Genomic DNA, 57,671 nt, shown 5'->3' on the forward strand with positions numbered 1-57,671 from the left:
AAGTTATTTATCAAACCTAGCAGAGACAGCATTAAAAAGGCTAGAAACAAGATAAAAGATACGTTCTCTGTGATGAGGGGACGACCAGTAAAAGAACTAATACGGGTTTTAAACCCGATTATTCGTGGCTACGGCCAGTATTGGAAACATGTCGTATCTAAAAAGACTTACAGCTACATGGACAATTATATTTTCCTAAAAGTGAGAAAACATCTTAAACAATTGCATCCAAAGAAGTCGAGAAAATGGATTAGCAATCGTTATTTTAAGAAGCCCCACCACGGTGGAAATAATAAATGGATTCTCACATGTCCACTTACTAACATTCAATTGTTAAAGATGTCCTGGATTAAGATAGAACGACATGTCATGGTAGCTTACAAAAACAGCCCAGATGATCCGAGTCTAAAAGAGTATTGGGAAAAACGAGACCGTAAGGTCTTTAACAATGAAAATACATTGGATAGGATGAAACTTGCAAGAAAACAAGGATATCGTTGTGCATTGTGTAAACAGACTCTACAAAATGGAGAAAAAGTTACAGTGCGAAACCTAGAGGTTTCTACAGGTCAATTTGCTAAATTAGTACATGTACCATGTATTAAATAAGTTGTTCGGATAAAAAGAAGGCTTGAGCCGTATGACGGGAAATCTGTCACGTACGGTTCTTAGGGGGGCGGGCGCTCGTGAGAGTGCCTGCCTACCCGACTTAACTAAGATTGTTACCATATATAGTAGGAAAATAGAAAAACTCCCTATTCATATAGGGAGTTTTTCTATAGGCTAATGAGATTCTAGATTGGATATACTTTTCAGTATCCTGAGTAGTTTGCTCAAACGTTGCAACAGATATGCAATCTTCACCTAGAAAATTTACATTATTTTATCTTTCGTTAGTATATTGTACGATCATGCCGTGGCTTTATAAGCCATCTGATTTAACTTTAGAGACACCCAAGGCAAGATTTTTCCACAAAGTTTGTTCAACCACTTTGGCGTCTACAGTATGACAATCAACAATGGGTATGACTTCGGAATGTTTGCCACGTAGAAGTCGCTGCTTTTTCCTGATTACTTTAAACATAAATAGTTTAATTCCTAATCCTAAGATAAATCCGATAAAAGCACTAATAATCCCCCAATAAATAGGGCCCCAGCTTAGTTTAAAACCAATACTTGCACCTATGACTGAAAAGGCTGTAGCTAGAGCCATTCCTAAATCAATGAGAGAAGCCCCATCTGCTCGATGAAGGCTATCAAAAATCCGGCGATTTTCTGTTCGATTATTGAGAGGAACGATAAATATGTCTTCTTTCTTTATCCCTTTTTTTTCTAGCTCTGAAACAGCTAATTCGATGTAACTGGAATATTCAAATGTAGAAAAGACCTGCATATTCTCACTCCACCTTTTTTCCTTTCGCAATACAAAAGCTTGGATGTTGATACGTTTTCTCGAAGAAGTTTTTCTGCTCTCTTTCAACAAGTTTATTATTCTCAACGGTATTCATATAGGAATCGAAGATAGCAAAACCATATAGAGAAGGGAAAAATAACAACCATTCTTTATTTAAAACGGACGTAGCCTGTTTTATTTCTCCTAAAAATAGCAGTGAAATACCCTCAAGCAGGTGAGAATAATAAAAGAAAACAACGGCCCAAATGATGACAAAGAAAGCAGCAATGATCCGATGAATATAGAGTTGTCCTAGACCTGGCATCAGCAAGGACCAGACGACGGATAAGACGGGATTCCGTTTATCTAAATAGTTTATTTCCATAGCGCCCATACTGAAAGAGTTAAAGCGATGATTTTCTCGTTCAGCTAATACATATATTTTATTTAAATCAACGGTTGTTCGATAACTATCCCATATAGCAAAAATATAAACGGGAATATAAATAAGAAGCCACCTTGTATTAAGGACATCTTTGGCCATATCAATGTTCCCTTGGAAAGAATAAACCATTGCTAAATTCACGTGAGATTTAATATTGATGACGACCTCCCATATAAATAACACAAAGCCGCGAAGGTATTTAGACAGGAGTAAATGCCCAAAACCAGGAAAAGCTGCTGACCACCAAGCGATAATATAGGGGTTTCTTAAATGGATTTGAGTGGTTCCAAATATACTGACATGAGCAATATAGCGTCTTGCAGTATTGTCGTTTTTATAATTATTCATTTACAATCTCCTATGGATTAATCTCCTATAGATCCGAAAAAATATACTTGTTGTACCCATTATCCATATTTAATATGCTCTTGTTTATTTATACTGATTCACTCAACTGATATAAATCTAATCCTTTTTTATTTTTAAGGACATTCATTACATGAACTAAAAATAAATAACGTATAAAGCCTAAAAACGAAAAAACTACTGATCCTGTTTCAGTAGTTTTCCTAGTCGTTTAAATATAGATGTTAAACTGATGCTCTATTACATCTTGGATAGTTTGCTCAAATTATAAAAAGGTATTCATTTATAATATTTAGAGACTTTGGAAAGATAAAAGTAGGTATATTTTTCACATGTATGTAGAGAGGAGAGAACAATTTTTTTGGCACATCCTTCTTATAATGACGTACAACAAATCCGTTATGAACTAAAGGCAGCTGGATACGAACACTGGATTCATAATAATTTATTTACATGGCAATGGTGGATTCTACTGGTAGCTACTATTTTCCCTTGGATTATATGGGGATATCTTGTTAAGAAAAAAGACCGTCTACATGTATTTGCATTTGCGATGTTCATAGGTATTGTTTCGAGTATATTAGATGTAATAGGTGCAGATATTCTATTATGGGGATATCCTACAAAATTATTTTTTATGGTGCCTCCTTTATTTCCTGCAGATTTAACTATTATTCCCGTCGCATTTAGTTTAGCTTACCATTATGGAAAAACATGGAGAAGATATACTGTATATAGTATAATCATTTCCTTTTTATTTGCTTATGTAATTGAACCCTTTTTTGCCTGGGAAAATATGTATCAAAAATATAATTTCTCTCATTGGCTTTCTCTTATTGGTTTTATCTTAGTAGCATTAATAGTTAGATGGCTTATTGAAAGAATATTACCTCCAAGAAATTAATGTAGGCATTTTATGTTCTTCAGAATACTTTTGATACATCACATTATGTTAACCAGATATAAGAGCAAAAGGATTTTCACTTTTAAAATAGAATAGTTCCTTAGAGAATTATAAAGGGGCTGATTTCATTTCTAAACAAACGAAAGATATAAACGAAATAAAACTTTTAGATTCTCAAGTTCACTTATGTGATGAGATTAGAAAGTTGTTAAGGAACAAAGAAAGAAGACATCTACCTTTTCCACAAGAGTATACAGAGCATGATATCGTACACATTGCTTTAAACAGATTAATGAGTGAGTTAATCTCCAGACATTAAATATATCTATTTGAGAGCACATTCAAAAAAAAGAAAAACCTATCTCTTCCCAGTCAAAAGAGGCAGGTTTTTCTGTTACGTAATTGGGTTTCATGAGTGATGCCTCATTGCATCTTGAGTAGTTTGCTCAATTTACTGTTTATGATTCGTTTTATAATTATCAAAAAAAGAAACATTCTTTAAAAAAGAGTGTTTCTTAAAAATTCAATCCAGCTTAATACTATACCCTTATCATAGAAACCAATTATAAAAAATATGTTTTGGTACTTATAATGAACATGATCGTAACTAAAGATTTATGTGAAATACACCTTTAAAGTCAGAAAAGGTCAGGTGAGGAAAAAAATAATTAGTTTTTTTTTAGACTTACTATTTTAGCAACTTTGGTTAAATGTTTTTCTGATTCCTCTAACCGTTTTTGAGTGTTGACTAAAGAGTTTTGAATAGATAAAGGTGCAAGAACTTTACTACTTTTCACTTCTGTACATACTAGGTGACCTATCCCATCTTTCCATTGAATCGTACATTTAAAATTCCCAAACAACTTGTTACTTGTCTGTAGAATGAGCTGTTTTGTTATAGGATGAGAATTAGGACTTTGTGAAAACATTACTATGGCTTTATTTCGGTCTTCTTTATAAATGATCGTCCATATATTCGATATAGGTGGAAAATATGAATGGGTTATGTGTGAAACATTTAGAATTGTACCTTCCTGATTGATTTGAAAATAAGGAACAGGAAGCCATTTAGTTCTACTAGTATCCATGTTTTAACTCCTTTACATTAATTAATGGATCTTTATACTTACGATATCATATCTAAGTGATTTTTGTATGTATTTAGAATCTTGATTATGTTAACTAAAAACAGAAAAGCTTCTGATGTCTAATCAGGAGCTTTTCTAATCTACAACAAAATTTCATGGTATTGGATAGACGGATCCAGTATAGTACCCGTAATTTGTCATTAAAGTATATTCCTTCTTTGTATGCTATCAATATACCTAATTCCCCTTTATCTAATTAATAACCAACTAAAGGAAATATTTTCAAAAAAATAATCCTTCACCATATCAGCAAAGGATTTTTAGATTTATTGGAATAGGGGGAATACGTTATTAGTTTAGACAGATTTGTAGATTTATATACATATATCTTTAAAAATAAATGTTGTGATCGACTCTGTTTTCAGAAAATAACCTTACGTAAGTTTTATTGTCAGTTAAGTAAATACTAAAATATTTCTTGTATTATTAAAGTTTTATCATTTACTCTAAGAGACGACAAAATCGTTCCTTTTCTACAATGTATATACAATATACAACAAATATGGCCTAGTGACAGGTAGAAATATTTTGTGGGGAAGGCGAAGTTGTTTTACCGAATAGCAACTATGGTATCGAATTTTTGAAACTATTTAAACATGATGGCATTCACGAAATAAGGTTGGCAAATATTCCAATAGTAGAAGGTTTAAGAGGTTTATGAAATGTTGTTCGTTAACGAGATATTATATGACATATCCGAAAATCTAGTTTCACATTTCCCTATATTGTGACAAGGTGTTTTTTGTTTGAAAGGGATTTGAAACTTTTTAATAGAATAATTATGAAGATGGTCAGATAATAAATTTTTACACATAAGGAGATAAAACTATGGCAAAAAACAACTTACTAAGAATGGACAATGTCAGCATCGTTGTAGAATCCCTTGATGACGCAATTTTTTTCTTTGAGGAGATTGGCTTGAACCTCGAAGGGCGAGCCACTGTCGAAGGTGAATGGGCTGGTCGCGTAACCGGATTGGGTTCTCAGTGCGTAGAGATTGCTATGATGGTTACCCCAGATGGCCACAGCCGACTTGAACTCTCGCGATTTCTCACCCCACCTACTATATCAGATCACCGGACTGCTCCTGTAAACGCCCTCGGTTATCTACGCGTCATGTTTACCGTTGAAGACATTGACGAAATGGTATCGAGACTCACTAAGTATGGTGCTCAGCTCGTTGGCGAAGTGGTTCAGTACGAGGACTCGTATCGGCTCTGCTACATTCGTGGAATCGAAGGACTTCTAATCGGTTTGGCAGAACAACTCGGTAACAAATAAGTAAGTGACATTTTATAAAAAGCCTTTACTGAAATATACATTACTGAAGTAAAAATATTCGAAGAAAATTTCTATTCAATAAAAGGGCGCAATTCACCTGTAAAGGTTCTTTTGCTGGCTCACTTCCGGAAAGAGGTATTATGTTAACTAACTTTGTATAGAGTATACAGCTAAAAAAGAAAAACCTACCTTTGCAAGATGGAGGTAGATTTTTCTTTAATCATGTCGGATTTTTGATTCTTTAATGAATCTTGAGTAGTTTGCTCAAGATATCAAAATTTATTTATCTACATAAAAGAAAAAAACAAATTATATGAAAATTAATTTTAGTTGAAACTGCTCTTTACAAATGTAAAATTCAGGCGTATAGTACCTAGCATACATATATGATCTTGCTATTTTCATACCTTTTATCGCTTAATCCACTAAGGAATGGGGGACACATTTTTGTGTGCACTTGCACTTGGGGTGAATCCTTCTAAAAGAAGGTAGGGCTACTCTAAAGGCCCGAACCCGACAGCTAACCTCATCAGCGTTTGGAGAGAAGGTTTGCTTTTATTTTTCCTGAAAAGAACACTAAGCAGAACCTTAGTGTTCTTTTTTGTGTTTTTTTCTGAGATAGGGAATGATGAGAGTAAACTAATATAGGTAAATGGCAAAGGTTTCAGGAGGAGTTTAGATGAGTTATTCATCCCTAAAACGTTTATTAATTGGGAGGCCACTTAAATCAAAAGAGTTAGGTGAACAAAAGCTAAATAAGGTCAAGGCATTAGCTATTCTTTCATCCGATGCACTTTCATCCGTGGCGTACGGCCCAGAACAAGTCTTAATTGTGCTTGCCACAATTGGGATGATAGCATTTTGGTATTCAATACCTATCGGTATTGGTGTACTTATCCTTTTAACGGCACTTATCCTTTCTTACCGACAAATTATTTATGCCTATCCAGAAGGTGGCGGCGCTTATGTTGTATCTAAACATAACCTTGGAGAGAATGCAGGGCTTATTGCTGGTGGGTCTCTGTTAGTAGATTATATTTTAACCGTATCTGTAAGTATTTCATCTGGAACAGATGCATTAACGTCGGCTTTTCCTGTTTTACATGATTATAAGGTCATTATTGCTTGTTTATTAGTTATTCTTATTATGATTTTAAACCTAAGAGGGGTAACAGAATCAGCTTCGGCTTTAGCCTACCCTGTGTATTTATTTGTTCTTGCATTGGTTCTTTTAATAGGAGTAGGCATATGGAAAGTAGCCACTGGGCAGGTCTCTCCTGACGTTCATCCGGCTATTGGAACTGCAGTGCCAGGAATTAGCTTATTTTTACTACTACGAGCTTTTTCATCAGGATGTTCAGCCCTTACAGGCGTAGAAGCTATTTCAAATGCTGTAACCAACTTTAGACAACCAGCTGCAAGAAATGCGGTACGTACGCTTGTTGCAATGGGTATTATTTTAGCAATTTTATTCTCAGGTGTCATGTTCTTGGCTTATTGGTTTGGAATTGCACCTAAAGCAGAGGAGACGGTGGTTTCGCAGCTTGCTTCCCAAGTGTTGGGACGAAATGGTTTCTATTATTTTGTTCAAGGTACAACAGCTTTAATTTTAGTTTTGGCTGCCAATACAGGCTTTTCAGCTTTTCCTTTACTGGCTGTTAACTTAGCTGTAGATAAGTATATCCCGCGTATGTTTACGATACGTGGTGATCGTTTGGGCTATTCAAATGGAATTGTGACCCTTGGAATTGCCTCTATCTTGCTTATCATAGCGTTTCACGGTAATACAGAACGGTTAATTCCTTTATATGCTGTTGGCGTATTTATTCCATTTACATTATCCCAAACGGGGATGATTGTTAAATGGTTAAAAGAAAAGCCAGCTGGCTGGCAGGGAAAATTAGTGACCAATTTTATTGGAGCTTTTATTAGTTTCACGGTACTGATTATTTTCTTTACAACAAAATTCTCACAAGTATGGGCTGTTTTAATCTTCTTACCTCTTATCGTCTATGTATTCCACCGTATTAAGAACCATTATGAAGAGGTAGGAAAGCAACTTCGTATTATGCCAGGAGATAAAGAAGCATTAGCATTAGAAGGAAATGTAGTCATTATACCAGTCGCAGGCTTAACAAGGGCTGTTGAGAATTCCATTAACTATGCAAAAATTATTGGAGACACAGTAATTGCGGTCCATGTGGCATTTGACCGTGAAAGTGAAAAGAGAATGGAAGAGATATGGAACGAAAGATATCCTGATATACGCTTAGTTACATTCTACTCACAATATCGAAGCTTAGTTGGACCTCTTTTACGCTTTATTGATCGTGTAGAAGAGCGAGCTGATGATAGTCATATGGCTGTCACCGTGTTAATTCCGCAATTTATCACAAGAAAAAGCTGGCATAACGCATTGCATAACCAGTCAAGTTTATTACTAAGGGCACACCTTCTTTATCGAAAAAATGTCATTGTGACAACATTGCCTTATAAATTTAAGAAATAAAAAAGCAAACCCCTTTTCATATGTATGAAAAGGGGTTTAATTCGATCATTCATCTTATATTAAGAAAAACAGATGACATTTAGAATAACCGACACTACATCAGCTTAATTAAGCATTTCTTTACTGAATAATTTATCGTACATAAGATGACTTATTGGTAAACTTCTGTGAATGATTTGATCAGCACCTGCATGCCTTGCATTTACAATCTGTTTAGAAGTTAAAATTTCAACAACACTGTAAATGGAAGGATTCTGCCCTTTACTAGCTATAAGCGATATGAGAGATTGTAAATCAGCTTCCTCCTCTGTTTGGTGTGCATTAGCTGTTATAAGTATTGTTGTTGCGTACTTTATGTTTGCCTTTACTAATGTCTGTGAATCTGTTGGATCTCCCTTAATAAAATAGACATACTGAGATAAGACTGAAGGTGTTTCTAGTGTATTATCAATCAGGACGATTTCATTTAGAAACAAAGACTCTTCAAGGTAAGTAAAAAGGGTTCTAACTCGTTCATTCCAACCAATGATAATAAAATGATTATTTCCTTTATATATAAAATTATCTCCCATTAAAGCACTCTCCTTTAAAATCATAAGGCATATAAAATAATTAAAGAGTGATTCACAAACTTAGTTTCAAATACGATGAGTGGTACTAACTTAATACGTCAGAAAGAACATACCCAACATATTCTACAGTGTAATTGATTAAAAATCTCTATCATTATTATCTCCTGTTTTTTTGAAGATAAACTAGATAACATCATTGACCAATTTATACGTTTAATGCATCACTTGTTACAATAACTTATTCTATCTAAATTATTTTCTAATAATGTTTTATAGTGGTTTTTAATAGAAATTGATTTTATTTTGCTGAATAAATAGATAAAAAAGAACGCTCAATATACGAAAGCGTTCTTTTTTGAAAACCATTTTTTTATAAAAGAAGATGAGATTATCTATCCAATCATAATTTTTCCTTTTGGATAATGGAATGGATCTCCTTGGCGACGAAGTGTAACAGCAAATGCAATGGTTAAAGGGCCAACTCTTCCAGCAAACATGGTTAATACAATGATTATTCTGCCGATAGGTGATAAGTCTGGCGTGAGTCCCATGGAGAGCCCTACTGTTCCAAAAGCCGAAACCGTTTCAAAAAGAATCATTAAGAACTCTTTTCCAGGTTCTGTAATGGTCAATAGCATCGCTACTACAAAGACAATAAATAAACCAATCGAAGTAACAGTGAGCGATTTATAGATCACATCATAGGTAACTTTCCTTCTAAAAAAGTTTACATCTTCTTTCCCTCTAATCTGCGACGAGACTGCTCCTATTAGAGTCGCAAAAGTAGTTGTTTTAATCCCTCCACCCGTAGAACCTGGAGAAGCACCAATAAACATTAGAAAGATCGTAAAGAATAACGTAGTTTGAGTTAAATCAGGGATGTTTAATGTATTAGCGCCTGCTGTACGAGGTGTAACAGACTGAAATAATGAAGCTAGAACTTTTCCTGACCACGATAATGGCTGTAAAGTTTTCGGATTATTGAATTCTAAAAAGAAAACAATAATAGTACCGGCCACCAATAAAATGCTAGTGGTTGTAAGGACAACTTTTGTATGTAAAGAAAAACGTTTAGTATGACGGTATTCGTACAATTCATTTATCACAATGAAACCAATACCTCCGAATACAATTAATGTACAGACGACTAGGGTAACAAGTGGGTCATCTACATACCCCGTTAAACTTCTGAATTCTCCCATTAAGTCAAAGCCAGCATTATTAAAGTTGGAGATAGCGTGAAAAAAACCAAAATAAATGGCTCTTGAAAGTGGCATGTCAAATGAAAATCGAATCGCTAATAACAGCCCGCCTAAAAATTCAAATACAAGGGTGAAAACTAAGATTCTCTTCACTAGTTTAACAATCCCCTCGATTGATACGTTATTAAGCGATTCCTGTAACAGAATCCTTTCTTTTAAAGAAATACGTTTTCCTAAGATAAAAGCAAACAATGTGGCAAATGTCATGAAACCTAGTCCCCCAACTTGAATAAGAGCGAGGATAACTAATTGTCCAAACACAGTAAACGTTGTCCCTGTATCTACTACTACAAGACCGGTCACACAAGTAGCAGATGTAGAAGTGAATAGTGCATTGATCCATGAAAGCCCTTCTCCATTCTTAGTAGCTACAGGAAGGGTCAACAGAAATGCCCCTAATAAGATGATGAGGACAAAACCAGTCACCAATACCTTGGGAGGATCTAAAAAAAACGTTCTTTTTTTTCTCATCATAAACCCTCCTTTATTAAACGTTTTCTTCAAAATGTTTTAAACCTTGATTATCACCTATGACAATTAATTTGTCACCTTTTAAAATTGTTTCATGAGCAGAAGGGGAAATGATCATCTTGTTTTCTCTTTCAATACCAATAACATTACATCCATACTTTGCTCGTGCATCTAGATCAAACAAATTTTTGTTATGTAGTTTACGTGAAACTATAATCTCAACCAAGCTATAATCACGAGACAGTTCAATGTAATCAATAATTGTTTCAGATCCAATGTGGTGAGCGAGACGCTTCGCCATATCGCGTTCAGGTTGAATAACACGATTAGCACCTATTTTTTCTAACACTTTTTGATGATAATGATTGGCAGCCTTGACCAAAATTTCTTTGACGCCCAGTTCTTTCAATAATAATGTAGCGAGAATACTGTTTTCAATATCGTCTCCAAATGAAACAATGGCATAATCAATATTAGAGATACCAATAGCTTTTAAAGCATTTTCATCAATAGCATTTGCTTGTGCAACATATGTAGCCTTATCAGCATATTTGTTTACCACTTCCTCATCTTTATCTACGGCAATCACTTCGACATCCATTTTAGAGAATTCTTCTACTAAGGTACCTCCAAAGTTTCCTAACCCAAGTACCGCAAATTGCTTTTTCATCTTTTCTCCTCCTTTCGTAATTCTAAAAAAAGAATGAAAAACTAATATAAACTGCGAATTAAAGGATCAATCCTTCTTTTTATTAAGCTTTTAAATTTTCTAGTAAATCCCTTTATCAGAATATAAATATTTGTATAAGAAGAGTAAACAGATAAATGAAACTTATATCTTAAATTTCTCATTTAGCCTTATAAATATTCTCAGAAGAATGATTCGTTATTATTTTAAGTTCAAATGTGCAACCTAAGAGGTATAAGAAAGAAGCAAAGGAGGAGAGATGATGGAAGCTAGTGTTATGAATATTGTTCAACATGAACTATATATGATTACGATGGTGTTTCTATTTGGTTTAATAGCCATGAAAGTAGCAGAGCATATTAAGATTCCTGATGTAGCACTTTTTATGATTGTAGGAATCTTGCTTGGACCATCCGTCTTACATCTAATAACAGCACCAATTAATTCTGTAGCCTATCAATTCATTATTGTCTTAGGTTCTATTTTAATTCTATTTGAGGGTGGAAGCGCGATTCAATTGTCGATATTGAAAAGAGTATGGGTGACTATTTCTCTTTTATCCATAGTAGGAGTAGTGGTAACAGCAGCAGTTGTAGCCTTTACCGCATTTTATTTATTGGATGTGCCGATCCTATATGCCTTTTTACTCGCATCTGTTATTGCATCAACAGATCCAGCGACGTTGATGCCTGTTTTTAAACAAATTACTATTCGAGAAAAAGTCAGACAAACGGTAGAAAGTGAGTCTGCGTTTAATGATGCAACAGGCTCTATTTTAACGTTCACCTTACTAGGTGTCATTCTAGGAAAAACAGAATTATCATTTTCTTCAAGTGTATGGAGTTTTGTTCGTGAAGCAGGAGGAGGAATTTTAATTGGAGCCATCATAGGTTTCCTAGGTTCTATTTTAATCTCCGAACATAGGTGGGGACTTTTGCAGAAATATAATACCATTGTAAGTCTAGTTGTGGCCATTAGCGCTTACTTAGCAGCTGGGCTTATTGAAGCAAGTGGATTTATGGCGACCTTTACAGCAGGCCTAGTTTTAGGGAATTCTCAACCACTTTTTCGTCTTTATATTTCAGATGAAACGAATTCAACGATCTCTCACTTTTCAGAAACCTTAACTTTAATCATGAGAACTCTTATTTTTATGTTGTTGGGTACTCAAGTTAACTTTAACATCTTAGGTCAATTTTGGCTTCAGGGGATACTAATCGTTCTCGTCTTTATGTTTGTTGCAAGACCACTTACTGTCTTACTATGTACACTACCCGATCGGAAAGCAAAGTGGAGTTGGAATGAGATTGTCTTTATGTTCTGGGTTCGTGAGACAGGCGTTATTCCGGCAGCTCTTTCAGGAATGATTGTGGCAGCAAATATTAAATATGCAAATGAGATCTCATCTGTTACCTTTATTGCTATATTAGTGACGATTCTTATACAAGCCAGTACAACTGGTTACGTGGCCAAAAAGCTAGGGCTTATTTTGAAAACACCTATACATAGAACTAATTCAGAAGAAACTACCTGAACCAAAATGAGGTAGTTTTATATCTGCTACTTTGCTTAATCCTGCACACCGTTTGTATATGGACATTTTTGAAAGATAAGCCCATACCTTTATTGAGATGGGCTTTATCTATAAATAGACAAGAAACAGAGTTATATTATTCAGCTTTAGTTTAAAACTGAGAGTGTGTCAATACAATGTAATAGTATTTTATAATGTAATAGTATTTTATCGGGAGTTGTAGTAATACCATTGTACCTAAAACTTTAAGATTACTTGCTATTGTCTTGGGAATTTCACACCAGAACCACAGAAAAGATTAAATACGATTTAACCTTTCGAATTACCAAATAATTTGGCTATATTCTTATCCATAACAAATACTTCAATTCGTTCACCTGTTTTTGTACTAGTATCACTATGACTAGATAACACCTTACAACCAGTATGTTTTTCAACAATTTCTTTAAAATCTTCACTATACATTTCTCGTAGAACTTGTCTCATTTTCTTAACAAGTCCTTTCCCTACATCATGATTGATAAGGTGTTTTTCTTCGACGGTCAAAACTCCTTTGAATCGGAGCAAGATCATATCCTCTACAATGTAAGTCTTTGCCTCTTGCGGTCCGCGACCAATTAGTTCCCTTTGAAACTTAATAAATGCCTCACTTAGTTCAGTCTCTAGCTTTTTCTTAGATTGTCCCACAGTTTTCCCTCCGAAATTCCTTTTTCTTATACTAGTAAACAAAATAAAAAAGACCCGAGAAGAGGACTCTTTTTGTGGATTTTAGATACATTGAAATAAACTGTAGTCTCTAAAAACACAATCAGGAACAATCTCTCTTCAAACGCTTACGGGGTTAGCTGACGGGTTCGGGCATGAGAGTTGCCTTACTCAAATCATTGAGATTCACCCCATATGGATTAATTCCACTTTATTTTTGGTTCCCCCGTTCTTTCGAGTAAGATTCAGCGATTCAAGCTAATTCTTTTGTTAAAACATCAATTATAATAATTAATTATATTGAAATTGTAAAGGAGAATTTTTATTTTTTAAGAGAGAGGAAGTATATTATAGAGAAGCATGTCATAAGTTTAATAGTAGTAAATAAAATAAAAAATAAATAGTTATCATAAGGTACATTTTTAATTTTAAAAAGATTACGTAATTTTTTTCAACTCTCTCTTTACAAGCAAAATTTATAGTCGTATAATCAAGGCATCAAATTAAAGAAGAATATCGGCCTAGTCCTGAATATTCAGGAACGGAGGAACCAATCAATTGGGGTTAATTCTACAGATTGTAGAAGGGATGAGATTACTCTTTCGCCATCCTACCCGTCAGCTAACTTCGTCGGCTAAAGCGAAGGAGGTCAATAGACCGCCTATTTATTTCGGAGGGCTTTTTATTGTTTTTTAACAATGAAATGCTTGTTCGATAATGTATTGCAGGTCTTTTTTGTTTGCTCAAAAATTAAATACAGCTGTCTGTTAGAAAAAGAACAGGGAGACAGAATGCAAAGAGAGCTTTATGCTAGCTAGGCATTAGGTAGACCAATGAATACTTTTCTTCCACAGTTGGATTGTCTAAAGAATAATAGGACTGCTATATCTTTATCTCTAAAGATGTAGTTTTATTACCTATTGGTTTCTTTGTCATTCCACAGGGAGATAAGTAGGCATTGGTCTATTTTTTGTTCTTAGGTTTGTTTCACATTTGTATGGGAAGTAAGCAGAAGAACAAGATAATGACCAGTTAGATAAATACATGCTTGGAAGGAAGTAGGGCTGAAAAAAATACGTTTATATATAAAAACAATGGACCGTTGAATATTTACTAGATTTATAGGGTTACTTTATTTTTAAACAAATTAAGAGAAATGAAGAATGGAGAGATAGAAGTGTTTAACGACTTTGTTACGATTGGACTTTTGGTTGCAACCTTTGCTCTTTTCTGGGGATTTACTTTATTTTGTGAGAAAGCATAAGGAGGATATTGATATGCTCATACCAGCAATCATTGGAGTAGTCATGATTATTTATTTGTTATACGTACTCATTAAGCCTGAGAAGTTTTAAAGAAATTAAAGAGAATGAACAATAAGTGGGAGGAAAATAAAAATGACTATGGGACTCATACAGATAGTCGTGACTTTACTTATCATTGGTCTTCTAGTAAAGCCAGTAGGCGTCTACCTTGTGAAAGTATTTGATTATGAAAGAACAGGATTAGACCGTCTTTTCGGACCAGTAGAACGATTCATCTATCGGCTAATTGGAATAAAAGAAAAAGAGAGAATGGGGTGGAAAAAATATGTATTTGCCGTGTTACTCTCTAACTTCGTCATGCTAATGTTGATGTATATAGTTTTTAGACTGCAGAAGTACTTACCATTAAATCCCGATGGAATAGATAATATGTCTTCACCATTAGCGTTTAATACAGCAGCTTCTTTTATAACAAATACTAATTGGCAAGCTTATAGTGGTGAAAATTCACTTTCGTATTTGTCACAGATGATTGCTATTACATTCCCAATGTTTACATCAGCAGCCACAGGATTTGCTGTTGCTATTGCATTCATTCGTGGTTTAGTAGCTCGTCAAGATAATCTTGGAAATTTCTACGTTGACTTAGTGCGTTCCATTATACGTGTATTCTTGCCTTTATCTTTTATTGTAGCTTTATTCTTGGTTTTTCAAGGAGTACCTCAGACACTTCATGGTGCAGCTGATGCTACAACACTAGAAGGCGTTAAACAAACTATTACAAGAGGACCTGTTGCTGCATTAGAATCTATTAAGCATATTGGAACAAATGGTGGTGGATACTTTGGTACAAATGCCGCACATCCGTTTGAAAATCCAACCCCATTAACCAACTTTATTCATATCCTGTGTATGATGCTATTGCCTACTGCATTGGTATATGCATTTGGGATTATGATTAAAAACAAACGACAAGGATGGACTGTATTTGCAACAATGGGCATTATGTTTATAACGTTTCTTACAGTTGTTTTTATTGCTGAATATAACGGTACACCAACACTAAATGCACTGGGCGTACACGGGAATATGGAAGGTAAAGAAGTTCGTTTTGGGATTTCAGAATCAGCTTTATTTACTGCTGTGACCACCGCAGCTACGACTGGATCTGTTAACAATATGCACGATTCTTTAACTCCAATTGGTGGACTCGTCCCGTTAGCGCAAATGATGTTAAATAACGTATTTGGGGGGAAAGGGGTAGGTTTATTAAACGGATTACTTTATGTCATACTCTCTGTATTTATTTGTGGACTTATGGTTGGTCGTACACCTGAGTTTTTAGGGAAGAAAATCGAGGCTAAAGAAATAAAACTAGCTTCTATCGCCATATTAATACATCCTGTCATTATCCTTGTTCCGACAGCAATGGCCTTATTTCGCCCAGAGTCAATTGCTTCAATCCTGAACCCAGGGTTCCATGGAGTATCAGAAGTTTTATATGCTTTTACGTCAGGAGCTGCCAATAATGGTTCAGCTTTCGGAGGTCTTACATCGAATACAAACTTTTATAACATGGCAATTGGTTTAGTTATGTTATTTGGGCGATACATTGCCATTATTGCCATGTTAGCAATTGCTGGATCATTAGCGACTAAGAAGGTTGTTGCTTCAACTTCAGGAACATTTCGTACCGATACGCCTTTGTTTACTGTTATCCTAGTAGTCATCATTCTAGTTGTGGGGGCATTGACGTTCTTCCCAACACTAGCACTAGGGCCAATAGCAGAACATTTAGGAATGTTTCAGTAACATGGAACGGTAACAAATAAGGAGGATGCCTTATGGCGATTGAGAATAAACCAGTATCAAAGAATATTATCTTTCAAGCAATTATAGACGCATTTAAAAAATTGAATCCATTAGTGATGATTAAAAATCCTGTTATGTTTGTAGTAGAAGTCGGAACCTTAATTACACTTATCCTCTCCATTAAACCAGATATCTTTGGCGTGAGTACAGTTGGACGCGGATACAATACGGCTGTTTTTCTAGTCCTTTTATTTACCGTATTGTTTGCAAACTTTGCTGAAGCACTTGCCGAGGGGCGAGGTAAAGCTCAGGCAGATACACTACGAAAAACAAAATCAGAAACGATGGCGAAAGTAAGACAAAAAGACGGTTCTTACAAGGAAGTTTCATCTACATCATTACATAAAGGAGATATTGTACGTGTAGATACAGGTGAAATTATACCTTCTGATGGTGAAATTATTGAAGGTCTAGCATCTATCGATGAATCAGCTATTACAGGTGAATCTGCACCTGTGATTAAAGAAGCTGGTGGCGATTTTTCTTCTGTAACTGGAGGGACAAGAGTAGTTTCCGATTATATTATTGTTAAAATTCAAACCGATCCTGGTGAATCATTTCTCGATCGTATGATTTCGTTAGTAGAAGGAGCAGCGCGTCAAAAAACACCAAACGAGATTGCTCTAACAACACTACTAACAGTATTAACACTCATTTTTTTAGTTGTCATTATGACGCTTGTTCCAATTGCTGATTATTTAAAAGTTAAGTTAGATGTAGCAACATTAATCGCACTTCTTGTTTGTTTAATACCTACTACAATTGGAGGATTACTTTCTGCCATTGGAATTGCAGGGATGAACCGTGTCACTCAATTTAATGTGTTGGCTATGTCAGGGAAAGCAGTAGAAGCTGCTGGTGACATTGATACGATGATATTAGATAAAACAGGAACAATTACGTTCGGAAATCGAATGGCTAGTGAGTTTATTCCTGTAGCGAATGTTACTAAACAAGAAGTTACGTTAGCAGCTCTAAAGGCATCTGTGAAAGATGAAACACCAGAGGGACGCTCCGTGGTGGAACTTGCCCATAAGCTAGGAGTGAACTGGAATGAAGATTATAGGAATGCAGACGTAATCGAGTTTACAGCAGAAACAAGAATGTCTGGTTTGAACTTAAAAGATGGCACAGTGATTAGAAAAGGAGCTGTTGATTCCATTAAGAAATACGTTACTGAAAATGGTGGAGAGATCCCCTCCGATTTTGAGGAAACTGGAAATGTAGTTGCAAAAGCAGGAGGAACGCCTTTAGCAGTAGCTATTAATAATCAGATATACGGAATTATTTATTTAAAAGATACAGTTAAGCCTGGATTAAAAGAACGGTTTGAAGAACTAAGGGGCATGGGGATTAAAACAGTCATGTGTACAGGGGATAACCCATTAACAGCAGCTACTATTGCAAAAGAAGCTGGTGTAGATGAATTTATAGCAGAGGCTAAACCAGAAGATAAAATAGAGGCAATTAAGAAGGAACAGGCGCAAGGTAAACTTGTAGCTATGACCGGTGATGGAACGAATGATGCTCCAGCTTTGGCACAAGCAGATGTTGGACTCGCTATGAACTCTGGAACAATGGCTGCAAAAGAAGCCGCAAATATGATTGATTTAGATTCTGATCCAACTAAGCTTATTTCAGTCATTGCGATTGGAAAACAATTACTTATTACAAGAGGAGCCCTAACCACATTTTCTATTTCTAATGATATTGCTAAATATTTTGCTATTATTCCAGCATTGTTTATCATGGCAATTCCACAGTTGCAATCTCTTAATATTATGCATTTAGCATCACCTGAATCAGCATTGCTTTCAGCCTTGATATTTAATGCTATTATTATCCCTCTTCTTATCCCAATTGCAATGAAGGGAGCAAAGTATAAAGCAATGGACGGGAACAAGCTTCTTTCTCGTAATTTGTTAATTTATGGACTGGGTGGTGTAGTTGTTCCATTCATTGGTATTAAGATCATTGATATGGTTGTATCTATATTACACCTTGCCTAATACAAGAAAAGTGGAGGAGAACATTCGTGAAATCATTTATAGTCGCATTACGGACAGCAATTGTTTTAATGATAATTTGTGGATTAGCTTATCCTTTAGCTACAACAGGGGTAGCTCAGGTTTTGTTTCCAAAACAAGCCGAAGGAAGTCTTATCAATAAGAATGGGAAAATACATGGTTCAGAATTATTAGCTCAAGATTTTAAAGGGGCCGAATGGTTTCATCCTAGAGCTTCAGCTGCTAAATATGATCCAACTGCGTCAGCTGCCACTAATAATGCTGTTGCATCAAAAGAATATACTAAAACAGTAGAAGACAACATAAATCAGTTAAAAAACGAGAATAAGGACATGGAAGGCAAGATTCCAGCCGATTTAGTTACCACTTCCGGTTCTGGATTTGATCCAGATTTATCGCCGGAAGCAGCAAAAGCTCAAGTTCCAAGGATTTCAAAAAAAACTGGAATTTCACAGGGTCAACTATTAGCGCTAATAAAGAAACATCAAAAGGAACGACAGTTAGGTCTCTTTGGAGAACCTCGTGTCAATGTATTAGAGTTAAATATGGATATACAACAATTAAAATAGGAAAGGGAGAGAATCTACCTCTCCTTTTTTATTAGGTTATAGGCCATGGGGGGATGAGGATGAGTGAAGAGGGGTTTCGTAGAAAGACACCAGAGGAAATTTTGTTATCCATTCAAAAAATAAAAAAAGGTCATCTCAAAATAATTTTAGGTACGGTTAGTGGTTCAGGCAAAACTTATCACATGTTGCAAGAAGGAAATGTGCTAAAGAAACGAGGAATAGATGTTGTTATTGGTACAGTAAGTGCTCTAAATCACCCTAAAACTATTGAACAAATCGGTTCTTTAGAAATCGTTCCTCCTATACAATGGGATGAAAAAGAGGACTTACATCAAGACCTTGATTTAGATGCAATCATTGCACGTAATCCTGAAGTTGTGTTAGTAGACGCTTTGTCTCACCGTAACAGACCAGGTGCTTTACATCCTACTCGTTTAGAAGATGTTAAGTACTTACTAAGTAAAAAGATTAGTGTGGTTACTACCTTGAACATATATGAGTTAACAGGAGTTAGTAATGTAGCAGGAAAATTAACAGGCAAAATGATTAAAGTAAATTCATGTGTGCCAGAAAACACATTGGCTATGGCAGATGAAGTAAAGCTATTGGATGTAAGCCCTGAAGTAATACTAAACAGGTTAGAAGATGGAAGTATTGAACAAAGATACGAAAAGAGTGAAGGAAGAGATCATTTATTTCGGCGAGATAATTTAGCAGTACTTCGCGAACTAGCACTTCGATTTTTAGCAGGAGAAGTGAATGATGAGTTAGATGAATATAGAGAGCAGCATGGAATGATTGGTCCTTCAGGAGCAACTGAAAAGATTTTAGTTACAGCTCAATACCACTGGAATGGCTCCATTCTCATTAGGCGTGGACATCAAATCGCCAAGAGATTAGGTGGAGATTTGATGGTTGTGTGCTTTCAACCATCAACTAAAAATCTATCTAAGAATGAGGGAACTTTCAAGCGTTCCATTAGTAAGCTAGTGAAGAAATTGGGTGGGAAGTTTGAGGAATTATCCCTAGAAGGAGATTCAGTTGCAAATCGGATTGTTCAATATGCAACTGAACATAATGTAAGCCGGATTGTAATGGGGCAATCGAAGCGAACTCGTTGGGAAGAAATTGTATATGGATCGATTATTAATAAAATCCTACGAAAAACGAGAAATATAGATGTATTTATTGTTGCAGACCGTGCAGAAAAAAATGGAGGACGTGTCATACCGACGAAACAGAGAAATAAAGAAATACCAGATCCCTATCGTCGGCTCACAAATCAAGAGCTAGCCAACGAAATTCATAAAATTCAACGTGGTACTTTAAAGGTATATATTGGAGCAGCACCTGGAGTAGGAAAAACCTATACAATGTTACGCGAAGCTAATGAACTAAAGAAAAAGGGCATTGATATCATCATCGGTTTATTAGAAACTCATGGACGAAAAGAGACGATTGATCAGATTGATTCATTGGAGATTATACCCCGAAAAAAGATCGCTTATAAAGGCACCACATTAGAAGATATGGATACAGAAGCCATTATTTTGTATAATCCGGAGGTCGTGTTAGTAGATGAGCTGGCTCATACAAATGTACCGGGCAGCAAGTATCACAAACGCTATGAAGATGTAAATGATATTTTAGAAGCTGGAATCTCTGTGATTTCTACAATGAATATTCAACATTTAGAAAGTCTAAATGATAGTGTAGAACAAATTACAGGGGTGAGAGTACGGGAAACTGTTCCTGATTATATTTTACGAAGAGCAGATGAGATTGAATTGATTGATATGTCGGCAAAGGCATTGCGCGATCGGATGAAGGAAGGACGAATATATGCACCGATAAAAGTAGAGCAAGCACTGAATAACTTCTTTAAAACCGGCAATCTCATTGCCCTTCGTGAGTTAGCGCTAAGGGAGATTGCAGATGATGTAGATGAACGACTAGAGGCATGGGAGAGAAAACGAACACTAAGAGGACCTTGGCGACAGGAAGAAGTGATTTTTGTTTGTGTGAATTTAAGACATGACAGTGAAAGGCTAATTCGTCGCGGATTTCGTATTGCGTATCGTTTAAAAGCAACTTGGTATGTGTCCTATGTGAAAGATCATTATCATTTAACAGAGGGAGAGAAAGAAACATTGAATAAGATTCAACAACTGACGGACCGACTGGGTGGAGTGTTTGAAATGTATGAGGCAAAGGACCGGAGACATGTTTTTAAAAAGTTGGTGAGTCAGATGAATGAAAAGAAGGCCACACAAGTAATCATTGGGCAATCAGCACGTACCCGTTGGGAAGAAATCGTGAAAGGTTCAGTCATACAACGGTTATTAAGAGAAGTAAGGCATATGGATGTATTGGTGGTAGCTGATCAACAATCAGCAAAACAATAGTTCCGGTGTATGTACCATTATGAAAGAAATCTCGAATATCAACATTTATATTGTTACTGATACCCGCAAATAAAAAGGAGTTTAAAAACAATGAACATTGCTTTTTTTCTAATACCTAAAAGAGAAGTGATTTGTATTGATTATCATTCGACTCTTAGACAAGCTTTAGAAAAGATGGAGTATCATAGATATACAGCTGTACCTCTAATAGACAAAGATGGCAAATATGTAGGGACATTAACAGAAGGAGATTTACTTTGGAAAATGAAAAATACATCTGACCTCTCTTTCGAAAATTCCCATAAAAGAAGTTTAACTGAAATTCATTTAAATCGTCTTAATGAGCCTATTCACATTGATGCGGAAATAGAAGATATTATTGGGAGAGCTATGGAGCAAAATTTTGTTCCCGTTGTAGATGATAAAGACATTTTTATAGGAATTATTAGAAGAAGAGAAATTATAGAGTATTGTGCAAAGAATTTACTAAATAAATCTACAGTATAGCCTACCAAGCGTCTTGTTTGGCTCTCATTGCAAGAGGTACCAGTAAAGCACTACCCAGTTCAAACAAGAGCATTACAATAAAGAGCTGAGTAGCACTGATTTTCGCTTTCTCCATTGAATTGGTACCTCCTTTTCTTCACTTTTGATTCTCTTTTATACCTGAAAGGTACGACTTGTTTCGTAATCCAGCACGACGCACATAGGCTTCCACTGTAACATCTACATTCAATTTTGAAAAATACACATCACTCCATCTAGGCTTTAATTTTTTCCATTCGTTTGGTCTAGAACGGTGGATGACTTCGCCAAATCCAAAAATATCTGCTTTCTCTTTCTGCGCATGTTTAATAGCTTTCTCTAGCTCTTTTTTTATTTCTTTCCTCAAGGATAGTTCGATCTTTCTGATGACCTTTGGATTGGTAATATCTACAGGTACCTCCATTTCACCAATGTCCCCTTCGACGCGAGTATGAATTGAAATCCGAGGTTGACCATTCTTCATTTGACCAGACACACTTGTTTTTTGACGCACAGTTTGGTAAGCAATGGCTTCTTTTTTACCAGCCCAGTCAATATTAATATCTGTCCCTTGTATTTCATCCAGAATCCAAACCGTTCCTCTTGCTGTGCCTCCGTAAAGCCAATCTATTAATTTTCCTTTTCTTAAAACGGCAAGTCCGGAAGCACGAAGTGTTGATTCGGGCGCACTTTCTTGAAGGTTCTCTAGCTTTTGTGCTTTCTCGTGATTGCCCACGAGGCGAAATCCTGCTACCACGGTTTCCTCTCCAGGCGATTGTAATCCTTTCATCACTTGTTGAAGCGTTAACTTTACGGTCTCTCCCCATTTTCTTTGAGTGAATTCTAAAGTTTTCAGCACTTTATTTGCTGGAATCTTGTCAACGGGCGTTAAGGTTTTAACGAGATCCGCAGCAGTTGAATGATTTGCGATTACCGTGGTTGCCGTATTCCGAAACTCAGGGTCACGGTCAAGAGAATCAATTAACGGGTTAATCCCATCTTCTCTTGCCATCCTCTCACCAATAACGATTAAGTTTGCATGGGCATAATACAGCCTCCGGGAAATCCTACTTGAAGCCCGTCTACTTGCGTCAACTAAATTGTTGCCAGAAGCTGAATAGATCGTAATAGGTGGACTTTGCGAACCACCTCCACCTTGTATGCCTCCTGCTACGTTCCCAGGATTAATAATTTGGAACGTTAGATGATATTTTCCACCTTTGGTTTTGTCGACACCCATTGCTGATACAATGGCCAGGTCAGTTAACTCCTTTTTACTCCAACAACTGGAGAGCAAGACCGTAATCATCATCATCAATAAAAGAAAAGCCCCTTTACGCTTCATTGTTGACACCTGCTTCAAGGTCTCGGTTCACCATATGAGGAGGTGCAGGAGGGGGAGAGCGTTGATTGCTCCATTCCTGAACAGTATTTGCATTAATTAATCGAGGGCTTTGTCTGAGTGCATAGACAATAGATACTTTAATACCGGCATTTATTCTCCTTTTTACTTGACGAACGACGAAGCCTGAACTGGTTCCTCGTTTCAGTTTAATGATGTTAAGATTCGCTAATAATGAACTATGTATATGCTCTACTGAGTGGTCAGTAGGTTGATTTTCAGTATCATGATAACGGTTCTTTTTTTTATTTGGATCTTTAAAGAACGAAGGCATAGCTCCAAGCTCCCTTTTTATTTTTGGTTATTTTAACCAAATAACAGATTTTTATGTGAAAATTAACAAAAACTTTCTGAACCATACTAGAAGAAAGAGAAGTAGAGGATGGTTAAGATAACGTAGTATAAAATAGATAAAAAAGCCCATCGACCTAAGTGGATGGGCTTTATCTTTCCTACCTATATGAATTGTTAAACTAACTAACGCGTTTTTTAATTTTTGGTTCAGGTTTTATTAGTAGGGAGGATAAAAATTCATAAATAATTGCGAATACCAAGGGTTGTTTACGCTCCTTCAGTCTATATTTAATTTGACTTACATGTAATCATAAAAATAAAAAGTAAAAACTGAATTGTATTACATGAATCAGGTAAGAAATTTGCATCGTAACATCATACAAATAAATTATAGTAAAAAAAGATAATTTCTCATAGCCCTATTTCAAAAAAATTATTAAATAATATTTCCCTTTTTTCTCTACTCAAAATGCTTTTGAACTTAAATATAATTAGTTATAGATTAGAAATGGATCGTTCAAAATTACGTATACTTTTCCCTATTTGTAAAAGTATAGATTCACAAATAAAAAGCTCCTTATCTATAGAAGAAATAGAGCATTTTACCATGTTGTTTCCGATAATATGCTTTATGTTAACTAAAGGTTGTATAGAGTGTACATCTTCATTTATTGAATTAGATGAATTAAACTAATAAATAAATGGGAGGGTAAAATATGAATGAAAAAATCTTAGGTTCTTTCGAATTGAAAGGAAATCAACTTATTGTTTCAGATCCGTGTTATCCAGTAGAAGATGCGTTTGACGAAAGTGACATATTATCTTGGGTATTGGAGCCAGCTAAAAGTGGAGAATGGGAATCGACTGTCTTCTTCACTGAAGATTTTACTATAACTAAATTAATGGTCTGTCACCGTGAGGTTGAACTGGGTTCAGAATGGATAGAAACAGGTAAAAATATTGGCGTTGATTCTGCTATGGCGGGTATATTTGATGCATCCGTTTTCGGAAGAGATGAAGCTATTTCATATGAAGTGAAGAATATTTATGAAATAGAAATGGACGAAGAAGGCATGAAATATTATGTCGCGTGCTCAGACATCATCGCTTCTTCTGATGACGAAGCTGGCATCGTAGCCGGTGGCACAGTTTCAATGTCTGGCATAGGTGATGGATACTATCCCGTTTTTGTTCAATACAATGATCAAAATGAAATTGTAGCTGTGTTATTGGAATTTTACATAGAAGATGAAGAAGAATGAAGCAGCTAATATTGGCTGTATGTATATAGAGCCACAAGGGATTTCAGGACATCACCAAGCCCCCATTGCACAACTGTTTGTTGTTGTTCAAGGTGAAGGTTGGGTAACTGGAGAGGATCAAAAACAAATTAATATTAAAGCTGGAGAAGCAGCTTTTTGGGAAAAAGGGGAATGGCACACTTCAGGAAGCAATAGTGGCATGACAGCAATTTTGATTCAATCAGAATCTCTAAAGCCTCAATCGTTTATGAAAATAAAGTAACTGTTATTTCCGATAAATGGTTTTATGTTAAGTATGTTTAACTTTCTTACATCTTATAGTTGGACAATATATTCTTAAGGCAGGACAAAAATACCTATTTTCCTGATGTTAGAATCAATAAGGTCAAAGGGATAAATTAAAGTTTTATACAATGTATCTCCAAATAATAAAAGTGTAGGTGATAATGATGGCCACAATCGATGATTTTTTCAAATTAGATATTCGTATTGGTACTGTGGTAAAAGCCGAACCATTTCCAGAAGCAAGGAAGCCTGCAATAAAATTAGAGATAGACTTTGGGGAGCTTGGAGTAAAATGTTCTTCAGCTCAGATTACAAAACGCTATAAACCAGAACAACTGATTGGATCCCAAGTAGTTGCCGTGATGAATTTTCCTCCTATGCGTATTGCAGGTTTTAAATCCGAGGTACTAGTCATAGGTGGAGTTCCAGAAGAGGGCGATGTAGTCCTATTAAGGCCTAGTGAGTTTGTTAAAAATGGTACACCGATTGCTTAGTAAAGTCATCAAAGAAAAATGAACTAATTTATAATTAAAATAAATAGAAAGGCACTAGTCTTGAACTAGTGCCTTTCTATTTATGCTGTTAACTTACATTACGTTAAGTAAATAATAGAGCATCTTGTTAAATTGATTAGTTTTAACTTCAATCGAAGTTGCGGAAAATAGTCAATTTTACTGCTGTTAATATATCAATCTATTTTCTACTCACCTTTTAAGAAATTGTTTTATTTATAATAATCAAATAAAAAATATTTAATATTAATATATCTTAAATAATATAATATCTACCAAAAATACAATATAAAATTATTTTATAACAAGGAGTAAATGAATAAACTAACTTACAAAAATTAAAGTTGTATTATTTACTCTAACTGACGACAAATTGTGGGTTTTTCTACAAGGTGTGTAACAGTTAACATTATTTTTAATAAAGTACGTTAATTGTTACATTTGTTAATAACATAACAATAGATATTATCTATATTTGAAAATGAAACTTATTAATAATTTATTTAATAAGTTATTTTAAAATTATCTAATGTCTATTATTTTTATTTTGATGTGCGTTTTGATAGAGATGCGTACCTTAAGGTATACAAGTGGAAGTTATCCTTAACCCTCTTATTCAACAACTCCTTGAAAATTTAATTTTCTGAATTTTTAAGCCGAGTTAACTAAAAAGATTAAATTATCCATATCTATCTTATATACTAAAAATGAACCAATACACAATAAGAAGGAGGAAGAAATCCTATGATAAGCATAAAAAAAGTTGCCTGTACTCATTATGGAATAAGAATGGACGTTTTTAAACCAGAAGAGATAATTAGCTCGAATCATATGCAGTCCAGAGGATACCTCATTTGCCCTTATTGTGGCGATATCGAAATCTCTCCTGAATGCAAAGAAAGAAAATCAAGGTTCGTGGTTGCAGCTAATAGGAGTCATATGCGTGATTGTCTTTATAGAGAATAATGATACGTCTACCTATTAATATAGAAGAAACTCATCATAAAATAAGCATGGATCTTAAATAGTAAGATCCATGCTTATTTAACAAAGGTAGAGTCAGTTATTAATCTTTCCAGTTTTATAACTTGATATACATTTAGTTTTTTACAATATGATGAGAGATTTAGCAGCGTATGACTCATTATCTGTCTTGAACGAAGTTCATTTCGCCACCACGCAAATCTCAGCATCTAGTTTATTAGACAACCTTTTAAATCCTCAAATGAGTGCTTATGTTTGAACATTTTATAAAGACTATGATATGTTTTACACATACATATTATATATACAGTAAGAAATGAGGTATTCACATATGAAAAAAGCTGAATTAATCGATGCAGTTGCCACAAAATCAGAACTAACAAAACAAGATACCAAAAAAGCTGTAGATGCGTTGTTTGAAACGATTTCTAATACACTTGCTAATGAAGAAAAAATTCAATTGATTGGATTTGGCACATTTGAAGTACGTGAACGTGCAGCTCGTACAGGACGTAATCCTCAAACAGGTGAAGAAATGATGATTCCAGCTTCAAAAGTTCCTGCGTTTAAACCCGGAAAAGAATTAAAAGAAGCTCTTAAATAAGTATATGGTGAATATTTTTTAGAAATCTCAAAGGTTATTCCTTTGAGATTTCTTTCATTTTTGACATTAAAACAAGCAAAGTTAAACTTGAAGGGATCACTTGTTATATCCTGATGTTCCATAATCTTTAATCGTTAATTTCACATCATAGTTAATCGGTACCTCACTAAACGTTTGATCCCAATTATCTTTGACCCTCATCCATACTCTAGGATGCGTAATTCTCAATCGATTTCCGAATCCTGCAACATCAACTTTATATTCTTCTTGCATTTTTTCTACTACGTTTCTCACCAAGTGCTTTACTTCTTTTTCTGACGTTTTTTGTGCCTGCTGTAAAAATTGATTTTTTAAAGGATTTCCTGAGACCACCCCATTCTCAGATAGTCTTCCCTCTGATTCAATGTGTACATCAAAAGAGATGTTATTTCCTTTAACATGGGGTTTAATATGACTTTTCATAGACTCTATTTCATATACGATCAGCTGACCGGTCTTTTTATCGAAACTTTTCACTAGGCCACCTTTCCCTTTCCCTGTGATCCAGGTCACACCTTCTAGTTCTTCTTCATTCAAAAAACCGATCATTTTGCCTGTCTTCCCTTTAATCACGGCAGCGCCCGCAAATTTGATTTCGCCATTTGCTGATAATACATTTTGCAACAGAAAACTAGACCTTGATTGGATCTTGCTCTCTAATTTAATAAGAGACATAGGAGGTAAGATTCTCGTTGTTCGATAGGTATTGTCTATCATTCCATATAGATGAAAAGCTGGGATCTCTCCTGCTGTTTTTGATTCTAGTGTGTCGCTGGCTCTTCCTTTACTAATAAGCACAAGACAACTTGGTCTAAAATCATTATCACGAAGATTTTGATCCACTAATTGTTCCAAACTATACGATCGTGCAAGGGCCTCACCGATAACCATCACTTTCATATGGTAACTGGTTAAAGGAGTATCACTTCTCAAAGATAATTCCCGAACCATTTGAAAAGTAGAATCGCCTGTTTCAGATATATTCATATAAGATTTCTGTTGGGGCCCTCCTTGTTTAGTTGTTGAACTTGCCACTTGGGGAGTGATAAGTTGATAAGTTGACGTAATCAGATTTTTTTTGACATACGACTCTCCTTGTTCATCCAATTCTTTTTCAATTATGGATTCCTTAGCTTTATCATATGCCACACCTACCCCTAAACTTTGCTCTTCAATTTCATGACTACTCCAACAGCCCGTAAGAGGAAAGAGCAAAAGAACAGAAAGCAAAACCGATAAGAACTGCACGTGATTAGAGGCTTGTCTCATACTTTCTCCCCTTTACTTTTGAAATGATGAGAAGAAGCAGTGGCAAAAAGCCAAATAAAATCAGGGCAGCGTTGCCAACCATATCTCCTAATTTAAATACATCATTGATATTTCTAGGGATCATGGAAATAAGATAAATAACCGGAAGCACGCCATACATAAATGGATGGATATTTTTTTTAAAAAGCTGAGACAGTCCTAATGAAGCAGCGTAATGGTTAACATTAAAAGAAGTAAACATTTGCATAATCCATACCACCAGCAACAAGGAATCAAATCGTTCAAAAATCAAACCAGTCAGCTCAAAACTCCGTATCAAATCAAGTGTTGGCCATGTTCTCGTAACGACTCCATCGACCGATAATGCTCCGATAACCATTACGACAGTAATCACATAAATGAACAAAGGAATTGTAATTCCAACTAGCACAGCTTTCCCTGCTTTTTGTGGTTCTTTCATAAAAGCCACTATTAAAAGCATGATTTCAGGACCTGTGAACGCAAGAGCCGTTGTCTTTATCCCTTTTAACACTGGTGTGATCCCCGACCCTAGTACTGGGCGCAAATTATCTATTTCGAATATTTTAATACTCATAAAAGCTACGAGCAAAAAAAGAATAACGGTAATAGGTAATATAATCTCAAATATACGGGCAATTGGATTGATTCCCCCTCTAATTAGGTAGAGACTTGCCCACATAAAGGGCATAATAATAGCCCATTTGGGGGTTCCTTCCAACAATAGATACCCGGTTACTTCTGCCAATGAACGAGCATGAAAACCACCAAGCACCATAAAATACCCTACCATGAGAAAACCAAGTAACTTGCTTATCCATTTCCCTACAATTTCTTGACTGTATTGATAAAAGGTTTTTTCAGGAAATCGTTGACTTAATTTCACTATGATTAGGCCTGCTATCATAGTGACTATTCCTCCTAAAATAACAGTTAGCCAAACATCTGGTGTTTTCACTTGTTCCGCAGCTGCCCGGGGCAGGGTGAGAATCCCGGTTCCAAGTATAAAATTGGTAACAATAATAGTTGTTTGAGGCGTCGTAATACGATCGTTTGAATTGAACATTTCTAACGGTTCACTTCCTTCCATCATAAGCTACCCTTTTCGTAGAGGATCTTTGGTGTGCATCATCTTTGGACGTCGTTTCATCATCATCAGAGGCATACGGACCATCAAGTCCTTCCATTCACTTAAACGATAAGGAACAGCTGGACTCATATAAGGGACGCCAAAACTTTTTAGTTTCACCAAATGGCTCATCATGAAAAGGAAAAATAAGATGACACCATATAACCCAAGAATGGCAGCACAAAGCATGACTGGGAAGCGAAGAATACGCAATGTGATCCCTACACTATATTGGGGAATAGAAAACGATGAAATCGCCGTTATCGCTACTACAATTACCAAAATGGGACTCACAATCCCTGCCTGCACAGCAGCTTCTCCAATGATTAATCCACCGACAATTCCCATTGCTGGACCAATTGGCTTAGGTAACCGAAGTCCTGCTTCTCTCAAAATTTCGATGGATAGTTCCATAAATAAAGCTTCGATAAGGGCTGGATATGGAACACCAGACCTCGATCCTATAATAGAAATAGCTAACTTAGTCGGAATTAATCCTGGATGAAACGAGATAAAAGCAATATACAAAGCCGGCGTAAAAAGAGAAAGAACCACTGCGATATAACGAAGGAAACGAATGAATGTACCGGGAATCCACCTTTCATAATAATCTTCTGGGGACTGTAACATCATGCTAAATGTAACCGGAGCAATCAAAGCAAAAGGTGTCCCGTCTAATAAGATGGCTACCCGACCTTCCATTAAGGCAGCAATTACACGGTCAGGACGCTCGGTATTCTGCACCTGTGGAAATGGGCTAAGGTAATTATCTTCAATGAGTTGTTCGACATACCCTGACTCTGGCACATTATCAAGATCAATTTTCTTAATTCGCTTTTCTACCTCTTTTACTAATTCTGGATCAACAATCCCGGTTATGTAAGCAACAACTAGGTCTTTTTTGGAGCGTTTTCCTACTTGGAATTTTACTAGTGACAAATTCTCAATCTCCCCGTTCCCTCTTAAAAGAGATGTGTTATCACCTAAAGATTCAGTGAATCCTACTCGTGGACCTCTCACTAATGCTTCTGATACTGGTTCTTCAATCGTCCTTGTTTTTAATTTGGTTGTACCAAGAATGAATGCATGTGATAATCCATCAATTAAAAGCGCCGTAGAACCGGTTAAGACTTTTGGTACTAACTCTTTAATTGAGCGAACCTCTTCCACACCACTGATCGATAACACTTGTTTTTTTATAAATTCATTTGACAGGCTTTCTTCTACATACGACTGTTCCTGTTGATATTCTACTGAAAAATCAGCCATTAATGATGTCATAATATGTTTATCAATAAGATCTTTATCGGATAGTCCTTCTACAAAAATAATACATGCCTGAATACCGGTACGTCCTATAATAAAATCCCGAAAATGAACGTCCCAGTTATGACCAATTTCTTTTCTAATGAATTCTAGATTTAAAGTGAAATCATCCGTAAACTGATTAGTTGAATCCCGAGAAGCAGATTCCTGTTTGTTTTCATTTTCTTTAGTATAGTTTCCTACTTTTTTAATTTGCGATTTCCATTTTTTCATTCTCATCACTCTTCCTCTGAGTTACGAATCCCACTAAATAATTTGTAGATTATATACGGGATGACAAACACGATAAACGCTGGTATAAAAACTGGCCATGCTGGAAGATAGGAAACAATTGATTTTCACATACTAATCACCCTATTTATGTCTATATCAAAGCAATTCTAAAAATAAGTGTCCGTAATCGTTATTTACTTAAAATTCTTTTATTTACCAGGTAGTATTATTCTCCTCTATATTTCTTATACAAAGGAAATTTATTCCAAAATAAATATTTTTCAAAGTGCCATGAACCTTTTTATATCGTATAGTTATTCTGTTTTTAACCATAATAATGAGAAGATTATTTTTAGATAGGGGTTTAATCATATACTAATGAATCGAGAACAAGTGATTGAGATGTATAGTGAAGCTTTAGAAGGAAAAAGAAGACGGTTTCCTGATGGTTTTTTTATAGGGGAAGAAGGAAAGAAATATCTAGCATATATGACACGGCATTTATTAGAAGAGCGATTATCTATTAAAGTTAATGACATTCCCTTGAAAGTAAAAGCAAGTACTCTATGGTCTCACCGTTTAAGACCTCCAGCAAATCTACATAGTTGGAATTATTATGATGTAATTAACAATGCCTACCCAGATAGATTCAAACCTTTGGACTTTCATCAAGTACCAAGTAAATATTGGAATGGGAAAGCAGGAAGAAAGAGAGCAATTCAAGCAGTTCAATATGCCATAGAGGTTGAAGCAGGTATCCCCCTTGATGAAATACCTTCTATTATTAATCATCATTTCTTTAAGAAATATCGTTTAGGGGGAATCTTTGATATTTTTGCTCAGTCTCCATTCAAAGTTATCGATGCTGTTTATCCTGGCGTCTTTAAGCCCTGGCAATTTAATAATGTAGTGATGAATTGTTGGAAAGAACCTGTATACATAGAAGAGGTAATGGAATGGTTTCTCTTTCAACAACTTGGTTTTTCCTCCTACACTGAGGCGTTTATAAAGATAAAAGTAAAGCATTTCTTTGAATATCAATTAACTGGTTTATATCAAAGGGCATTTAACTCCCGATTGGAAAAAGTAAAAAAATGGATCTCTATAAAGATCGAAAAAGAAGAAAGAACTAGACAAAAATAAGAAGTAATCTGCGATGAATCTAACTAAAAATGTTACTTTAAGAAGTCAAACACACTATAAGAGACTTCTGATGTAAAAAGGGTCAAGTAATCAAATACGCAGTTTTTCTACAAGATAAATAGTTATTGAAGTATTTTTTCTGAAGTAAGTTAATTATTACTCTTCAAATAGATGTATAAAATACTTTTTTATAAACTATTGGAATGTTATTTATTTTCTACTTAGAGTGTGAATACTAATTATTTTATAAAAAGACTCTGTTAAATTTCATAGTTGATTTTTAATCAAATGGCATTGCAAACAATAGTGTTTCTCTTTTATTAAAGAAAAAAGCCAGTGTAAAAACCGGCTTTTTGACTTGCTTGTTGAATTAACGCAACTCCGGAGGTAATATAGGGTCTACTTTCTTATCAGATTATTTATATACTCTAATTTTATATTTAACTATTAATTCGGAAAAGTTATAATTTTATGTCACTTCCTGTCGGATTACATAGTTCATAATATAAATTAAAGATAAGATCTTGATAGTGAAAATGAAAGCGCTTAATAACAGTTTGTATTTTTGTTAATCACACTTCATTGGAGAGATTTCTAAACTAAATACAGAAAAAAAGTTGATCTTATTTTATCAGTAATGACTTAGGAGCATTCTCACCTTTTCAAGTTACACTGACGTATCAACTTCTATTGAAGCTATGCAGACTGGCAATATCTAATATAACCCCTTCGTTATAAGGAACCGGAATGGGAGGATATCGGTTTGATAAAGATTTAAAAAACACTTCTAACAAAGCTAACTTACGAGATATTGAGAATAAAAGGATTCTTTAAATTGTTGATCTTCCTTTTTATAACCACCAAATTTTTTCTAGTTTGCAAAAAAATATAAATTAACTTATAACCTTTATAGTCGAAAAATTTTTACAACAAGGAGACAAAACCATGACAGAAATCGTTACACTTATTAATGATTATTTATGGGCTAAATTAATTGTTATAATCTTAGTTGCAATTGGACTATTTTTATCTATTAATTTTGGTTTTTTACAAATAAGGTTCTTTCCTGAAATGATTCGTTTATTGTGGGATGGACGAAAAAACAAAGATAAAGATAAAAAAAGTGTTTCTTCATTACAAGCATTTATGATTGGAATGGCTGCTCGTATTGGTACAGGTAATATTGCCGGTGTTGCTACAGCAGTAGCACTAGGAGGACCTGGTGCAGTATTTTGGATGTGGATTATAGCATTAATTGGATCTGCTTCAGCTTTTGTAGAAAGTACATTAGCCCAGGTTTATAAGGTTAAAGATGGCGATGCTTGGCGAGGTGGACCTGCTTACTATATGGAGAAAGGTTTAGGAAATAGAAAACTTGGTATTGCATTTAGCATATTAATTACTCTATCCTTTGGCCTTATTTTTAATGCTGTGCAAGCTAATACCATTGCTGCTTCAGTTGAGAATGAATTTGGAATAAACAATACCTTAACCGGTGTTATACTTACCATTATTACTGCTCTAATTATATTCGGTGGTGTTCATTCAGTAGCGAAATTTTCTACCGTTTTGGTTCCTATTAAAGCCGGTGCTTATATCTTATTATCCGTGTGGATGATGATTGCAAATTATGAAGTATTACCAAATGTTTTTAGTGCAATCTTTTCAGAAGGTTTGTTTTCATTTAAACAACTATTTAGTGGTGTAATGGGTGCTGCTGTACTTCATGGTATCCGTCGTGGATTATTTTCTAACGAAGCCGGTATGGGTTCTGCTCCGAATGCAGCTGCAGCTGCAGACGTTACTCATCCCGCAAAACAAGGATTTATTCAAGCTTTAGGCGTTATTTTAGATACATTTATAATCTGTTCATCTACTGTAATGATTGTTTTAGTTTCAGGCGAATATCAAACATCAGATTTAACAGGTATTCCATTAACACAAGAATCTCTACGGACGGGAATTGGTGGCTTTGCAGCAACATTCGTATCTATTTCAGTATTTTTATTTGCGCTGAGTACGATAATGGGTAACTATTACTATGGTGAATCAAATATTAGTTTTATGAAGCATAGTAAGAAAGCAGTCTTATTATACCGTGTTGCTGTTATCCTGATGGTGTTATTTGGAGCATTATATAGTGCAGAATTGGTATGGTCTCTTGCAGATATCTTTATGGGATTAATGGTTCTAATTAACCTATATGCAATTACTCGATTATCCAAAGTAGCTAAGGCTGTACTGAAAGATTATGTAGCTCAAAAAAAGCAAGGACGAGACCCTGTGTTTCAGGCAGATAGTATTTCACATTTACCTGGTCGCGAAAAGTTAGAAGCATGGACTGAAGAACAAAAATCTAATAAACAAATTGTAAGTTAAATCAATAGGGATGCTATCAATAGTATATTCTTAACACAATTAATATAAATCAAAAAAAGCTACTTCACATAGTAGCTTTTTTTGATTTAACTTCTTAAAGAGTTTGACATTAATTTTTTATGATTGGGTAATCCATGATTAGTAGATGTTACAAGCAACTGTTGTATGCCTTTTACAACAACATAATTACTTCTTATAAAAGGTTTTATGGTAACTAAGGTTGTATATCATATACAGCTTAAAAACAGAAAAACTTCCCCAATGCGTTAAGGAAGTTTTCTGTGTAAAATTCGAATAAGAAAGTCCGTAGATGCCTCACGGCGTCTTGAGTAGTTTGCTCAAAAATAGAATTTATAATCCTCTCAAATAAGAGTTGTATTCTTTAATTAAGGATTAACAACATGAATTACTTGAAGGTGATTTTTCACTTGGCCCAACGTTTTCCTCAATCTTATGAACTTCACTATCTGATTTTGTATAGAAGAATTCCCATTCGTTTCCGTCAGGATCTGTTACCCAGAATTTATCTTGCACAGCATAGCAACAAGTCGTATCCATTTCTTCACGAGCAAAGAAGCCCTCTTTTTCTAATCGTGTTTTATGAGAAGATATTTCTTCCTGAGTATCTACTTGGAAGCCAAAATGATTAACTTGGTTTCCTTTTACCTCGTCACGTACATTTAATGTGAAGTTTAATCCTGGTTCATCTAATAAGAATTTTGCATAATCCTCTTTAACCTTTACAGGGCTAGCACCAAATACTTTTTGATAAAATTCAATGGATGCCTCTAGATTGGTTACATTAATTCCTACATGAACATATTTCATTTAAACTTCCTCCTTGGTCTTATAGACACTATTATTTTGAATTCATTAAATTAAGAGCATGAACAGCTTTTACTCGTATCTTTTCTAAATAAACAACAAAGCTCTTCAGAAAGAATATGATTCACTTCTTTATCATTTAGATCGTAATAGCTCCATGTTCCTTTTGTTTCTTTAACAATGAGATTTGCATCTAATAAAATTTTCAAGTGGTATGAGAGCTTAGATTGAGACATTCCAAAGAACTCAGTTAAATCACATACGCATGTCTGCCCTCGCTGACAAAGCTCATACATAATTTCTAATCTTTTTTGATCGGCAAGAGCTTTAAATTTTTTTTCATATTGCTTAAATGTTTGCTTTACCTCGTTGACTTTTTCCACCGTCATTCTCCTTAATCAATTTTTTTTGATTTAAAATTCAAGGCTTTTGTATGCTTTTTCAAAGTTGATGTACGTGGTCTTCCCTCTTAACATAGGATAGTGATGGAAAAAGCGCTGAAAAATAAGGTTTCTTGCTTTCTTATGATTCATACCTTGAGTATTCATAACTAAATGAAAATACGATTGAAAGTACTTAACAGATAAGTTTCCAGAGTTGTTGACTCTCACTGTTATAACCCTCATTTCTTATTAATCAATTTTTTTTGATGTATTCATCATATCGGGAAAACTTATATAAATCAAGAGATTAATCAATTTTTTTTGATTAATACTTTAAGTGTATATTTTTGTTGAACATATAACAAAATACTTATATAATTATTTCTGAAAACAAGGAGGTGAGTCAGGATGAATGTAAAAGCGCAGGTGGAAGTGGAGAAGGCAGCACAGATACTGAAATTACTCGGAGATAAGACAAGATTGTCTATGATGAAGTTATTACAGAACAACGAGTGCTGTGTTTGTGAACTAGTTGAAATCTATAAGGCCAGTCAACCATCTATTAGCCAACACTTACGTAAATTAAAGGATATTGAACTTATAAGGGAAAAACGAAAAGGAAAATGGATTTTCTATTCATTAAATAAAGAAAACAAATATTATCAGTTTGTCCTTGATATACTTGAATCTTTACCAAGCGAAGATGAACGTTTAAAGGAACTCGAAAAACAAGGATTACGTATTAGTTGTTGCTAATAGTAGGAGGTTTATAAAGTGGTATCAGTTATATTAGCTTCCCTCATCTTCTTAGTGACATTGATTTTTGTCATTTGGCAACCAAAGAACTTGTCTATTGGTTGGTCAGCATGTGGAGGCGCAGTTTTAGCTCTTTTAGCAGGTGTTGTTGATTTCCATGATGTTCTTGATGTAACAGGGATCGTATGGAATGCAACATTGACGTTTATTGCAGTTATTATTATTTCCTTAATTTTAGATGAAATTGGATTTTTTGAGTGGGCAGCTTTACATATGGCACGAGCTGCAGGAGGAAATGGCATTCGAATGTTTGTTTATGTTTCTCTTCTAGGTGCAGTTGTAGCAGCATTGTTTGCTAACGATGGAGCAGCCTTGATTTTAACACCTATCGTACTTGCCATGGTACGAGCATTGAAATTTGAAGACAAAATGGTCTTTCCATTTATTATCGCAAGTGGATTTATTGCTGATACAACGTCTCTTCCACTGGTGGTAAGTAACTTAGTGAATATTGTATCAGCTGATTTCTTTGGTATTCGTTTTTCAGAGTTTGCATCACGCATGATTGTGCCGGATTTATTCTCCCTTCTGGCCAGTATTACCGTCTTATATTTGTATTTTCGTAAAAGCATCCCTAAAAAATACAATTTAGATGATTTACAGAAACCAATTGAGGCTATTAAAGATGAGAAAGTGTTTCGTTTATCAGGAATTGTCTTAATTATTTTAGTTCTTGGCTACTTTATTGGTGAATTTTTTGATATTCCGGTTTCTATTATCGCAGGCATCATCGCTATTTTCTTCTTAGGAATAGCAAGACAAAGCTCGGTAGTTCAAACGAAAAAAGTATTGCAAGGAGCTCCTTGGGCGATTGTTTTCTTTTCTATTGGTATGTATGTCGTTGTCTATGGATTGCGTAATGTTGGGCTAACCGAAGTATTAGCAGGCCTAATTCAAGTAACTGCTGACCATGGATTGTTTGCAGCAACTATTGGCATGGGATTCATTGCAGCCATTCTTTCATCGATTATGAACAACATGCCAACGGTGATGATTGATGCGCTAGCCATTGATGCAACTCATGCAACAGGAACAATAAAAGAAGCTTTGATTTATGCAAATGTCATTGGTTCAGATTTAGGTCCAAAAATTACACCAATTGGTTCCCTTGCTACTCTCTTATGGCTTCATGTTCTTTCGACAAAAGGGGTCAAAATTTCCTGGGGAACTTACTTTAAAACAGGAATTATCTTAACCATTCCAACACTGTTTATTACGCTTGTTGGTTTATATATTTGGTTATTAATTATTTCATAACACTTCATGAAGGAGACTTTACATATGTCTAAAAAAACACTTTATTTCTTATGTACAGGTAACTCTTGCCGTAGCCAAATGGCAGAAGGATGGGCAAAAAAATATCTAAGTAACGATGAATGGGATGTACGTAGTGCAGGATTAGAAGCTCATGGATTAAATCCTAACGCTGTAAAAGCAATGAAAGAAGCTGGCGTTGATATTTCAAATCAAACATCTGATGTTATTAATCCTGAAATTTTAAATAACGCAGATTTAGTCGTCACTTTATGTGGTCATGCAGCAGATCACTGCCCAGTAACACCTCCTCACGTAAAGCGTGAGCACTGGGGATTTGATGATCCTGCAAAAGCAGAAGGAACAGATGAAGAGAAATGGGCATTTTTCCAACGTGTACGTGACGAAATCAGTGAACGTATTCAACGTTTCGCAGAAACAGGTAAATAATTAAAAATAAAGCAGCCTACCAATGTTTAGGCTGTTTTATTTGTTGTTAGAAAATCCATTACGTAAACTTACTTTTAATAAATTACACTTACTAAAAAAAGAACCCTTTGCCTAAGTAGGCAAAGGATTTTCAAATTTATTGGAATAGGGGGAATACGTTATTAGTGTAGCCAGATTTGTAGATTCATATACATATATCTTTAAAAATAAATGTTATAGTTGAACATTCTCTTGAAAAATAACTTTATTTAAGTTTTTCTATTAGTTAGGTAAATGATAAATTATTTTATATATTATTAAGGTTTTACTATTTACTGTTATTGACGACAAATTACGAATTTTTCTATAACTCTCTAGAGTTTATAAAGGTACACCTTTTTAGACGATGAAAAAATGATTCAAAAAACGTCTATTTAAATGAAAAATATACTTTTACGGACAAAATATTTAAATCTATTATACGATGTGAAAGTCATTATTATCGTTAACAAAATAAAAAGCAACCTCGGCATTGGCAAGCGAGGTTGCTTTTAATAGGGTTCACACGTAGGTGAATATGAAAGAAATAACTGCAAATAAACAATAGCACATTTTTGCTGGAGATACTATATTTTTCCGTATAAGCATATGTATAAAAGGTGCACTTTTTATACGTTCTTGTTTCTTTCAACTATCCAAAGAACATAGTCATATCAACGATGCATAAAAAGTTGCATGATTCGGGTAAAAAATCCTTGGTGGAAGCCTACCGCCCCAAGGGTTCTTTTGCTTTCTTATCTCCGTAAAGAGACATTATGTTAACAAGAATTGTGCTCTTTCTTTTTTGTTAAGGGCCCTTTTGTGGAATAACACTTAATGAGCGAATTAGGTGAATTTTGTTGAAGTAGATAGAGAAGATTGTTAAGAAATGTACTTAAGCTAACGGAGCAGGTTAGTTTAATATTTGGACAATTTATTTTTCTAGGTTTTTCTTAACAATGGATGATTCTTTTTTAACGTGAAATCGCTCTTTTAAAAAGCCCCTTAAATTTCTCCTTATCTTCTGATGTAAATGGTTTTGGCCCCTTTGTACGCTTTCCGCTTTTTCGAGCCATTGCACTCAAATAACGTGTTTGTAATAATTGGTCAATGTTTTCATTTGTATAGCTAGACCCATTATGGTGAAGTACCGCACACCCTTTTGCTAAACCTAGCGAAGCAAGACCATAATCTTGCGTAACGATTATATCTCCTTTTTCTACTAACCTCATAATACGATAATCCGCAGCATCTGCTCCAGAATCAACATAAATGGTTTCCACTCCTGATGGTTGTTCCGCATTAGAAAAATGAGAAAAACTAGTGACAAGGATAACAGGAATTTCAGCATTCGTACCTTCAGAGATAATGATATCTTTTACTGGACAAGCATCGGCATCAACATAAATTTTCATCTTAACCTCTCCCTGTAAATAAGTTTGAGTTGATGATAATGGCAAATTTAGCCTTTGTCAAACGATAAAGATGGTTTACCTAAAATTATTAAAAAACAGTTGTTCTAATAAAGGGCGCGTTTGTTGAACAAGAAGTAAAATGGTGACACATATTATACATGACTAATATGTATCACTATCTATTTTTTTATGACTTTTTACGATTTGGTCTTGATAAGCTTTTGCGTCTATTCCTGAACAATCAAGATTGTTCTAATTGTGATTTATAAGAGAAAATGAGAAGCTAATCTGAGCTTACGTAACCTTATAACGCATAAAAAGGTTAATTACTTTTTGTGCGTATAATAAGGTTTATTTAGTAAAGTAAGTAGACGTTTTGTCATTAGTTTTCCTATAGTCTAAAAAGGTGTACCTTTTTAGACCTGTTAATGGATCCATAGTTGGACAGGGATAGTTTTTGTGTTTAAACTAGTGGGGCAGAGCGTTTGAAGTATATGAATAAAACATGTTATCATTTGTATCCAAAGACAAATTCTCTAATGAGCTACAAATTGCAACTACTAGGTAGTTTTTCTAGATATCAAAATTTTTCAAAAACGAAAAAGCCTTTCTCAATTGAGAAAGACTTCTCCTAGTCTGAATGAATGTACTTGGTTAAGGTTAACATTCTCCCTTATTATACGTATTTTTCAGGTATCTGTCACCTAGAAAACACTATATCTATTTAAGTTCTTATACTGCGAATGATTAGCAAGACAACGAATAAAACATAGTTAAAGCCTTTATTACGAAAAGATGATTTGGAGGATTGTAATGACTATTTTAAGAGGGACAAAAGATAATTTTTTCTCATTAATTAAGGAAGGCATAACCTTAGCTTATTTTTCTAATCCACAGACAGAAGAGTGCCAAGCAACTCGAGCAAACTTAGAGTCTATAGAGAAAAATAGTAAAAAAGATATTAAATTTGTAGAAATTAATGTGAATGAGGAAAAAAAAGTAGTAGACAAATTCCCTGTAGACGTATTTCCAACCATTATCTTGTTTAAAAATGGAAAGATACTGAAAAGCAAAATTGGAGGACAGCCCAAATCCCAATTGACACAGTTTATAAGTCCTTTCAACTAAATGCTTCGTTTTCAATATGTATTTATCCCAGGTCTAAGCGTGTTAACAGAATATCTTTTGGATAAACTACTTACAATGCTGAGAGGCATTAACTTTCCTATTCTATTTATTTTTAAAAGAAGCTTCTTACAATTGAAACTTCTTTTAAAAATATGTTATATTCTAGAAAACAAAAGACAACTTTTAAAAGGCCATCTAATTTGCAACCATTAGATGGCCTTTTTCGTTGTTCTTATCCTTTAAGTTAGTTACCATAAAACGAATTACAGGAACCAAATCTTCTCTATCCTATATAGAATAAAGGGACTTTGGTAACCTAATGTTTAATATAGACAGTAGTAAAAAGAAGTCTCAATGGGAGACTTCTTTTTACTGTTGCCTAGAAAGTACAAGATGTTAACTAAATCTATATATCGCATTCATTTTTAAGGATAAAATCTAAGAATAATAGTTGACTCAGGCAAGTGTTGAGGTTAGAATTGGTAAATAATTACGTATGTAATAATTTATTAGACTTTGAAGAGGTGTGAATATGATCAATGTACAGAGTGAGTGTGGTCTTGAGTTCCGAAAATTCAACCGGTTTTATACAGATGTTTTAGGCTTTTTAAATGAACATATCTATGACAGCCCTTTTTCTTTAACAGAAACTCGTATTTTATTTGAAATTTATAACACTAGCAATTGTATGGCTAAAAACATTCAGGAAAAGTTGGATTTAGATGGTGGTTATGTAAGTAGAATTATCAAAAAATTCGAAAAAGAAAAGATGGTTTATAAACAAAAGTGTAAAGAAGATGGACGTAATCATTTTTTGTATGTAACAGAGCATGGGGAATTAATTTATAAAGAGTTGGAAAAGAAGGCGAACCAGCAGGTGGAATATATTCTTAAAAATTTAGATTATACCCAACAACAAAAGCTTGTAGCCTCAATGAATACCATACAAGAAATTCTTTCGACTTCATTTAAAGAAAAAGACGAAGAAGCTGTTTCTGTTAGAAGCTATTATACTTCTGATGATATTAACAACATGATTGAACAACAATGGTTATTTTATAATCAAGTACATAAATGGGATAACAGCTTTTTATCGTATCTTCAGGAGACCTTTAATGCTGATATAGAAAGAATCTGGATAGCAGAAATAAATCGAGAGTTTGCAGGCTGTATTGGCTTAGTGAATGATGGCAATAAGGTAGGACAGTTAAGGTGGTTCTTAGTAAATCCGTCATTTCACAAAAAAGGAATAGGGAGTCAACTTATTAACTCTCTAGTTCAATACTGTAAAGAACATGATTATGAACGCCTTTTTCTTTGGTCCGTTAGTGATATGGTGACAGCTAGACCACTATATAAAAAGTTTGGGTTTGAAATAATGGAAGTTCAAGAGAAAAAATCCTTGTGGGGAGCTACTTTAATAGAAGAACGCTGGGATTTAGAGCTAAGAAAAAAATAATCACTTTTAGTTGAGGGGAATATATGAAAAGAACATTTCATTACGCTTGGATTATTGTTTTTGTTACATTTTTGACCTTTTTAGCCGTTCAAGGTGTTCGTCTTTCATTTGGAGCTTTTGTTGAGCCTTGGGAAACAGATTTCTCAATGGATAGAGGGACCATTTCTCTTATTTCAACATTGAGTTTTATTACTTATGGGCTGTCTCAACCACTCGTTGGAAGGCTCGTAGATAAATTAGGTGCTCGGCTCATTTTATCTTTTAGCACTTTTCTAGTAGGGATAAGTATTTTTCTCACCTCTTTTGTAACTCATCCTTGGCAATTATTCTTTCTTTACGGAATTATGGTTTCTCTCGGCGTGGGAGGAGCCTCCAATGTAGCCGCAACAGTGGTTGTGACCAATTGGTTTAACGAAAAACGTGGACTTGCGCTTGGAATTATGGAAGCTGGTTTTGGTGCTGGACAAATGCTTCTTGTCCCAGGATCGCTCATGTTAATTCATTGGCTTAACTGGAAAATGACCGTTGTTATATTAGGCGCCTTTTTAGTGCTTATTGTCTTTCCTATCGTCCTTTTATTTTTACGGAACCATCCTAAAGAGAAAGGTTTAGTTCCTATTGGGGGTGAAATCGTAGAAGAAAGTACAGTCGAAAAAAAAGCTTTAAACACAAGCTCTTCAATATGGAATGTCTTTCTAAAAAGAGAGTTTTGGTTTTTAATCTTACCTTTTGCTATTTGTGGTTTCACTACTACAGGATTAATGGATACGCACCTTATTCCTTTTTCGCATGATCATGGATTCTCAACAAGTGTTACTAGTGCTGCCGTAAGTATACTTGCTGGGTTTAATATTATAGGTATCTTACTATCTGGTGTTGTCGCTGATTGCTGGAGTAGTCGCAAAATGTTATTCCTTTTATATGGAATGAGGGCAATATCTATTTGTATTCTCTTGTACAGTCATAATTCTGCATTATTGCTTATTTTTGCAGTATTATTTGGATTAGTTGACTTTGCAACTGTAGCTCCAACTCAATTACTAGCTACTCAATATTTTAAAGAATACTCCATTGGTTTTATTTTAGGGTGGTTATTCCTTAGCCATCAAATAGGATCGGCATTGGGCGCTTATTTACCAGGTTTATTTTATAACGAAACAGGTAGTTATAATATTTCTTTTTATCTTTCAATTATAATCTTAGCAGGAGCAGCCATTTTAAACTTGTTACTGCCTGAACCTCGTAAGGTTACACAAAAGGAGAAAATAGAGACTCACGAACAACTACAAGGTTAATAAAAAGGTAAGCCTTAATTAACGGCTTACCTTTTTTATTTATTATGATTACCTATAAAATCCATTATATTAAGTTATATAGGTTATATATATTTAAAATCAATACCCTAAATTTAACAAACACCCTAATTAATTTTCTGAAAAGTAATACATTTTCTAGTTAGGAGGACTGTATATGAGTACCGATGTTAAAAATGATTTTACAATTTCAAGCAACAAAAACTATTTAGATGTAGAGCTGATTTATAATTACCTTCATGAGGAAGCTTACTGGTCTAAAGGAATACCTTTACGTTTAGTAGAAAAATCAATTCAAAATTCAATCTGTTTTGGTGTGTTTGCGGGAGATCCTGAAAAGGAAAAATCGAAACAAGTTGGATTCGGAAGAATTATTACAGATTCATCAACTTTCGCTTACCTTGCTGATGTATTTATACTTAATGAATTTAGAGGATTAGGTCTTGGCAAATTACTTGTTCAAACTATGATTAATTGTCCAAGTATTAGAGAGGTACGAAGGATTTTGTTAGCAACAAAAGATGCTCATGGATTATATAAGCAATATGACTTTCAAGCTGTAAAAGATAAAAACTTGTTCATGGAGATTAATCAGAAGGGTATCTATAATAAGCTATCCTAAGGACCTTTCTTAATATTATGAGCGACAAAGCCTGTAGAATTATTATTCTACAGGCTTTTATACATATAAATAACGATAAGAGTGACTATATTAATTACCTTTGTATATGAGGTACATAATATTTTTTAGTATGGACACTTCACTGATTATTGATAAACGTTTAGTTTTAGTAGTTCTTCTAAGTAATTAGATAATGATTTTAAATGGTTTCCAACGTAAGCATCTGTTTTTGATTCAATAATTTCTGCTGCAGGTACCATTGATAATTGCGCTGCTGAAACAATTTTATCAGGGTGATTATTTATAAGTCGACTTAATCCACTTGATACAGATTCTATATATTCTTCTTTCTTACCTTCCATAACAAGATTAAATGTGTTTTCTAAAAGATAAGGTTCAACTTGAATGTTTTTTTTCTGTTTAGTTGCAAAGTTAATTAGTTGATTCATTGTTCCTTCTACGGTGTTTGGATTAGTGAAGACTAAAATTTGAGGTTCACCTTTCTCACAGATTGACTGAAATAAAGGATCATCAATTTTAATAATAGGAATTGAGTAGGCAAGCTTATCTTGCTCGATATTAGCTGTAAAAAAGGTACATGTAATCAAAATGGCGTCTACATGGCAACTTGATATCCACTCTAACGTATCTTTAATTTTCTTTTGTGCTACATCCTTTGTAAAGTTAGAATCCATTTTAATACGATCTAAGCCAGGATCTACGAAATGAATTAATTCAATGTTGTAAGGTTTTAGAGCTTTTTCGATATGTTCAATATTAGAGTGATGAGCATGGAAACAACCCAATCTTTTTTTCATTAGATAACCACCTTAAGTATTTTAAATAACATAAATTAAATTTAACACAAAATGGTATTTTTATATTGTTTAATTCAAGAATCTTACCAATAAATGCTGCAATTTTGGTTCTTATAAAATGCATTATGGCACATAATTTTATATATTCTATTCATCTTTTGAAACACATTTTCCCTTGTGGATAATTGGAGTAATATGTAATTTTATATGTTTTCAATAGAAAATTTAGGTTATACTTGGTTCAAAACTGAAGGAGTTTTGAACTTGAAAGTTGCATATTTAGGACCCCAAGGCACATTTTCAGAAGAAGCTGCATTTCGTTATTTTTCATCTAATAAAGTGGAATGGCTTATGTGTGAATCCATTTTAGATGTACTCGATGCTGTTAAAGACCATCGAGTTGATAATGGCCTAGTACCAATTGAAAATTCAATTGAAGGTACAATCAATATGACAGCAGATGGCTTATTAATGGATGATTTCTTTATTGAAGAGGAAGTAATTCTCCCTGTTTCTTTGCACTTACTTACAATGAAAGGTGTCGAGTCTGATCAAATTGAAGAGGTTTGGTCTATTCCACCCGCACTAGCTCAATGTAGAAACTACATTCGAGAACTAAGAGCTACAAGTAAGCATTTTAATAGTACAGCCTCTGCTGCTAAAACTTTACGTGATCAGGCTAGAAAAGATGTAGGTGCCATTGGTTCTGAGTGGGCTGCAAGAATGTTTGATTTACAAGTAACGAAAAGTAATATTCAAGATCATGGCGAGAACTGTACTCGTTTTGTTTTAGTGGGAAAGCATGAAAATAAATTAACTAAAGGAAAGAAGACATTGTTAGTGGTAACGCCTAATGAGGAGCGCCCTGGTTTATTAGCAATAATTCTAAATGTATTTTCATCACTCTCTATCAACCTTACCTGGATTGAGTCTCGCCCAACTAAGAAAAAATTAGGTACATACCGTTTTTTTATTGAAACTGAGCTAAGTTTGCAAGAAGATAGTGTACGCAAAGCTATTGCTATTTTGGAAACGTACGGCCATGATGTTTTAGTTTTAGGAAGCTATAATACAACAAAATTATAAAAATAGATAAAGTATATTACGTTAACTTAGAATAAATAAGATATACATCAAGTTACTGTTGAAAATAGGAATGAGTAAGGGTAAAATTATAATTGTTAGATTTTTCTAACCATTAGTTTTAGTTGAGTAGAGGAGAGCTGAGTGTAGATGAGTAAAGCAGAGTTTTATGAGCAAGTTGGAGTAGCTATGACATGTAGGTCTTATGGAGAGTACGAAAAAATGTTTTTGCTAGAAGAAGATTGCCTTAAAAAAGGAAAAATCTTAGATGTTGCAGCTGGAGCTTCTTCATTTGTAGCAGAAGCTAACAAAAGAGGCTATAATGCTGTTGCTGTAGACCCTCTTTATAACTTAACAGTTGAGCAAATGACCTTGCATGGGCAGAAAGAAATGAAAGAAGCCACTGAAAAGCTGGCTAAAAATATTTCGTTCTTATCTTGGGATTCTTATAAGAGCCTGGAGGAACACGATAAGATAAGAGAAGAATCTTTTAAACTCTTTTTAAATCACTATAAAGAAAATTCTATAGAAAAACGTTTTATTACTGGAACTTTACCAAATTTACCTTTTGATGATGAGACATTTTCGCTTGTGTTATGTAATCATTTCTTATTTCTTTATCAGGAGCAGTTTGACCTTGAGTTTCATTTACAGGGCATTCGAGAAATGATTCGAGTAACTAAAAAAGGCGGTATGATTAGAATTTATCCGTTAGTAGGATTTAAAAATGAACGATATCCTTATTTAGATAAATTAGTAGAAGCTGTAAATGATGAAAACATAGTAGTTAAAATCACAGATACAACATTTCGTTTTGTTCCTGCAGCTACAGAACTTTTAACTATAAATAAATTATAACGATACAAAACAAGTCTTTCTCCAATGGAGAGAGACTTGTTTTTTTGAAACTTGTAAATGATTTCTGATAACCATAACCAAAAAGCTTATTTTGAAAGCTTTTGGTTTTAATGCTAATTTACAATACCAGTTTTATAATAAGGATAATCCATTTGTTTTTGAATCTTTGTTGCAGTTTCTGGTCCATCAATTAATTCACATATATATAGTCCTAGATCTACTGAAGTAGCAACTCCACCACCAGTAATAACATTAGAATCTTTAACAATCCGTTCTTTTTCTACTTTGTCTGTATATTGCTTTAGTAAATCAAATCCATTTGGATGAGTAGTAGCTTTTATATTCCTTAGGAAGCCAGCTGCTCCTAGGAGAAGTGATCCAGTACACACAGAAACTTTATAAGGAACACCTTTTGCTGTTTTTAACCAGCTAATGAATTCAGTATCATATTGCAAAGCTCCAGTACCCATTCCACCTGGCACAAAGATTAAATCATACTCTGATAGGTCGGGTGAAACTTTATTTATTTTAAATGTAATTCCACGATCATCGCTTATTTCATTGCTTAATGCACAGAGATCCCAAGTTAAATCTTTTTTAAATCCTAGTGTTTTTAACCGTGTAATGCCATCGTAAAACCCAATAAAGTCTAAAGCTGTCAATTGATCAAAAAGAATAAAACCAACTTTCATTAAATGACACCTTCCTTAACATAGTTGACAATGTAATTTAATTCTCCATATTTTTTAATCTAAAAAATCATTAGCAAAATCATAAATTTCTTTAAGTCCTAATGAACGGTTATCCACCTCTGTTAGTAGCTGAAGGTTGTCTTCAATAACTTGAACAATCGCACTGCCTACTACTCCTCCCTCACATAGTTCCGAAATTTTTTGAAATTGCTTTCGATTAGATATACCAAAACCAACTGCGATAGGTAAATCTGTTGAATTTCTTATCGAAGAAATTAACTCCTCAATCCCCTTATGAAATTCTTTCCGAACTCCAGTCACACCAAGAGACGATACACAATAAATAAATCCCGTTGCTTGTTTCACAATCTGTTCGATTCGGCTCTTGGATGTAGGTGCTACTAAAGGAATAAAACCAATTTGATATGTAGCGCAGAAGGAACATATCGGTTCGCTTTCTTCTACAGGTAAATCTGGAACAATGACTCCGTTAATTCCACTTTTCTTCATTAAAGAAAAAGCTGTATCAAATCCGATTCGTAAAAGAGGATTGTAATATGTAAATAAGACGAATGGGACACGAATACCCGCCTTTCTTGCTTCCTTTGCTACGTTAAACACATCGAATATCGTCGTTCCCTGTTCGAGTGCTCTCTTTGCAGCCCTTTGAATAACAGGCCCATCAGCTAGAGGATCAGAATAAGGTACTCCTAGTTCAATTATACTGGCACCAGCATTTTGTAGCTCACGTAAGATTTCAATCGTCGTTTGAAGGTCACACTCACCAACAGCAATAAATGGAATAAAGGCAGTTTGATTTTTCTTTTTTAATTCATTAAAGGTTTGGGCAATTAAATTCATTTTTCCGCACTTCCTATATGTTTCATAATTGATTCCATATCCTTATCTCCTCTTCCTGAAATGTTAACAATCAAAATATGGTCTTTAGAAAGTGTAGGAGCAATTTTTATACATTCAGCTACAGCATGAGAACTCTCTAAGGCAGGAATAATCCCTTCTACTCGACTTAACACTTCAACGGCTTGTAACGCTTCTTTGTCTGTGACGGAATGATACTGAACACGTTCTACATCTTTTAAGTAAGAATGCTCCGGTCCTACTCCTGGATAATCAAGTCCTGCGGAAATCGAATAGGCTTCTTTTACTTGACCAAATTCGTCTTGTATTAAATAACTCATTGATCCTTGAAACACACCTGGAATTCCTTTTGTTAGAGAAGCTGCATGCCTTTCTGTTTCGATACCTTTCCCCCCTGCCTCTACTCCAATTAGGCGAACATCGGTATCTTCTAAGAACGGATAAAATATACCAATAGCATTACTTCCTCCGCCAACACAAGCGATAATCGTATCCGGTAAACGCCCTTCTTTCGTAACTATTTGTTCCTTTGTTTCATCTCCAATAATTCGTTGAAAATCCCTTACCATCACAGGATACGGATGTGGTCCTGCAGCAGTTCCAAATAAAAAGTATGTATCTTCTACATTTTCCACCCAATAGCGCAGCGTTTCATTTCCAGCGTCTTTTAACGTTTTAGAACCAGAAGAAACAGGTACTACCTCAGCCCCTAACAATTGCATCCGATACACATTCAGTTGTTGACGTTTAATATCTTCTTCTCCCATAAAAATTTTACATTCTAATCCTAAGAGAGCAGAAACTGTAGCTGTAGCTACCCCATGTTGACCAGCTCCTGTTTCCGCAATAATTTTCTTTTTACCCATCCGTTTAGCTAACAAAGCTTGAGCGATGGCATTGTTAATTTTATGAGCACCGGTATGATTTAAATCCTCTCGTTTAAGATAAATTTTGGCCCCGTCTAAGTGCTCAGTCAATCTCCCTGCATAATATAAAGGTGTAGGTCTTCCTGAATATTCTTGAAGAAGTTCTTTTACTTCATTTATAAACCCCGGGTCGTTCCGATAATGATGAAAAGACTTCTCCAGCTCGTTTAATGCATACATCAATGTCTCCGGAACAAATTTACCTCCATATTCACCAAATTTACCATTCATAGGTACGTCTAGACTAATCATCTCTTGGTTCCTCCTTCTGAATCAAAATACATCTTCTACGTTGTGTAGTAGATGAGGTTGGAAAGAACCTAGTTTCATAGGTAAAGAATCTATCAATGATCCTTTCTTACTCAAATATTTTTAATTAACTTACCTATGCTTTACATCTAATCTAGGCTCTTGCTATACTCTACTCCTACTGAAAAATAACCTGTTGTAAACATTCTACTAGTATTTTACAATTGAATTAACAAAATTTCAAGCATGAACATTTGTTCAACAAGGAGAATAAAAACATGTATAATATGATGGAAGAAAGAATACGTATGCTTATTAAAGTAAGTACGTTATATTATATTGATGGTTTAAATCAACAAGAGATTGCTAAACAATTAGGAACTTCTCGACCACAAGTTAGCCGAATGTTAAATGCAGCTCGTTCAGAAGGAATTGTTCAAATTACAATTAATAATCCTTTTTCTGAAGAACATCAGGTAGAACGGGAACTTATTGAAACATTCGGGATTAAAAATGCAATTGTTGTTCATGCTCCTGGTGCGGATAAGCAGCTCCTCAACAAACATCTTGCTCGAGCAGGTGCGCAGCTATTAGAATCTATTTTAAGAGATCAAGACGTCATTGGCATTATGGCTAGTAGAAGTCTTGCAGATGTTGGCGCTGAATTGAACTACTTTTCACGAAAAAATATGCAGTTTGTTCCAGTCATTGGTGGATGGGGAGCTGAAGGATCAAATTGGCATGCGAATGAAAATGTACGTACTTTTGGTGAAAAATTGAAGTCGAAGTATTGGACTCTTAACGCCCCGGCTATCGTTGGTTCACAACAAGCACGTGATATTATGATGAATGAACAAAATATTAACGAGGTTATTGAACTTGGAAAAAAAGCAACGACAGTTTTAGTGGGTATTGGACAAGTTTCAAAAGACTCAACTATTGTAAAATCAGGGTATTTTAGTAGAGATGATATGGATAAGGCCCGGGAAAAAGGAGCAGTAGCAAATATTAGTACCTCTTTCCTTGATGAAAAAGGCACTCCGATTTTTTATGAAGAAGAAAACCATATGATTGGGTTGTCTGCACTTGAAATAAGACAAGCACAAAATATCATCGCCTTTGCAAGTGGGGATGACAAAGTAGCAGCCATTCGTGCAGTGCTAAGAGGTAAATGGATTGACGTTCTCGTAACAGACTTATCAACTGCAAACACACTTTTAGGAAGAGGATAGTTTCAGTAAAGCGCTATTTTCGTTAAGGAATAAAGATTTATATTGATAAATAAAAAGCCTTAGATTTTATAAGATCTAAGGCTTTTTCCATCAGATCTGTTATCTATAACATTCCTTATATTTATTAATAGTAGTTATATTTTTGGAACCTTCGCGTTGTGGAAGAAGATCTGTCTAAAATGACAAAATACCTTTTTCTTTAAATTTCTATTTTAGATAAGTTACCATTTTCTTTATGATATTGATCCATATAACTACTGCAAGATGCCCACTCTCTAACTGGACAATCATCACAATTTTCAGGAGCCATCTTTTCTTGGTTTAGTCTTAACTCTTCTTTAATAAACAGGCATTCAGGATCAGAGGCTCTGCCACAATTAAAGGAGGCATTAGCATTTCCTCTACATCCCCCCTCACATCCAACTAAGTGATAAAGTTCACATACAGCACATGGACCTGCAATAAATTCCTTTTGCTCAGAAAATATTCGTGATTCTACTTTATTTTTTAAAATTTCTCTTAAGTTATTCCTTTTGACATTTCCGTGCGGAATAGATTGTCCCACACAAGATATAGCTTCTCCAAAACCATTCTGATTGTATTTGATATGTATTCCAGTTTGAGTCATTGTACATGCATTGGTGAATGCTGGAGTTATCAAATACTCTATCTTTTTAAGTAATTCCTCAGCCTCACTAACTTGATCGGCTGGAAGTATTAAATGAGGATAATTTCTTCTATCATACTCATAGATTTTCATTAATAATTCTTTAACATCATTAGGATCAGGAATCAGGTATTTATTTCTTTGGTCATCAGAAACTCTCATTCTTTCAAAAAAAGAGGTTATATTATTCATTCTACAATATTTGTGCACCTCAAAAGCATATTTTATTGTTTGGGCATTAATGACAAAGTCACCTACGAGTTCAATATCCTTTCCGAAAGTATTTAGATCTTTTTTTACGGTTAAGATATTGTTAATAGCCTTTTTTAAAGTATTAGAGTAGCCTGGAAATCTTACTATTGTATCATGCTCTACGTCTCCCTGTTCATCAAGATATGGTAGATGGGTAACAATTACCACCCCAGGCAAACAGACTTTCTTTGCATATTCTAGATTAGCTAGTTTTACGCCATTTGTAACCAGTATCGGGGATAATCCACTTTTTAACGCATACTCTATCAAATAAGGTAATTTAGGATGTAGTGTCGGTTCGCCACCAATAAATACAACCTGTCCAAAGATTTTTTTCCCAGTCGTTTGATCAATTTCTGAAGCCTGATTAATGATTTCTATTATATCATCAGCTGGAACTGGTTTAATTTCATCACCTTTTGTATTTTGAGCCACATAGCAGTATTCACATTTTAATTGACAGTGAAGTTGATGTACAATCTCTAGTGCTATACATTCATACAATGAATCACCTTTTTCCCTAAAATTATCAGTAGTGTAATAAGACTCCTTTCTGTTTACTTGTGTCTTTTCGTACCCTTTTAACATTGACACATATTCATAATACTCATCGGTAAAGAAGTTGATTTGTTTTTTCTGATAGGTTTTTTTTAACTCAAGCATGTTTTTTCCTCCTCTAATTAACGTTCAGATATATCCTAAACTGTGAAGTTTAATTTTCATTACCATTGATCATAAAGAGCTTAAGATTGGTTATCTACATTTCTAAATAGGTTTTTGTACTTGAGCTGGGTATGCCAGTTTTATGTCTTTATTAGATGTTTTTGCGCACGAACTATTTTTATTTATCCATGTAATATAATCATAATAGTATATTTTATAAGCAGCATTTTCTTGACATATGGAACATTTAAAAGGATTAGTCAATTTATCAACATGAGGTGCTTTTAACATATCTATAGCCGTTTTAACATGTTTTTCACATACAAATATCATTTCATCGAATCTCCTTAAAGGGAAAGGTAATATATTGATTTTTCTATAAAAATTCATTTAAATTACAAAAATTAAAGTTCTAACATAAAGATATAAATAGATATAATTTCTTTTTAAACTCCAATATATAAATTAGATGTTGTTATGAATCACTAAACTTAGATGTTACTTTTTATTTTTACACAAGAACCTTTTTCGTACCCTTCATCACCTTCTTTTATAAAAATTCACCACCTTTAACCTACTTGGCAGAGCTAATTAACCCTTTTAACTTATTTGAGTAAATATGAATAGGGCCATTTAAAGAATGCGATAGATTTCTGAAATTTTTATCTTTCTTTACAATCACTTAGAAGAAAAATTCCATCATGCACTCTTTTCAGTATATTTTATTCCATTTTTTCCCTTAATTTCTGTGATTAATATCACGGAAATTAAGGAGAAAATTTCAGATACTGAGTAGTTGGTAAATGATCATTCGGCTTATGAAGTTAATCCGAACAGCCTATCTTGAATTACTACAGGATAGGCAGGGATCTTATGTATTGTTATGATACGAGATTTGGAAACATCGGAAAAAGCCAAGGCTTTCTTAAAAAAGCGCTTGGCTACTTGTTTCCCTCTTGATTCACTTAGATAAAAAGCAATCGTATTTCCTTATGCATCAAGGGTATGATATAGGTACATCCATTAACCTTTGACTTCTACGTACGTCTCATTAACTCTCCAAGAATCATTGGTTGACTTAAGATGACGCCGTACTCACTTATCTAATTCAAGATCATACCGATAAACCCCAGGTTTTTCTACAAAGTATTTAAATGATAAAACTATTTTTAATAAGGTAAGTTTATCATTACTTAATGATATGGTGAAAAGTAAAACTACACATAATCAGCTTTATGTGAACTAAGAATGTTTACTTTCTGTCTCATTTTTCAAATGTGTTAATTGGGAAGTGTTTTACTAAAAAAAGTAAAATTAAATTATTGGAATTTTCTTTAATTAATGTATAATTATATGTAATTAGTATTCTCTATACGTAACTGGCGAAGCGTGGAGTACCACGAGGAAGCGTATAGTTCATATCGTCGTACGCCTGGGCAGAAGTATTTAACTGTAAGAGTTAAATACTTTTTTATGTTTTATAAACATAAAATTAAGATTGGAGAGGAAGAAAGTTATGTATAATACGAAAACTACAGTTATAGGTTTTATTGGTACAGGCGTAATGGGGAAAAGTATGGCAAGTCACCTTATAAATTCCGGATATAAAGTTCTAGTTTATAATAGAACGCCTGCTCGTGCTCAAGAGTTAATTGATAACGGCGCTATTTGGAAAGATACAATTGGTGAGCTTTCTTCAGAGTCAAATATAATCATCACAATGGTAGGCTATCCAGCAGATGTGGAGGAAGTTTATTTAGGAGAAGAGGGTATTCTTCATTCTGCAAAAGAAGGGTCTTATGTAATTGATATGACGACATCAAGTCCTCTTTTAGCACAGAGAGTTCATAAGCTAGCTTCAGAAAAGAACATTTATGCATTAGATGCTCCTGTTTCTGGTGGAGATATTGGAGCTCAAAAAGGTACGTTAGCTATCATGGTTGGAGGAGATAAGAAAGATTTTGATGCCATGAAACCTATTTTTGAGTTAATGGGAACTAATATTGTTCTACAAGGAAAAGCTGGAGCCGGACAGCACACTAAAATGTGTAATCAAATAGCGATTGCTTCAAATATGATAGGTGTTTGTGAAGCAATGGTATATGCAAAACAATCTGGTTTGGATCAAAAGAGAGTATTAGAAAGTATTGAAACTGGAGCTGCAGGAAGTTGGTCACTTAGTAATTTAGCTCCTCGAATGATTAAAGGTAATTTTGAACCTGGATTTTATATCAAGCATTTCATAAAAGATATGAGAATTGCCCTCGAATCTGCCGAAGAAATGAAATTATTAACACCAGGCTTAAGATTAGCTAAATCATTATACGATGATCTAGCCAATCAAGGGGCACAAAATGATGGAACCCAAGCTTTATATAAGTTATTAGATAAGCAACTGTCACATCTATCATAAAAATAATATTACTTTTTATATTCAATTCTATAAATAGAGACCCTTTTATTAAAGAGGGTCTTTGTTTCATGCCGATAAGAGTGATTATGGTGCGACAAGAAGTCGCTTTTATATAGTGTGGCTTACGCCACTGGTTTAGACGCAAAAACTATCCCCGTCCAAAACTGCGGGTCTGGTAACGGGCTCGTGGGTTGCATGCGGAAATGCGGAAACAGAGAGTCAGTGCACGACTCGGAACACTGCTAGGGGAAGATGAGTATGGTGAACATTAGTGAAGGTTTGTAAGCTTCGTAAGTGTTAGCTCAGGATAGTGCACAGATTTGCCTGGGTATTGGCAAGAGGAAAAGCAGATTCATAATGCTGCTGTGACGCGTCCCGTATCTTGCCCGGAGTAAAGAACCCACCTAACCTCGTCGTATCTATAAGATGCGGAACTTGGTAAGCCCTTTATCATCTGTGTGAACAGTAGGATGACTGTAAAGTCAAACAATGTGCTAGAGGGTAAAGGATACGAGAGAAAGCGAATGCCGTTGTCTCGAAAGAGAACAGAAAAGCAGGAAACTGTATAACTGGACGGATACTATCGTCCTCACGGACAAACCCATGATAGGCCCGAAAGGGAGCCTACTTCTCGTTGGTCTCTCGTAGGAACATAAGGTTGTGGCTATCTTCTGACGAAAGAAACGTACTGTTATGTATACCTCCACTTGGAGCGTCGGCGTACGTTTTACTTACCGTTATGGTATGTGATGAAGATACGACAGCAAATGGACCTGCAATGGGAGGCTTGAGCCGTATGAGTTGAAAGGCTCACGTACGGTTCTTAGGGGAGTCAGGGGCAGTGATGCCCCTCGCTTACCCGACTTAACTAATTTTGTATAGGATATTCATAAATCTATCGCTTCTCAAAGGACTTATTCTTTCCTAATTTCCTAAGTTAATCAGTGATGGTAGCCTTTTATGTACTAGTAAGGAATACTAATATATACTTAAATAGTTTGTTGAGATAGATTTTATCTAAATAATTAATGGAGGATTGATATAGAAATGGAAAACTTCCCAATAATCCGTATGAGAAGAAATCGAAAGGACGATTGGAATCGTCGTTTACTTGCCCAGCATGAATTAACAGTTAATGATTTAATTTGGCCGATATTTGTAAAAGAAGAGGCAGGAGTAGAAGAAATTAATTCTATGCCAGGTCAATTTCGAGTCGGTTTAGATTGTTTAGTTCAACATGTAAAAGAAGCTGTAGAATTAGGGATTCCAGCAATTGCTTTATTTCCAGTTATTCCAGACAATAAAAAAGATTCAATTGGAACTGAGGCGTTAAATTCGAATAATGTAGTCTGTCAGGCAGCAAAACTACTTAAGGAGGCATACCCAAATGTCGGTTTAATTGGGGATGTAGCTTTAGATCCTTATACAGATCACGGTCATGATGGAATACTTGTTAATGGTTATGTTGATAATGACGAAAGTGTTCGTGTGTTGGTTCAACAGGCATTAATATTAGCAAAGTCCGGAATAGATGTTGTTGCTCCATCTGATATGATGGATGGTCGCATATTTGCCATTCGAACTGCCTTAGATAAAGAGAATTTACACAACACTAGAATAATGTCGTATGCAGCAAAATATGCCTCTAGCTATTATGGTCCTTTCCGTGATGCCTTAAATTCAAGTGAGAGACTTAAAGGGGATAAAAAAACGTATCAAATGGATCCTGCAAACTCGGATGAGGCTTTACGTGAAGTAGAACTAGATATAAAAGAAGGCGCTGATATGATAATGATAAAACCAGGCCTACCTTACTTAGATATTGTTCAACGTGTAAAAACTAAGTTTTCTGTTCCTACTTTTGCTTATCAAGTGAGTGGAGAATATTCTATGATGATGGCGTCTTTTGAAAAAGGTTGGCTAAATCCAGATGAAGTGATTATAGAGACTTTACTTGCATTTAAGCGTGGAGGGTGTGATGGTATTCTCACTTATTTTGCAGTAGATGCTGCCCGTAAAATACAAAGTAAAGAGTAGTGTAAAAAAAGCACCTAGTATTATGATTAGGTGCTTTTTTTGTTACCGATAAAATTCATTATGTTAACTACAAACGTATACTTTCTTGAACGCCCTTCATTCATAGAAGCAATTTCTCAAACTCACTTTTTATAAATTCAAGTTTTACCCCTTACACTTAGGAGCAACAAATACTCTTTTCTCGTGATATAAGACATTTGGAATAAAAACACATACTAATGAAATTAGTATGTGTTTTTATTTTTTAATAAATTGAAATATTGATGAGTATGTTTTACTTATCTATTTGTCCATACCTATGTTCTTGAATATACTTAAGTTTCTTCATTTTGTATTGTCACATACTTTTGATTACTTATTATACCAAGTTCATATGAAGTTGAGCCTATCAAGTCATAATTGCACCTGTTAACCATGCA

51 protein-coding genes, 2 pseudogenes and 4 riboswitches (1 of these 57 running past the window's edge) are annotated in these 57,671 nt (G+C 34.6%); of the genes and pseudogenes, 29 read left to right on the forward strand and 24 right to left on the reverse strand.

Annotated elements, in window-relative coordinates; genetic code table 11:
• The coding region (locus ACFX4R_RS24100) for a group II intron maturase-specific domain-containing protein (RefSeq protein ID WP_377570575.1) at positions 1 to 609 on the forward strand (609 nt) is incomplete at its 5' end.
• Between the two features lie 313 nt (positions 610 to 922).
• Here ACFX4R_RS24100 and ACFX4R_RS24105 read toward each other — a convergent pair.
• Positions 923 to 1,393 carry a hypothetical protein gene (locus ACFX4R_RS24105; RefSeq protein ID WP_377570577.1) on the reverse strand — a complete coding sequence of 157 codons (471 nt, stop codon included), beginning with the start codon at positions 1,391 to 1,393 and terminating at the stop codon, positions 923 to 925.
• A 4-nt stretch (positions 1,394 to 1,397) separates the two neighbouring features.
• On the reverse strand, positions 1,398 to 2,186 hold the full coding sequence (locus ACFX4R_RS24110) for a hypothetical protein (protein ID WP_377570580.1): 789 nt from the start codon (positions 2,184 to 2,186) through the stop codon (positions 1,398 to 1,400).
• A gap of 379 nt (positions 2,187 to 2,565) precedes the next feature.
• Between ACFX4R_RS24110 and ACFX4R_RS24115 the strand changes: the two genes are divergently transcribed.
• Complete coding sequence (locus tag ACFX4R_RS24115; protein WP_377570582.1) at positions 2,566 to 3,108, forward strand: CBO0543 family protein; 543 nt, start codon at positions 2,566 to 2,568, stop codon at positions 3,106 to 3,108.
• A 668-nt stretch (positions 3,109 to 3,776) separates the two neighbouring features.
• Here ACFX4R_RS24115 and ACFX4R_RS24120 read toward each other — a convergent pair.
• Complete coding sequence (locus tag ACFX4R_RS24120) at positions 3,777 to 4,196, reverse strand: hypothetical protein (protein WP_377570585.1); 420 nt, start codon at positions 4,194 to 4,196, stop codon at positions 3,777 to 3,779.
• Between the two features lie 888 nt (positions 4,197 to 5,084).
• Between ACFX4R_RS24120 and ACFX4R_RS24125 the strand changes: the two genes are divergently transcribed.
• Positions 5,085 to 5,537: a VOC family protein gene (locus ACFX4R_RS24125; RefSeq protein WP_029320891.1), complete on the forward strand. Its 453-nt coding sequence runs from the start codon at positions 5,085 to 5,087 to the stop codon at positions 5,535 to 5,537.
• A 404-nt stretch (positions 5,538 to 5,941) separates the two neighbouring features.
• Positions 5,942 to 6,086, forward strand: a riboswitch (cyclic di-AMP (ydaO/yuaA leader).
• A 130-nt stretch (positions 6,087 to 6,216) separates the two neighbouring features.
• Positions 6,217 to 8,046 carry an APC family permease gene (locus tag ACFX4R_RS24130; RefSeq protein WP_377570587.1) on the forward strand — a complete coding sequence of 610 codons (1,830 nt, stop codon included), beginning with the start codon at positions 6,217 to 6,219 and terminating at the stop codon, positions 8,044 to 8,046.
• Positions 8,047 to 8,150: 104 nt separating this feature from the next.
• Here ACFX4R_RS24130 and ACFX4R_RS24135 read toward each other — a convergent pair whose 3' ends face one another.
• The 3 genes from ACFX4R_RS24135 to ACFX4R_RS24145 all read right to left on the reverse strand — a co-directional run bounded on the left by ACFX4R_RS24135 (position 8,151) and on the right by ACFX4R_RS24145 (position 11,021).
• Entirely contained in the window at positions 8,151 to 8,618 is a 468-nt protein-coding gene (locus ACFX4R_RS24135; RefSeq protein ID WP_377570589.1) for an NAD-binding protein, read from the reverse strand.
• A gap of 392 nt (positions 8,619 to 9,010) precedes the next feature.
• Positions 9,011 to 10,351, reverse strand: a complete 1,341-nt coding sequence (locus tag ACFX4R_RS24140) for a TrkH family potassium uptake protein (protein WP_377570592.1) — start codon at positions 10,349 to 10,351, stop codon at positions 9,011 to 9,013.
• A 16-nt stretch (positions 10,352 to 10,367) separates the two neighbouring features.
• Complete coding sequence (locus ACFX4R_RS24145) at positions 10,368 to 11,021, reverse strand: potassium channel family protein (RefSeq protein WP_377570595.1); 654 nt, start codon at positions 11,019 to 11,021, stop codon at positions 10,368 to 10,370.
• Between the two features lie 280 nt (positions 11,022 to 11,301).
• On the opposite strand from ACFX4R_RS24145, the gene ACFX4R_RS24150 reads away from it, so the two are divergent.
• Positions 11,302 to 12,573, forward strand: a complete 1,272-nt coding sequence (locus ACFX4R_RS24150) for a cation:proton antiporter (RefSeq protein ID WP_377570598.1) — start codon at positions 11,302 to 11,304, stop codon at positions 12,571 to 12,573.
• Between the two features lie 309 nt (positions 12,574 to 12,882).
• Here ACFX4R_RS24150 and ACFX4R_RS24155 read toward each other — a convergent pair whose 3' ends face one another.
• Positions 12,883 to 13,260 carry a Na-translocating system protein MpsC family protein gene (locus ACFX4R_RS24155; protein ID WP_377570600.1) on the reverse strand — a complete coding sequence of 126 codons (378 nt, stop codon included), beginning with the start codon at positions 13,258 to 13,260 and terminating at the stop codon, positions 12,883 to 12,885.
• A 127-nt stretch (positions 13,261 to 13,387) separates the two neighbouring features.
• A riboswitch (cyclic di-AMP (ydaO/yuaA leader) is annotated at positions 13,388 to 13,539 on the reverse strand.
• Positions 13,540 to 13,786: 247 nt separating this feature from the next.
• Positions 13,787 to 13,929, forward strand: a riboswitch (cyclic di-AMP (ydaO/yuaA leader).
• A gap of 626 nt (positions 13,930 to 14,555) precedes the next feature.
• On the opposite strand from ACFX4R_RS24155, the gene kdpF reads away from it, so the two are divergent.
• The 6 genes from kdpF (at position 14,556) to ACFX4R_RS24185 (ending at position 21,923) form a co-directional block, all read left to right on the forward strand.
• Positions 14,556 to 14,633: a K(+)-transporting ATPase subunit F gene (kdpF, locus tag ACFX4R_RS24160; RefSeq protein ID WP_377570714.1), complete on the forward strand. Its 78-nt coding sequence runs from the start codon at positions 14,556 to 14,558 to the stop codon at positions 14,631 to 14,633.
• Between the two features lie 48 nt (positions 14,634 to 14,681).
• On the forward strand, positions 14,682 to 16,355 hold the full coding sequence (gene kdpA, locus ACFX4R_RS24165) for a potassium-transporting ATPase subunit KdpA (protein ID WP_377570717.1): 1,674 nt from the start codon (positions 14,682 to 14,684) through the stop codon (positions 16,353 to 16,355).
• 32 nt (positions 16,356 to 16,387) lie between these two features.
• On the forward strand, positions 16,388 to 18,424 hold the full coding sequence (gene kdpB, locus ACFX4R_RS24170) for a potassium-transporting ATPase subunit KdpB (RefSeq protein ID WP_377570602.1): 2,037 nt from the start codon (positions 16,388 to 16,390) through the stop codon (positions 18,422 to 18,424).
• Between the two features lie 26 nt (positions 18,425 to 18,450).
• Positions 18,451 to 19,011: a potassium-transporting ATPase subunit KdpC gene (kdpC, locus tag ACFX4R_RS24175; RefSeq protein WP_377570604.1), complete on the forward strand. Its 561-nt coding sequence runs from the start codon at positions 18,451 to 18,453 to the stop codon at positions 19,009 to 19,011.
• A gap of 59 nt (positions 19,012 to 19,070) precedes the next feature.
• Positions 19,071 to 21,416 (forward strand): universal stress protein, encoded by a 2,346-nt coding sequence (locus ACFX4R_RS24180; protein WP_377570606.1) that lies wholly within the window; start codon positions 19,071 to 19,073, stop codon positions 21,414 to 21,416.
• Between the two features lie 90 nt (positions 21,417 to 21,506).
• Positions 21,507 to 21,923, forward strand: coding sequence for a CBS domain-containing protein (locus ACFX4R_RS24185; protein ID WP_377570608.1), 417 nt, complete (start codon positions 21,507 to 21,509; stop codon positions 21,921 to 21,923).
• A gap of 4 nt (positions 21,924 to 21,927) precedes the next feature.
• Here ACFX4R_RS24185 and ACFX4R_RS24190 read toward each other — a convergent pair.
• The 3 genes and pseudogenes from ACFX4R_RS24190 to ACFX4R_RS24200 form a co-directional block, all read right to left on the reverse strand.
• A pseudogene (locus ACFX4R_RS24190) lies at positions 21,928 to 22,038 on the reverse strand (spore gernimation protein KB); the annotation flags it as partial.
• A 21-nt stretch (positions 22,039 to 22,059) separates the two neighbouring features.
• Entirely contained in the window at positions 22,060 to 23,286 is a 1,227-nt protein-coding gene (locus ACFX4R_RS24195) for a Ger(x)C family spore germination protein (protein WP_377570612.1), read from the reverse strand.
• Positions 23,276 to 23,617, reverse strand: a complete 342-nt coding sequence (locus tag ACFX4R_RS24200) for a hypothetical protein (protein WP_377570615.1) — start codon at positions 23,615 to 23,617, stop codon at positions 23,276 to 23,278. The genes ACFX4R_RS24195 and ACFX4R_RS24200 overlap by 11 nt, the downstream gene beginning before the upstream one ends.
• Before the next feature lie 736 nt (positions 23,618 to 24,353).
• Here ACFX4R_RS24200 and ACFX4R_RS24205 point away from each other — a divergent pair.
• The 4 genes from ACFX4R_RS24205 (at position 24,354) to ACFX4R_RS24220 (ending at position 27,284) form a co-directional block, all read left to right on the forward strand.
• Positions 24,354 to 24,899, forward strand: a complete 546-nt coding sequence (locus ACFX4R_RS24205; protein WP_377570617.1) for a DUF4241 domain-containing protein — start codon at positions 24,354 to 24,356, stop codon at positions 24,897 to 24,899.
• A complete protein-coding gene (locus ACFX4R_RS24210) occupies positions 24,886 to 25,161 on the forward strand; it encodes a cupin domain-containing protein (RefSeq protein ID WP_377570620.1) in 276 nt (91 codons plus the stop codon). The genes ACFX4R_RS24205 and ACFX4R_RS24210 overlap by 14 nt, the downstream gene beginning before the upstream one ends.
• Before the next feature lie 187 nt (positions 25,162 to 25,348).
• Positions 25,349 to 25,678, forward strand: a complete 330-nt coding sequence (gene csaA / locus ACFX4R_RS24215; RefSeq protein ID WP_377570623.1) for a chaperone CsaA — start codon at positions 25,349 to 25,351, stop codon at positions 25,676 to 25,678.
• A gap of 1,333 nt (positions 25,679 to 27,011) precedes the next feature.
• Positions 27,012 to 27,284, forward strand: coding sequence for an HU family DNA-binding protein (locus ACFX4R_RS24220; protein ID WP_053488139.1), 273 nt, complete (start codon positions 27,012 to 27,014; stop codon positions 27,282 to 27,284).
• Between the two features lie 96 nt (positions 27,285 to 27,380).
• Here the strand turns inward: ACFX4R_RS24220 and ACFX4R_RS24225 are convergent, their stop codons facing one another.
• Genes ACFX4R_RS24225 through ACFX4R_RS24235 form a run of 3 tightly spaced genes read right to left on the reverse strand, consistent with a single transcriptional unit; the run spans position 27,381 to position 31,284 of the window.
• Positions 27,381 to 28,592 (reverse strand): Ger(x)C family spore germination protein, encoded by a 1,212-nt coding sequence (locus ACFX4R_RS24225; protein WP_377570625.1) that lies wholly within the window; start codon positions 28,590 to 28,592, stop codon positions 27,381 to 27,383.
• On the reverse strand, positions 28,576 to 29,703 hold the full coding sequence (locus ACFX4R_RS24230; protein ID WP_377570628.1) for a spore germination protein: 1,128 nt from the start codon (positions 29,701 to 29,703) through the stop codon (positions 28,576 to 28,578). The genes ACFX4R_RS24225 and ACFX4R_RS24230 overlap by 17 nt, the downstream gene beginning before the upstream one ends.
• A gap of 3 nt (positions 29,704 to 29,706) precedes the next feature.
• The gene (locus tag ACFX4R_RS24235; protein ID WP_377570630.1) at positions 29,707 to 31,284 is read right to left on the reverse strand and encodes a spore germination protein; all 1,578 of its coding nucleotides are present in this window, start codon (positions 31,282 to 31,284) and stop codon (positions 29,707 to 29,709) included.
• A gap of 372 nt (positions 31,285 to 31,656) precedes the next feature.
• Here ACFX4R_RS24235 and ACFX4R_RS24240 point away from each other — a divergent pair, with 372 nt between their 5' ends.
• Complete coding sequence (locus ACFX4R_RS24240; RefSeq protein WP_377570632.1) at positions 31,657 to 32,421, forward strand: DUF4046 domain-containing protein; 765 nt, start codon at positions 31,657 to 31,659, stop codon at positions 32,419 to 32,421.
• Between the two features lie 945 nt (positions 32,422 to 33,366).
• Positions 33,367 to 34,800: an alanine/glycine:cation symporter family protein gene (locus tag ACFX4R_RS24245; RefSeq protein WP_377570634.1), complete on the forward strand. Its 1,434-nt coding sequence runs from the start codon at positions 33,367 to 33,369 to the stop codon at positions 34,798 to 34,800.
• A 393-nt stretch (positions 34,801 to 35,193) separates the two neighbouring features.
• Here ACFX4R_RS24245 and ACFX4R_RS24250 read toward each other — a convergent pair whose 3' ends face one another.
• Together ACFX4R_RS24250 and ACFX4R_RS24255 are read right to left on the reverse strand one after the other, a co-directional pair.
• Positions 35,194 to 35,628, reverse strand: a complete 435-nt coding sequence (locus tag ACFX4R_RS24250; protein WP_377570636.1) for an ArsI/CadI family heavy metal resistance metalloenzyme — start codon at positions 35,626 to 35,628, stop codon at positions 35,194 to 35,196.
• Positions 35,629 to 35,678: 50 nt separating this feature from the next.
• Positions 35,679 to 36,008: an ArsR/SmtB family transcription factor gene (locus ACFX4R_RS24255; RefSeq protein ID WP_253948184.1), complete on the reverse strand. Its 330-nt coding sequence runs from the start codon at positions 36,006 to 36,008 to the stop codon at positions 35,679 to 35,681.
• A 408-nt stretch (positions 36,009 to 36,416) separates the two neighbouring features.
• Here ACFX4R_RS24255 and ACFX4R_RS24260 point away from each other — a divergent pair, with 408 nt between their 5' ends.
• From ACFX4R_RS24260 to arsC, 3 genes are read left to right on the forward strand one after another with little or no spacing between them, the layout of a single operon-like run.
• Positions 36,417 to 36,764 carry an ArsR/SmtB family transcription factor gene (locus tag ACFX4R_RS24260; RefSeq protein WP_377570641.1) on the forward strand — a complete coding sequence of 116 codons (348 nt, stop codon included), beginning with the start codon at positions 36,417 to 36,419 and terminating at the stop codon, positions 36,762 to 36,764.
• 18 nt (positions 36,765 to 36,782) lie between these two features.
• The gene (locus tag ACFX4R_RS24265) at positions 36,783 to 38,081 is read left to right on the forward strand and encodes an arsenic transporter (protein ID WP_377570643.1); all 1,299 of its coding nucleotides are present in this window, start codon (positions 36,783 to 36,785) and stop codon (positions 38,079 to 38,081) included.
• A gap of 24 nt (positions 38,082 to 38,105) precedes the next feature.
• Entirely contained in the window at positions 38,106 to 38,528 is a 423-nt protein-coding gene (arsC, locus tag ACFX4R_RS24270; protein WP_377570645.1) for an arsenate reductase (thioredoxin), read from the forward strand.
• Positions 38,529 to 39,520: 992 nt separating this feature from the next.
• Here arsC and ACFX4R_RS24275 read toward each other — a convergent pair.
• Complete coding sequence (locus ACFX4R_RS24275) at positions 39,521 to 39,961, reverse strand: YaiI/YqxD family protein (protein ID WP_377570647.1); 441 nt, start codon at positions 39,959 to 39,961, stop codon at positions 39,521 to 39,523.
• Between the two features lie 813 nt (positions 39,962 to 40,774).
• On the opposite strand from ACFX4R_RS24275, the gene ACFX4R_RS24280 reads away from it, so the two are divergent.
• From ACFX4R_RS24280 to ACFX4R_RS24295, 4 genes are all read left to right on the forward strand, one after another.
• Positions 40,775 to 41,089, forward strand: a complete 315-nt coding sequence (locus tag ACFX4R_RS24280; protein WP_377570649.1) for a thioredoxin family protein — start codon at positions 40,775 to 40,777, stop codon at positions 41,087 to 41,089.
• 532 nt (positions 41,090 to 41,621) lie between these two features.
• On the forward strand, positions 41,622 to 42,548 hold the full coding sequence (locus ACFX4R_RS24285) for a bifunctional helix-turn-helix transcriptional regulator/GNAT family N-acetyltransferase (RefSeq protein ID WP_377570651.1): 927 nt from the start codon (positions 41,622 to 41,624) through the stop codon (positions 42,546 to 42,548).
• A 23-nt stretch (positions 42,549 to 42,571) separates the two neighbouring features.
• On the forward strand, positions 42,572 to 43,843 hold the full coding sequence (locus ACFX4R_RS24290) for an MFS transporter (RefSeq protein WP_377570653.1): 1,272 nt from the start codon (positions 42,572 to 42,574) through the stop codon (positions 43,841 to 43,843).
• A 175-nt stretch (positions 43,844 to 44,018) separates the two neighbouring features.
• Complete coding sequence (locus ACFX4R_RS24295; RefSeq protein ID WP_377570655.1) at positions 44,019 to 44,483, forward strand: GNAT family N-acetyltransferase; 465 nt, start codon at positions 44,019 to 44,021, stop codon at positions 44,481 to 44,483.
• Positions 44,484 to 44,629: 146 nt separating this feature from the next.
• Here ACFX4R_RS24295 and ACFX4R_RS24300 read toward each other — a convergent pair whose 3' ends face one another.
• Positions 44,630 to 45,301 carry a hypothetical protein gene (locus ACFX4R_RS24300; protein WP_377570657.1) on the reverse strand — a complete coding sequence of 224 codons (672 nt, stop codon included), beginning with the start codon at positions 45,299 to 45,301 and terminating at the stop codon, positions 44,630 to 44,632.
• Positions 45,302 to 45,565: 264 nt separating this feature from the next.
• Here ACFX4R_RS24300 and pheA point away from each other — a divergent pair, with 264 nt between their 5' ends.
• Both pheA and ACFX4R_RS24310 read left to right on the forward strand, forming a co-directional pair.
• Positions 45,566 to 46,387, forward strand: coding sequence for a prephenate dehydratase (gene pheA, locus ACFX4R_RS24305; RefSeq protein ID WP_377570659.1), 822 nt, complete (start codon positions 45,566 to 45,568; stop codon positions 46,385 to 46,387).
• Positions 46,388 to 46,534: 147 nt separating this feature from the next.
• A complete protein-coding gene (locus tag ACFX4R_RS24310; protein WP_377570661.1) occupies positions 46,535 to 47,242 on the forward strand; it encodes a class I SAM-dependent methyltransferase in 708 nt (235 codons plus the stop codon).
• A 113-nt stretch (positions 47,243 to 47,355) separates the two neighbouring features.
• Here the strand turns inward: ACFX4R_RS24310 and ACFX4R_RS24315 are convergent, their stop codons facing one another.
• The 3 genes from ACFX4R_RS24315 to trpB are packed head-to-tail and all read right to left on the reverse strand — an operon-like array spanning position 47,356 to position 49,991.
• A complete protein-coding gene (locus ACFX4R_RS24315) occupies positions 47,356 to 47,934 on the reverse strand; it encodes a DJ-1/PfpI family protein (RefSeq protein WP_377570664.1) in 579 nt (192 codons plus the stop codon).
• Between the two features lie 54 nt (positions 47,935 to 47,988).
• Positions 47,989 to 48,795 carry a tryptophan synthase subunit alpha gene (trpA, locus tag ACFX4R_RS24320; protein ID WP_377570666.1) on the reverse strand — a complete coding sequence of 269 codons (807 nt, stop codon included), beginning with the start codon at positions 48,793 to 48,795 and terminating at the stop codon, positions 47,989 to 47,991.
• On the reverse strand, positions 48,792 to 49,991 hold the full coding sequence (gene trpB, locus ACFX4R_RS24325; protein WP_377570669.1) for a tryptophan synthase subunit beta: 1,200 nt from the start codon (positions 49,989 to 49,991) through the stop codon (positions 48,792 to 48,794). The genes trpA and trpB overlap by 4 nt, the downstream gene beginning before the upstream one ends.
• A gap of 275 nt (positions 49,992 to 50,266) precedes the next feature.
• Between trpB and ACFX4R_RS24330 the strand changes: the two genes are divergently transcribed.
• The gene (locus ACFX4R_RS24330) at positions 50,267 to 51,220 is read left to right on the forward strand and encodes a sugar-binding transcriptional regulator (protein WP_377570670.1); all 954 of its coding nucleotides are present in this window, start codon (positions 50,267 to 50,269) and stop codon (positions 51,218 to 51,220) included.
• A 199-nt stretch (positions 51,221 to 51,419) separates the two neighbouring features.
• Here ACFX4R_RS24330 and ACFX4R_RS24335 read toward each other — a convergent pair whose 3' ends face one another.
• The 3 genes and pseudogenes from ACFX4R_RS24335 to ACFX4R_RS24345 form a co-directional block, all read right to left on the reverse strand.
• The gene (locus ACFX4R_RS24335; RefSeq protein ID WP_377570672.1) at positions 51,420 to 52,802 is read right to left on the reverse strand and encodes a radical SAM protein; all 1,383 of its coding nucleotides are present in this window, start codon (positions 52,800 to 52,802) and stop codon (positions 51,420 to 51,422) included.
• Between the two features lie 102 nt (positions 52,803 to 52,904).
• On the reverse strand, positions 52,905 to 53,135 hold the full coding sequence (locus tag ACFX4R_RS24340; protein WP_377570674.1) for a hypothetical protein: 231 nt from the start codon (positions 53,133 to 53,135) through the stop codon (positions 52,905 to 52,907).
• A 510-nt stretch (positions 53,136 to 53,645) separates the two neighbouring features.
• Positions 53,646 to 53,897, reverse strand: a pseudogene (locus tag ACFX4R_RS24345) (DDE-type integrase/transposase/recombinase); the annotation flags it as partial.
• Between the two features lie 270 nt (positions 53,898 to 54,167).
• A riboswitch (ZMP/ZTP riboswitch) is annotated at positions 54,168 to 54,247 on the forward strand.
• 71 nt (positions 54,248 to 54,318) lie between these two features.
• On the opposite strand from ACFX4R_RS24345, the gene ACFX4R_RS24350 reads away from it, so the two are divergent.
• Entirely contained in the window at positions 54,319 to 55,215 is an 897-nt protein-coding gene (locus ACFX4R_RS24350) for an NAD(P)-dependent oxidoreductase (protein ID WP_377570676.1), read from the forward strand.
• 1,047 nt (positions 55,216 to 56,262) lie between these two features.
• Positions 56,263 to 57,252 (forward strand): porphobilinogen synthase, encoded by a 990-nt coding sequence (gene hemB, locus ACFX4R_RS24355; RefSeq protein WP_377570678.1) that lies wholly within the window; start codon positions 56,263 to 56,265, stop codon positions 57,250 to 57,252.
• Positions 57,253 to 57,640: 388 nt separating this feature from the next.
• Here the strand turns inward: hemB and ACFX4R_RS24360 are convergent, their stop codons facing one another.
• Positions 57,641 to 57,671, reverse strand: partial view of a CitMHS family transporter gene (locus ACFX4R_RS24360; protein WP_377570680.1) — the 3' portion only. Its footprint extends 1,280 nt past the window's final position; the window shows 31 of its 1,311 coding nt (coding positions 1,281-1,311); the start codon falls outside the window, past its right edge; the stop codon is at positions 57,641 to 57,643.

The organism is Priestia sp. YIM B13490, from assembly GCF_042787735.1.
Taxonomy (GTDB): Bacteria; Bacillota; Bacilli; order Bacillales; family Bacillaceae_H; genus Priestia; species Priestia megaterium.

Bases quoted from the DNA above. Each gene is read 5' to 3' on its own strand.
- ACFX4R_RS24105 (WP_377570577.1), bottom strand. From the start codon at position 1,393: ATGCAGGTCTTTTCTACATTTGAATATTCCAGTTACATCGAATTAGCT.
- ACFX4R_RS24110 (WP_377570580.1), bottom strand. From the start codon at position 2,186: ATGAATAATTATAAAAACGACAATACTGCAAGACGCTATATTGCTCAT.
- ACFX4R_RS24120 (WP_377570585.1), bottom strand. From the start codon at position 4,196: ATGGATACTAGTAGAACTAAATGGCTTCCTGTTCCTTATTTTCAAATC.
- ACFX4R_RS24125 (WP_029320891.1), top strand. From the start codon at position 5,085: ATGGCAAAAAACAACTTACTAAGAATGGACAATGTCAGCATCGTTGTA.
- ACFX4R_RS24130 (WP_377570587.1), top strand. From the start codon at position 6,217: ATGAGTTATTCATCCCTAAAACGTTTATTAATTGGGAGGCCACTTAAA.
- ACFX4R_RS24135 (WP_377570589.1), bottom strand. From the start codon at position 8,618: ATGGGAGATAATTTTATATATAAAGGAAATAATCATTTTATTATCATT.
- ACFX4R_RS24140 (WP_377570592.1), bottom strand. From the start codon at position 10,351: ATGAGAAAAAAAAGAACGTTTTTTTTAGATCCTCCCAAGGTATTGGTG.
- ACFX4R_RS24145 (WP_377570595.1), bottom strand. From the start codon at position 11,021: ATGAAAAAGCAATTTGCGGTACTTGGGTTAGGAAACTTTGGAGGTACC.
- ACFX4R_RS24150 (WP_377570598.1), top strand. From the start codon at position 11,302: ATGGAAGCTAGTGTTATGAATATTGTTCAACATGAACTATATATGATT.
- kdpF (WP_377570714.1), top strand. From the start codon at position 14,556: ATGCTCATACCAGCAATCATTGGAGTAGTCATGATTATTTATTTGTTA.
- kdpA (WP_377570717.1), top strand. From the start codon at position 14,682: ATGGGACTCATACAGATAGTCGTGACTTTACTTATCATTGGTCTTCTA.
- kdpB (WP_377570602.1), top strand. From the start codon at position 16,388: ATGGCGATTGAGAATAAACCAGTATCAAAGAATATTATCTTTCAAGCA.
- ACFX4R_RS24180 (WP_377570606.1), top strand. From the start codon at position 19,071: ATGAGTGAAGAGGGGTTTCGTAGAAAGACACCAGAGGAAATTTTGTTA.
- ACFX4R_RS24185 (WP_377570608.1), top strand. From the start codon at position 21,507: ATGAACATTGCTTTTTTTCTAATACCTAAAAGAGAAGTGATTTGTATT.
- ACFX4R_RS24195 (WP_377570612.1), bottom strand. From the start codon at position 23,286: ATGAAGCGTAAAGGGGCTTTTCTTTTATTGATGATGATGATTACGGTC.
- ACFX4R_RS24200 (WP_377570615.1), bottom strand. From the start codon at position 23,617: ATGCCTTCGTTCTTTAAAGATCCAAATAAAAAAAAGAACCGTTATCAT.
- ACFX4R_RS24205 (WP_377570617.1), top strand. From the start codon at position 24,354: ATGAATGAAAAAATCTTAGGTTCTTTCGAATTGAAAGGAAATCAACTT.
- ACFX4R_RS24210 (WP_377570620.1), top strand. From the start codon at position 24,886: ATGAAGAAGAATGAAGCAGCTAATATTGGCTGTATGTATATAGAGCCA.
- csaA (WP_377570623.1), top strand. From the start codon at position 25,349: ATGGCCACAATCGATGATTTTTTCAAATTAGATATTCGTATTGGTACT.
- ACFX4R_RS24220 (WP_053488139.1), top strand. From the start codon at position 27,012: ATGAAAAAAGCTGAATTAATCGATGCAGTTGCCACAAAATCAGAACTA.
- ACFX4R_RS24225 (WP_377570625.1), bottom strand. From the start codon at position 28,592: ATGAGACAAGCCTCTAATCACGTGCAGTTCTTATCGGTTTTGCTTTCT.
- ACFX4R_RS24230 (WP_377570628.1), bottom strand. From the start codon at position 29,703: ATGATGGAAGGAAGTGAACCGTTAGAAATGTTCAATTCAAACGATCGT.
- ACFX4R_RS24235 (WP_377570630.1), bottom strand. From the start codon at position 31,284: ATGAGAATGAAAAAATGGAAATCGCAAATTAAAAAAGTAGGAAACTAT.
- ACFX4R_RS24240 (WP_377570632.1), top strand. From the start codon at position 31,657: ATGAATCGAGAACAAGTGATTGAGATGTATAGTGAAGCTTTAGAAGGA.
- ACFX4R_RS24245 (WP_377570634.1), top strand. From the start codon at position 33,367: ATGACAGAAATCGTTACACTTATTAATGATTATTTATGGGCTAAATTA.
- ACFX4R_RS24250 (WP_377570636.1), bottom strand. From the start codon at position 35,628: ATGAAATATGTTCATGTAGGAATTAATGTAACCAATCTAGAGGCATCC.
- ACFX4R_RS24260 (WP_377570641.1), top strand. From the start codon at position 36,417: ATGAATGTAAAAGCGCAGGTGGAAGTGGAGAAGGCAGCACAGATACTG.
- arsC (WP_377570645.1), top strand. From the start codon at position 38,106: ATGTCTAAAAAAACACTTTATTTCTTATGTACAGGTAACTCTTGCCGT.
- ACFX4R_RS24275 (WP_377570647.1), bottom strand. From the start codon at position 39,961: ATGAAAATTTATGTTGATGCCGATGCTTGTCCAGTAAAAGATATCATT.
- ACFX4R_RS24280 (WP_377570649.1), top strand. From the start codon at position 40,775: ATGACTATTTTAAGAGGGACAAAAGATAATTTTTTCTCATTAATTAAG.
- ACFX4R_RS24285 (WP_377570651.1), top strand. From the start codon at position 41,622: ATGATCAATGTACAGAGTGAGTGTGGTCTTGAGTTCCGAAAATTCAAC.
- ACFX4R_RS24290 (WP_377570653.1), top strand. From the start codon at position 42,572: ATGAAAAGAACATTTCATTACGCTTGGATTATTGTTTTTGTTACATTT.
- ACFX4R_RS24295 (WP_377570655.1), top strand. From the start codon at position 44,019: ATGAGTACCGATGTTAAAAATGATTTTACAATTTCAAGCAACAAAAAC.
- ACFX4R_RS24300 (WP_377570657.1), bottom strand. From the start codon at position 45,301: ATGAAAAAAAGATTGGGTTGTTTCCATGCTCATCACTCTAATATTGAA.
- ACFX4R_RS24310 (WP_377570661.1), top strand. From the start codon at position 46,535: ATGAGTAAAGCAGAGTTTTATGAGCAAGTTGGAGTAGCTATGACATGT.
- ACFX4R_RS24315 (WP_377570664.1), bottom strand. From the start codon at position 47,934: ATGAAAGTTGGTTTTATTCTTTTTGATCAATTGACAGCTTTAGACTTT.
- trpA (WP_377570666.1), bottom strand. From the start codon at position 48,795: ATGAATTTAATTGCCCAAACCTTTAATGAATTAAAAAAGAAAAATCAA.
- trpB (WP_377570669.1), bottom strand. From the start codon at position 49,991: ATGATTAGTCTAGACGTACCTATGAATGGTAAATTTGGTGAATATGGA.
- ACFX4R_RS24330 (WP_377570670.1), top strand. From the start codon at position 50,267: ATGTATAATATGATGGAAGAAAGAATACGTATGCTTATTAAAGTAAGT.
- ACFX4R_RS24335 (WP_377570672.1), bottom strand. From the start codon at position 52,802: ATGCTTGAGTTAAAAAAAACCTATCAGAAAAAACAAATCAACTTCTTT.
- ACFX4R_RS24340 (WP_377570674.1), bottom strand. From the start codon at position 53,135: ATGATATTTGTATGTGAAAAACATGTTAAAACGGCTATAGATATGTTA.
- ACFX4R_RS24350 (WP_377570676.1), top strand. From the start codon at position 54,319: ATGTATAATACGAAAACTACAGTTATAGGTTTTATTGGTACAGGCGTA.
- hemB (WP_377570678.1), top strand. From the start codon at position 56,263: ATGGAAAACTTCCCAATAATCCGTATGAGAAGAAATCGAAAGGACGAT.